Source organism: Aureimonas glaciei, from assembly GCF_014643375.1.
GTDB lineage: Bacteria > Pseudomonadota > Alphaproteobacteria > Rhizobiales > Rhizobiaceae > Plantimonas > Plantimonas glaciei.
In genome coordinates this window covers 1-56899 of the sequence record NZ_BMJJ01000011.1, presented here as the reverse complement: position 1 = coordinate 56899, position 56899 = coordinate 1, and the positions used below count along the sequence as shown (strand labels likewise).

The window sequence follows — 56899 nt, the reverse complement described above, 5'->3', positions numbered from 1 at the left end:
ATCTCGGCGATCTGGTCGCCGACGGTGAACAGCGGGTTGAGGCTGGTCATCGGCTCCTGGAAGATCATCGCGATCTCGGTGCCGCGAATCCCGCGCATCTCGCGCTGGCTGACCGTGGCCAGGTCCCGCACGGTGCCGGCGCGGTCGCGGTGCAGGATCTCGCCGCCGACGATGCGGCCGGGATCGGCGAGCAGCCGCATGATCGACAGGCTCGTCACCGACTTGCCCGAACCGGATTCGCCGACGACCGCGACCGTCTCGCCGCGCTTGAGGTCGAAGGTGACGCCGTCGACCGACTTCGCCACCTGATGCCGGGAGACGAAATGGGTCTCGAGGTTTCGGACCGAGAGCAGCGTGTCGGGGCCAAGCGCGTCCGTCATCAGGGATGCGCCCCGCAGGTGCAGATCTTCGCCATGCCCTCTTTCGGCATGTGGCGGGCGGCCTTCACCAGCTTCGATCCCATCACCGCCCAGCGCGGCTCGAACATCTGCTTCAGCGTCGACACCGCCCCTTGCGAGTCGCGGACGGCGAGGTCGCTGCCCACGAGATCGAAGAGGGTCAGCTCGGCCTTTTTGCCGACGGCGAGGAGATCCTCGGTCGGCAGCTTCACCGCCGACATCGGCGCCGTCGTCGAGGCCTTGACCACCGCCTCGAAGGGCATACCGACGGCGAGCAGCTTCGACATGGTCGTCGCCATGTCCCAGACCGGGCCGTTCAGCGAATGGTCGTGGAGGTCGGTCGAGATCGAGAACGGCATCAGGCCGCGGGCGATCGCCACTTCCGCCACCTTGAACGAGAAGGACGCGCCGCCATGCCCGACATCGAGGCGGATGCCCTGGTCGGCGCATTTGTTGACGAGATCCCAGAGATCCTCGTCCTCGATGATCGAGCCGCCGGCCTTGCCGTTGAAGCAATGGGTGATGATGTCCCCGGGGCGCAGCAGTTCCAGCACCTCGTCATAGGTCGGCGGTGGCTCGCCGACATGGATCATCATCGGCAGCTTGAGGATCTTGGCCACCTTCTTGGCGATCTTCACCGGGGTGATGCCCCAGGAGCCGAGGATGACGTGGCTGGCGCGGCACTTGATGCCGACGATGAGGTCGCGGTTGGCCTCGACCACGGCGATGGTGCGGTCGATGTCGATCGAGCGGATGTCGATCAGCTCGCTGACGCGGTTGCAGGCGACGAGGCCGATCGAGCCGATGTTGAGGAAGGCGAGGATGCGCTCGTCGGCCTTGTCGATGATGTATTCGCGAAAGCCGTGGAACGTGGCTTCGCCGGCCGAGCCGGCGTCGACGATCGTGGTGACGCCGCGCTCGAGCCCGGCCTGTTTTGGCCGGATCGAGATGTCGGTGCCGCCGTGCCAGACATGGGCGTGCAGGTCCGTCCAGCCGGGCGAGACGAAGGCGTTCTCGCCGTCGACGATGCGGGCGCCCGGCACCGGGATCAGCGACGGGCCGGTCGCCTTGATCAGGCCGTCGGCGCCGATGGCGATGTCGATGGCGCCCGGGGCCGTGCCGGGCCCGAAGGCGACCGGCCTGACATTGCGGAGGAGGATCGGAGAGGCTTCCACTTAGATATCCTTGGCAAGGCGGGGGTCGAGGAGATCGCGCAGCCCGTCGCCGACGAGCTGCAGCGAGAGGACGGCGAGAACGATGGCGAGACCTGGAAACAGCGTCATCCAGCTCGCCTGGTCGAGATATTGCCGGCCCTGGCTGATCATCGTCCCCCAGGTCGGCACGGTCGGCGAAACGCCGACGCCGAGGAAGGAAAGGCCGGCTTCGGCGAGCATGGCGCTGGCGAAAATGAAGGTCGCCTGCACCAGGATCGGCGACATCAGGTTGCGCAGCACGTGGCGCACGAGGATTTTCGGCGTCGACACGCCGAGGGCGCGGGCGGCCTCGACATAGGGCAGTTCGCGAATGACGAGGGTCGAGGCGCGCACGATGCGGGCGAGGCGCGGGGCATAGACGACGCCGAGCGCGGCGATGACGTTGACGAGCGAGGGGCCGAGGGCGGCGACGAGCGCGATGGCGAGGAGGATGTCGGGAAAGGCCATCATCGCGTCGATCAGCCGGGCGATCGGCGTGTCCAGCCGGCGGAAGAAGCCGGCCAGGACCCCGAGCGTCACCCCGAGAATGGCCGAGACGACGACGACGGAGAAGCCGACCGTCAGCGACAGCCGGCCGGCATAGAGGAGCCGGGTGAAGACATCGCGGCCGAAATCGTCGGTGCCGAAGACATGCAGGCCGGACGGCGCCTGCAGGCGCGAGGCCAGCGACAGCTTGCCCGGCGTGTAGGGCGAGAGGAACGGCGCGAAGATCGCCGCCAGCGTGATCACCGTGAGGATGATGACGCCCGCGAGCACCGCCTTGCGGCGCAGGAGGATCTTCAGGAAGGACGCGTTGCCCGTGGCGAAGGAAGCGGCGGCCATCAGTAGCGCACCCGGGGGTCGACGAGGATGTAGAGCATGTCGATCCCGAAATTGATGAGGACGTAGAGGCCGGCGACGATGAGCAGCGCGCCCTGGATGACCGGGTAGTCGCGGCGCAGCACGGCGTTGACGACGAGATTGCCGACGCCCGGCAGGCTGAACACGGTCTCGGTGACGACGGCGCCCGAGATCAGCACCGCGGCGGTGAGGCCGATGACGGTGAGGATCGGGATCAGCGCGTTCTTCAGCGCGTGGCGCAGGACGACGCGGCCCTCGCCCATGCCCTTGGAGCGGGCGGTGCGGACATAGTCGTCGCCGAGGACGTCGAGCATCGAGGCCCGGGTGAAGCGGATGATGAGGGCGGAGGAGACCATGCCGAGCGCGAAGGCCGGCAGGACGAGATGGTGCAGCCGCTCCATCAGCCCGGTGCCCGGTCCGCCATAGCCGGAGGTCGGAAACCAGCCGAGCTTCACGGCGAAGAACTGGATCATCAGCAGGCCGAGCCAGAAGCTCGGAATGCTGGCAGCGAACATCGCCACCGTCGTCGCCGCCTGATCGAACAGCGAGCCGCGCCAGTAGGCCGAGAGAATGCCGATCGGCAGCGCGATGACGACGGCGATCAGAAGCGAGAACAGGGTCAGGAAGAAGGTCGGCTCGGCGCGGTCGGCGAGGGCCGAGAGCACCGGCTGGTCGAGGAAGATCGAGCGGCCGAGGTCGCCGCGGACGATGTCCCACATGTACTGGACATATTGCAGCAGGAGCGACTGGTTGAGGCCCATCTGATCGCGCAGGGCGGCGATGTCGGCGGCGGTCGCGTCCGGCCCGAGCATCACCGCCGCCGGATCGCCCGGCGTGACGCGGACGATGACGAAGACGATGGTGACGACGAGGAGCATGACGACGAGCATGCCGAACGTGCGGTTGAGGATGTAGCGGATCATCGGGGGTATCCGGTTGCCAAGGGTCGACGGAGCGCCGGCGGGCGGCGCTCCGTCATCGTCGGGGGAGGAAGGGCGTCAGCGGCCGTTACTTCGCGAGCGAAGCGTTCCAGAAATACGGCCACGGCGCGGGGGTGAAACCCTGGAGCGCCGGCACCTTGGCCGAGACGGCGTTGAAATTGCCGACCTTGATGCCGGGAACCTCGTCGTAGAACACCTGCTGCACGGCGGCGAAGAGCTCGGCGCGCTTCGCCGGATCGGCCTCGGTGTTGAAGGCGGCGAGCGCCTTCGTCTTCGCCTCGCTCTGCCACCAGCCGGGCGCGGTGTCGGACATCATGCCGATCAGCGAGGGCTCGGGCAGGAAGGGGCTGTGGGAGATGTAGATGTCCCAGAGCTTCGGGTCCTGGCGGCGCTGCGTCAGGGTCGCCCAGTCGACGACGTCGAGCTGCACGGCAAAGCCGGCGAGCTTCAGATATTCCGCCGCGACCACGGCCATCTTGTAGTGGAACTCGTACTGCCGGCTGGTCAGGATGCGCAGCGGCTTTGCGGCATCATAGCCGGCGGCCGCGACCGCCTCGGCCGCCTTTTCCGGATCGCCCTGGCCATAGGCCTCGACGCCCGCTTCGGTGTGCCAGGCATAGCCCTCGGGATAGAGGCTGCCGTCGACGGCGTAGAAGTCGGTGCTGCCAAAGCCGGCGATCAGCATGTCCTCGGGATTCAGCGCGGTCTGCACGGCCCGGCGGAGGTTCACGTCGGAGAGGACGCCCTCCTTGGTGTTCATGACGAAGACCGGCCAGCCGAAAGGTTTGAGCACCACCGGCTCGGTCTTGCCGCCGGCGAGGCGGCCAAACGATTCGACCGGGATCGAGTCGACATAGGCGAACTGGCCGGCGACGGCGCCCTCGACGCGGGTGTTGGCGTCGGGAACCGGCACGAAGCGGATCTCGTCGAGATACTGGTGGCGGGCGCCGCCATAGCCGTTCTCGGCTTCCTCGCGCGACTGATAGCCGTCGAAGCGCACGAGCTGGATGTACTGGTCGGGCTTGCGCTCCTTCAGCATGTAGGGGCCGGTGCCGATCACCTTGTCCATCGGCGCGGCCTGCGCCTCCTCGGGCAGGATGATCGCGGCGGCATTGTTGAAGGCGAGCAGTGACAGGAGCGGCGCGTAGGGCTCCTTCAGGCTGATGCGGATGGTCGTGGCATCGACGGCTTCGATCTTGTCGATGTTCTCGGCCGCCTGCTTGCCGCGCGAGGCGACGGTCTCCCAACGGTTCAGCGAGGCGAGAACGTCGGCCGAATCCATCGCCGAGCCGTCGTGGAAGGTGACGCCGGTGCGCAGCTTGATGGTGTAGACACGGCCGTCCTCGGAAATTTCCGGCAGGCTCTCGGCCAGGAGCGGCACCACGGTCCAGTCGGCGCCGAAGGTGTAGAGGGTTTCGAAGATGTGCTGAGAGACGATGCCGACGAGATCGGCCGTCGAGGCCATCGGGTCGAGGGTCGGCGGCTCACCGATCGTCGCGACGTCGATGACGCCGCCACGCACCGGCTCGGCGGCGGCTGCGGGGATCGCCAGCGGCAGTGACGCCACGGCGGAAAGGACGCTGGCATAGACCCAGGACTTCATGCTGTTCACCCCTCTTTGTTATTCCGTAATTAGGTAATCTATTCTGCAATAAAGATTTGCATCGATTGGCGTGGTGGTCAATTGGGCAGGCGCGATAAATGTTGGTTTTGTGTGCAGTGCAACATCGCCTGGCGATTCGGGCTGACTTTCCGGGCCGCGGACCTAGCTTCCGTCAGGACGCGTGGGCCCGGTGCCGGGCCATCACCTGAGGAAGGAAAGCCGCGATGAAACAGGTCGTCTTGCCGACGGGCGAAAGCGTGCCGGCCCTGGGTCAGGGTACGTGGATGATGGGCGAGGACCGCGCGCGGCGGACCGATGAGCTGGCGGCCCTCCGCCACGGCATCGAGCGCGGCATGACGCTGATCGACACGGCGGAGATGTACGGCGACGGCGCCTCCGAAGAACTCGTCGGCGAAGCCATCGCCGGCCGGCGGGACAGCATCTTCCTGGTCAGCAAGGCCTATCCGCAAAACGCCTCGCGTCAGCGCCTGCCGCTGGCCTGCGCGCGCAGTCTCCAGCGTCTGGGGACCGACCGGATCGATCTCTATCTCCTGCACTGGCGCGGCGGCGTGCCGCTGGCCGAAACCGTGGAGGCGATGGAAGCCCTGCGCGCCGAGGGGAAGATCCGTCACTGGGGCGTCAGCAATCTCGACCTCGACGACATGCAGGAACTCGTCGAGGTCGGCGGTGAGAGCTGTGCGACGGACCAGATCCTCTACAATCTCACGCGGCGCGGGCCGGAATTCGACCTGCTGCCCTGGCTGGAAGAGCGAAAGATGCCCGTGATGGCCTACAGTCCGGTCGAGCAGGGGCGGCTCCTCCGCCATCAGGGTCTCGCCGCTCTTGCCGCGGAACGCGGCGCGACGGCGGCACAGATCGCGCTCGCCTTCGTGCTCAGGCGCGAGGGGCTCATCGCCATTCCGAAGGCCGGCAGCGCGGCGCACGTCGCCGAGAATGCCGAAGCCCTCCGCCTGGAACTTCGGCCGGAGGATTGGGCAGAGCTCGATCGAATCTTTCCGCCGCCGACACGCTCCGCGCCGCTGGACATGCTGTAGCGGCAACGCCCGCACCCGGGCTTTTGCCGCGGGCAGCTGTTCCAACAGGATCCCGGGCCCTGGCGCGCCCGGGGCCTTGACCCTCAGCGCCGCTTCAGCGCGTCGGCGAGCGCCGAGCCGAAGGCGCCCTGGCTCGCCGGCTCCGGTCGTGGCGTGGGCATCTTGCCCGGCCCCGGCCGGCTTTCGCGCGACGGCGGTGCGTCGGACGGGTCGATCGCCGTCTTCATCGACAGGCTGATGCGCTTGCGCTTGGGATCGACCTCCAGCACCCGCACCCGCACCACCTGGCCGGTTTTCACCACCTCCGACGGGTCCTTCACGAAGCGGTCGGAGAGCTGCGAGACGTGCACGAGCCCGTCCTGATGCACGCCGATGTCGACGAAGGCGCCGAAGGCGGCGACATTCGTCACCGTGCCCTCCAGCGACATGCCGGGCTTGAGGTCCGACATCTCGTTCACCCCTTCCGCGAAGGTTGCCGTGCGGAAGGCCGGACGGGGATCGCGGCCGGGCTTTTCGAGCTCGGCGAGAATGTCGCGGACCGTCGGCAGGCCGAAACCCTCTGAAACGAATTTTTGCGGGTCGAGGCTGCGCAGCGTCGCGGAATCCCCCATCAGCGCGCGCAGATCCTTGCCCGCCGCGGCCACGATGCGCTTGGCGAGCGGATAGGCTTCCGGATGAACCGCCGAGGCGTCGAGCGGCTCGGCGCCGTCGCGGATGCGCAGGAAGCCGGCGCACTGCTCGAAGGCCTTTGGCCCGAGCCGCGGGACGGTCAGCAGCTTGCGGCGCGTCTTGAACGGCCCCTCCTTGTCGCGCTGCGCGACGATCGCCTCGGCCAGGCCCGGACCGATGCCCGAGACATGCGACAGCAGCGCCGAGGAGGCGGTGTTGACGTCGACGCCGACGGCGTTCACCGCGTCCTCGACGACGGTCTCCAGTGCCCGCGACAGCGCGCCCTGGTCGACGTCGTGCTGGTACTGGCCGACGCCGATCGCCTTCGGGTCCACCTTGACGATTTCCGCCAGCGGATCCTGCAGGCGCCGCGCGATCGAGGCGGCGCCCCGGATCGACACGTCGACATCGGGCATTTCGCGCGAGGCGATCTCGGAGGCCGAATAGACCGAAGCGCCGGCCTCGCTGACCACCACCGCGGTCGGCTTCTGGCCGGGCAGGGCGGCGATCACCTCGCCGGCGAGTTTTTCCGTCTCGCGGCTTGCCGTGCCGTTGCCGATGGCGACGAGCTCGACACCGTGTTTCGCAATCAGTGCGGCGAGCGCCGCGGAAGCGCCGCGCACGTCGTTGCGCGGCTGGAAGGGATAGACCGTGGCGCTGTCGACGAGCTGGCCGGTGGCGTCGATCACCGCGACCTTGACGCCCGTGCGGATGCCGGGATCGAGGCCCATCGTCACCTTCGCACCGGCGGGCGCCGCCAGCATCAGATCCTTCAGGTTGCGGGCGAAGACGCGGATCGCCTCGGCATCGGCGCCGTCCTTGATCGTGCCCATCAGCTCCGTCGACAGATGCCCGTGGATCTTTTGCCGCCAGGCCCAGCGCGCGACGCCCAGCAGCCAGGCATCTGCGGCGCTGCCGCCGGAGGTGGCGATGTTGAACTGCCGGGCGATCATCGCCTCGACCGGCTTCACCGGCGAGGCGTCGTCGGCGTCGACCTCGATGTCGAGGCTGATCACGCCCTCCTTGGTCGCCCGGAGCATGGCCAGCACCCGGTGGCTCGGCGCCGTCGCCCACTTCTCCTCATGGTCGAAATAGTCGGAGAATTTCGCCCCGGCCTCTTCCTTGCCCTTGACGACGCGGGCGCGCAGCCGCGCTTTGTCGACGAGGTGCCGGCGGATGGCGCCGACCAGCGCCGGCGTCTCCGCCATGGTTTCGGCGACGATGTCGCGCGCTCCTTCCAGCGCCGCCTTCACATCAGTGACCTCAGGGCCGACGAACTTTGCCGCCAGGGCGGTGGGATCGGTGCGGCGGTCGGAGAGAATCGTTTCCGCCAGCGGGCCGAGGCCGCGTTCGCGGGCGGCGTCCGCGCGGCTGCGGCGCTTCGGCCGGAAGGGGAGGTAGAGGTCCTCCAGCACCGGCCGCGTCGTCGCCGCGCCGATCGCCGCCGACAGGGCGGGCGTGAGCTTGCCCTGCTCGGCGATCGACTTCAGCACGGTGGCGCGCCGCAATTCCAGATCGCGGAGATAGCCGAGGCGGGTTTCCAGCGCGCGCAGCTGGATGTCGTCGAGGCCGCCGGTCGCCTCCTTGCGGTAGCGCGCGACGAAGGGGACGGTGGCGCCGCCGTCGAGCAGCGCGACGGCCGCGGCCACCTGTTCGGCCCGCGCGCCAATCTCGCCGGCGATGATGGTCTCGATGCTGGGGCGGTCGGCCATGCCTGTCTCCTCTGGTCGAAGCGCGTGGTTTAGCCCCGTGGTACGCTGTCAGCAAGGAAAGCCGGCCCCGCGATGCGGCGGGGCCGCCCGGGCCCCGTCGCGCCGGCGGGCCGCCACCCACCGTCGCGGGGCCGCCGGGGGCCTGCGGCATTCGCGCCGATGCCGGCGCGGACGGTTGCATCCGCTCGCAGCAGGCGCATATCAGCACCCGACAGCCTGACACCCCTCGGGAGCGCGGACGCGATGCCACCCACCCCCTCTCGGGCCGAACACGCCGGCGTCGCCGGCACCCGCGCCGCGGCCGGCACCCTGGCGGTTTCCTCCCTCGCCAAATCCGTCCCGGGTGGGCGGCTCTTGTTCGCGGGCCTCGACCTCACCGTCGCGGCGGGCGAGGTGGTGGCGATCGTCGGGGAATCGGGCGTCGGCAAGTCGACGCTCCTGAACATCCTCGCCGGCCTCGACGACAGCGATGCCGGCAGCGTCGCCATCGAGGGCACGGTGCTGGGCGGTCTCGACGAGGCCCAGCGCACGAAACTGCGACGCGAGAGCATTGGCTTCGTCTTCCAGGCTTTTCACATCCTGCCCTATCTGACGCTCCGCCAGAACGTGGCTTTGCCGCTGGCCCTCGTCTCGCCCGATGCGGCGAAAATTTCCGCCCGGGCGGACGCCATGCTGGCGTCCGTCGGCCTCGGCGATCGCGGCACCGGCTATGCGCGCGATCTCTCCGGCGGCGAGATGCAGCGCGTCGCCATCGCCCGCGCGCTCGTCCACCGGCCGGCGCTGATCCTGGCCGACGAGCCGACCGGCAATCTGGATCCCGCGACGGCCGCGACCGTGCTGGCGCTCTTCGCCGATGCCGCCCGAAAAGGCGGGTCTGCGGCCGTGATCGTCACCCATTCGCGCGCCACCGCGGCCATCGCCGACCGCATTCTCACCCTCACCGCCGACGGCCTGCGGGACCAGAATGGCGGCTGAGCCCGATCTCTTCTCGGCGCGCCTCGCGCTGCGCTGGCTGATCCTCGGCGAAGCGAGGGCCCATCCGGCCCGCTTTCTCGGCACGGTGATCGCCATCGCCGTCGGCGTCGCGCTCGGCTTTGCCGTGCATCTCGTCAACGGCTCGGCGCTCGCCTCCTTCGATGGCGCCATGCGTAGCGTCAATGGCGCGGCCGACTTGTCGGTCCGCGCGGCGAGCCCGCTCGGCTTCGACGAGAACCTCTACGCCAAAGTGATCGCGGCCGAGGGCGTCGCCGATGCCAGCCCCGTCGTCAGCCTGGAGGCGCGGGCCGGTGGCGCGGCTTTCACCCTTCTCGGACTCGACGTCATCCGCGCCGCCGCCGTGACGCCGAGCCTCGTCGGCCAGCGCACCAGTGGCGCCGACACGGGCAGCGCCGGGCTGTTCGACGGCAGCGCGTTGTTCCTCTCGCGCGCGGCGCTCGAGGCGACAGGGGCCGAGATCGGCGCGGACCTTCCGGTGAGTGCCCGGGGCCGCACGGCGACGCTGCGGATCGCCGGCGTTCTCGCCGGCGTACCGGCCGGGGAGGCGATCGGCGTGATGGACATCGCCGCCGCGCAATGGCGTTTCGACCGGCTCGGGCGCCTCGATCGCCTCGACCTGAAGCTGTCCGATGCCGCCGCCGCCCGGGCGGCACTCGCGCCGCTGCTGCCGGCGGAAGCGAGCCTTGCCAGCACCGAGACGGCGGCGGCGCAGGGCAGCGCCCTGTCGCGGGCCTACCGCGTCAATCTCGACATGCTGGCGCTGGTGGCGCTGATCACCGGAGGCTTTCTCGTCTTCTCGGCGCAGTCGCTGTCGGTGGCGCGGCGCCTGCGCGCCTTCGCGCTGGTGCGCACCCTCGGCCTGCCCCGGCGCGGCATCGTCGCCGTCGTGGCGCTGGAGGGGCTCGTCATCGGCATCGCCGGCGCACTGGCGGGCCTTGCCGCCGGCTACGGGATGGCGGTGCTCGCGCTCAAGTTCTTTGGCGGCGATCTCGGCGCCGGCTATTTTCGCGGCGGGGATGTCGCCGTCGTGTTCCAGCCCGGGGCTGCGGCCCTCTTCGGGGCGCTCGGCGTCGCCGCCGCGCTGCTCGGCAGCGTGCTGCCGGCACTGGCGGCCTCGAAGGCCGCGCCCGCCGCCGCTTTGAAGAACAGCGGCGACATGCTGGATCCGCGCCAGCCGGTGCCGTGGAAGCCGGCGGTCCTGCTGATGGCGGCGGGCGGGCTGGCGAGCCTGTCGCCGCCCATCGGAAACCTGCCGATCCTCGGCTTTGCCGGCATGGCGCTGATTCTGGCCGGCGGCGTCGCGGGCGTTCCCTGGCTGGCGCGAAAACTCCTGGGCCCGCTGGCCCGTCGCGAGGGCGGCGGCGTCGCGCTGCCGCTGGCGGTGCGCCATGTCCACGGCGCGCCGGGCTCGGCGGCGACGGCGCTGTGCGGCATCGTCGCCAGCACGGCGCTGATGATCGCCATGGCGACCATGGTCACGAGCTTCCGCGGCGCCGTCGACGAGTGGCTCGTCGACGTTCTCTCCGCCGACGTCTATCTCCGCGCCGAGAGCGGCGAAGGTTTTGGCCCGGACGCGCAGGCGCGGCTCACGGCCGTGCCCGGCGCCGCCGCCATCGCCTTCAGCCGGCAGATCCCGCTGACGCTCGCACCCGACCGCCCGCCGGTGACGCTGATCGCCCGGCCCGTCGATCCCGCCGCCCTGGTGCTGATCGCCGGCGCCGAGGCGCCCGCCGCCGCTGCGCCCGCAAGCGGCGAGCCAACGCCGGTCTACGTCTCCGAGCCCGCCGCCCGGCTCTACGACTGGCAGCCCGGCGACGTGATCGCGCTGCCGCTTGGGGCGGGAGAAGAGTTCCGTGTCGCCGGCGTCTGGCGCGACTATGCGCGGCAGCAGGGCGCGATCGTCATCGACGAAGCCGATTATCAGCGCCTCACCGGCGACACCGCGCGCGGCGAGGCGGCGGTGACGCTCGCCCCCGGCGCCGATGCCGGCGCGACGGGACAGGCGCTGCTGGCGGCCCTGCCGGAAGACGTTCGGCCCGGCGTCTCGTTGGCCGAACCGGCGACGCTGCGGCGCTTCGCGCTCGACCTCTTCGACAAGAGCTTTGCCGTCACCTACGTGCTGGAGGCGGTGGCGATCCTCGTCGGCCTCGCCGGCGTCGCCGCCACCATGTCGTCGCAGACGCTGGCGCGGGTGCGCGAGTTCGGCATGCTGCGCCATCTCGGCCTCGGCAAGCGGCAGATCATGGCCATGCTCGGCATCGAGGGCGCGCTGCTCGGCGCCGTCGGCGGCCTTGCCGGCACGGGGCTCGGCCTCGTCCTGTCGCAGGTGCTGATCCACGTCATTAACCCGCAGAGTTTCAACTGGACGATGACGACGCGGCTGCCCCTCGGCACCATCCTCGCGGTCGTCGCCGCTCTGGTGCTCGCCGCGGCCGGCACGGCGATCCTCGCCGGGCGACGCGCGAACGCGATGAGCGCGGTGCTGGCGGTGAGGGAGGACTGGTGATGCGGGTGCGGGTTTTCGGTTGGGATGGCGCGGGCCCCCTCTCTGGCCTGCCGGCCATCTCTCCCCCAAGGGGCGAGAAACATGGTTCTGCAACGCCTCAGGAGGGACTGAACCTCCGTCATCGGCTTTTCTCCCCCCTCCGGGGGGAGATGCCCGGCAGGGCAGAGAGGGGGCGCGGCGCTTGCCGACCCAGGCTCGCATCCTTCTTCCCCCGCGCTCTCCGCCTCCTCGCCACGCTCCTCGCCGTCCTCCTCGGCCTTTCCGCCGCCACCGCCGCCGAACGTCCCTATCCCGCCGCCGAGCCCGGCATCCCGCTGGTCTTCCCCGAGGATCACGGCGCGCATCCCGATTTCCGGACGGAATGGTGGTACGTCACCGGCTGGCTGAAGACACCGGACGGGCGCGACCTCGGCTTCCAGGTCACCTTCTTCCGCAGCCGGCCGCCGGGCGATGGCGACAATCCCAGCGCCTTCGCGCCCAAGCAGATCCTCTTTGCCCATGCCGCTCTGTCCGATCCCGCGGTCGGCCATCTCCTGCACGGCGAGCGCGCCGCCCGCGAAGGGTTCGGCATCGCCGCGGCGAAGACCGGCGACGCCGACATCATCTTGCGCGACTGGGCCTTCCGGCGCGAGGCCGATGGCCGCTTCACCACCACGGTCGAAACGCCCGACTTTGCCTTCGAGCTCGCTTTCGCGCCGACGCAGGACGTCTTTCCGCAGGGCGAGGACGGCTACAGCCGCAAGGGCGCAAACCCGGCCGATGCCAGCCGCTACTATTCCCTGCCGCATCTCGCCGTCACCGGCACGCTCACCCGAAACGGAGAGGCCGGGGAGCCCGTCACCGGGGAGGCCTGGCTCGACCGCGAGTGGTCGTCGAACATCCTATCGGAAGGCGCCGTCGGCTGGGACTGGACGGGGCTCAACCTCGACGACGGCAGCGCGCTGGTGGCCTTTCGCATCCGCGGGGAAGACGATTCCACGCTCTGGGCCGGCGGCTCCTTCCGCCGCCCCGACGGCAGCATTTTTCGCTTCGACCCCGAGGACGTCACGCTTTCCCCCGTCCGCCGCTGGACCTCGCCGCGCACTGACGCCGCCTATCCCGTCGAGCAGATCCTGACCATCCGCCTGCCCGAGGGCGAGCGCCGCTTCCCCCTGACGCCCCTCTTCGACGACCAGGAGCTCGACGGTCGCTCCGGCGGCATGCCGGTCTACTGGGAGGGCGCGGTGACGGTGCCGGGGGGGCGGGGCTATCTGGAGCTGACGGGCTACGCCGCCAAGCTGAGAATGTGATGCTGCTCTGCACGGTAAATATTGCTTAGGCCGGGAGCCTGAATAATTAACTTTTCAAAGGGGCCCGCCGAAGGCACGCTTTCAAGTGGGAGGATTGCGCGACCCGGGCACCGGGAGGAGGCTTATGCACAGGGTGCGGGCTCTTCCGTGGCGTCGCGATCACTTCAAGAACGACAATGGCGCAGTTCAGACGCCGTGACATCTTGAGGACAACGATGAACCACCATCCAGGTCTCTTCATTCCGGGCCCGACCAACGTCCCGGACGCCGTGCGGCGCGCCATGAATGTCCCGCAGGAGGACATGCGCTCGCCGGATTTTCCAAAGCTCACTCTGCCGCTCTTCGCCGATCTCAAGAAGGTCTTCAAGACGCAGAGGGGCCAGCCCTTCATCTATCCGTCGAGCGGAACGGGTGGCTGGGAAGCGGTGCTGACCAACACCCTCAATCCCGGCGACAAGGTGCTGATCGCGACCTTCGGCCAGTTCTCCGTCCTCTGGGCGGATATGTGCCAGCGCCTCGGCTTCACCACCGAGATCGTCGACGTCGAATGGGGCAAGGGCGTTCCGCTGGAGACGTTCGCCGACATCCTCGCCGCCGACACGGCGCACGATATCAAGGCCGTGCTCGGCACCCACAACGAGACGGCGACGGGCGTCACCTCGGACGTCGCCGGAATGCGAAAAGTCCTCGACGCCGCCGACCACCCGGCGCTCCTCTTCGTCGACGGCGTCTCCTCGATCGCCTCGATCGATTTCCGCATGGACGAATGGGGCGTCGACGGCATCGTCGCAGGCAGCCAGAAGGGTTTCATGCTGCCGACGGGCCTCGCCATCATCTGCGTCAGCGAAAAGGCGCTGGAAGCGCACAGATCCTCGAAATTTCCACGCTGCTTCTTCGCCTTCGAGGATATGCTGCGCACCAACAAGGACGGCTACTTCCCCTATACGCCGGCCACCCCGCTGCTGCGCGGCCTGCGCGCCTCGCTGGATCTCCTGTTCGAGGAGGGGCTGGAGAACGTCTTCGCCCGGCATCGCCACATCGCCAGCGGCGTGCGGGCGGCGGTCTCGGCCTGGGGGCTCGACCTCATGGCGAAGGAGCCGAAATGGCACTCCGATACCGTCTCGGCGGTCTGCGTGCCGCCGGACGTCGATGCGGTGAAGGTCCTGCGCCGGGCCTTTGATCGCTACGGCGTCTCCTTCGGCTCGGGCCTCACACGCCTCAGCGGCAAGGTTTTTCGCATCGGCCATATCGGCGCGACGAACGAGCTGATGCTGCTCGGCGCCCTGTCGGTGGCCGAGATGGCCCTCGTCGACTGCGGCGCGAAGATCGCGCTGGGCTCGGGCGTAGCGGCGGCGCAATCGAGCTACTGCGCCGGCGAGAGTGTGCTGGCGAAGGCCGCCTAGCGGCGACGGCCGCAAGATGAAAGCCCGGCCGACGCCGCAGCTGCGATTCCGCCCGCCTATCGTGAGCGGTAACGCTTAGGCGGGACGGGAGAGCCCGCCGCGGGCACCGGCGAGGCTGGGGCCGCCGCGAAGGGGCCTCGAAATACCATGCCGAGATGTCGTCGGCGGCCCGCGACCGGCCTCAACCTCGACGACGGCAGCGCGCCGATGGCGTTTCGCATCCGCGGGGAAGACGGCGACACGCTCTGGGCCGGCGGCTTTTTCGCCGCCCCGACGGCAGCGTTGTTCGCTTCGTCCGAAGGACATGACGCGTTCTCCCGGCCGCCGCTCGGTCTGCGCGCAGACATAGTCGAGGTCGAGGGCGTCAGCCCCGTCGAGGCGGCCGAAATCGAGATGCATGTCGATGTCGGCGTCGAAATCGCGGGCGATGGCAAAGACGCGGTCGATCTGGCCGTGCGGGTCGCTGTCGGTATAGGGCGCGGCGCCGACGACGTTTGCGCCGCGCTTCATTGCGGCGACCATCAGCTCCTCGGTGCCGGGATTGTTCGTCATTCCCTCCTGCGGAAAGACGCAAATCTCGATGTCGAGTGCGAAGGCGTAGTCCCGGGCGAGCTGTTCGATGGCGCGGAGGGAGACGAGGCCGATGCCGGGATCGACCTCGACATGGGTGCGCATGTGCGTCGTGCCGTGCAGGATCGCCTTCTCCACCGTGCGGCGGGCGCGGGCGTAGACGTCCTCCGCGGTGAAATCGCGCTTGGCCTTCGCCACCTCTTCGATCGCCTCGGCGATGTCGCCGCGCACCGAGCAGCAGCGCTCCATGATGCAGGACTTGTCGAGATGGATATGCGTCTCGACGAAGCCCGGCGAGACGAGGCAGCCGGACACGTCGAGGCGCTCGCCGTCGGCAGCCAGGTTTTCCTCGATCGCGGCGATGCGCCCGCCGGCGATGCCGATGTCGACCGGCCGGCCGGGGCGGCCGGCGACAAGGGCGTTTTGGAGGATCAGGTCCATGGCAGGGCTCCCGACGCGCCGGGAGGCGCGGTCACAGCCCTTTGCAGCATGTTGCGCTGCAGCACTCAAGCGCAGCGCGTGGCGGCACCGCGTCGGGTTGTCGGAGGCGGCAGCGCGCCCCCGAAAAGGGTCAGACGGCGCCGGGCTCGAGATGGGCGAGGCTCTGCTGGCCGGAGACGCGCTTGCGGCGGCCGACGAGCATCATCGGCACGCTGGCGAAGGAGAGGACGAGCGCGGCGGAGGCGAACAGGCCGATCGACGGGTTCTCCTCGGCGGCTGTCGTGTACAGCATCAGATAGGCTTCGTAGACGAAGGCCGGGGGGCAGATGGTGAACAGCAGCGCGCCGGCATAGCCGAGCGTCCGGAAGCTCGAGGTGACGAAAGAATCATGGGTCGGGGTGATCATCAGTTTCTCCTGGCTGACGCGAGGCTATGACAAACCAAGCTTGCGTCAGGCCGTCGCGCCCGCCAGACGCAGCCGGCGCGAAGAGTAGGCGGCTACAGGGGAAAAGTCGTCGAGCCGGGCGGGACGGGATCGCCGCGCCGGGCCCATCCATGCACCCCGCCTGTTGCCGGCATGCACCATCCCCGTCTAGGACTGGCGCTGCGGTGCTCCGCCAGCGGCCGCGGCGGCGCCCGGCTTTCCGCTCTCGCGGGCGCCGATCCAGGGGGATGACCATGACCAGACCGATCTTCATTCTGAACGGCCCGAACCTCAACCTCCTCGGCAAGCGCCAGCCCGAGATCTACGGGCGCGAGACGCTCGCCGACGTCGAGGCCGACTGCCGCCAGCGGGCCGAGGCCCTCGGCCTCGCCATCCGCTTCCACCAGAGCAATGCCGAACATCAGATCATCGACTGGATCCACGAGGCGCGCGAAGCGGGGTCCGGCATCATCATCAACCCCGCCGCCTTCACCCACACGTCCGTCGCCATTCTCGACGCGCTGAACGCCTTCGACGGCCCGGTGCTGGAGGTCCACATCTCCAATGTCCACAAGCGCGAGGCCTTTCGCCATCACTCCTATGTGTCGCTGCGCGCCGACGGGGTGATTGCCGGCTTCGGCGTCGAGGGCTATGCGCTGGCGGTGCAGCGCATGGGCACGCTTCTGGCCACGGCGGCGGGCTGAGAAGAGAGCTTTCGTCCGCCCTCGCGGACGCCGGAGGGCGGCCGGCGGCGTGCCGGCTTCGGGAACCGGATCCGGGCCAAAATGCTTAGGCGTCTTCAGGCTGCGGCCATAAAGACGAGAGGTGCCGTGTGGACGATGCAGAATATGGACTGACGAGAGCGCACGATTCTTCCGATCTCGGCTACGATCTGGCCATCTGCGATCGCGAGCCGATCTATGTGCCGGGTTCCATCCAGCCGCACGGCCTCCTGCTGGTGGTCGACCGTCAGACGCGACGCATCGTCGCCGGCGCCGGCGACATTGAGGCGCGACTCGCCGCCGACTGGCTCGGCGCCGATCTTTCCGCGCTGATCGGCGAGGTCGCTCCCGAAGACGCCGTGGGTGGCCAGCATGGTCCCGCGGTGATCGAGGTCGCCGGCCGCCACGAGAGGTTCGACGCGGTCATCCACGAGGCGGAGGGTGCCCTTCTCGTCGAATTCGAGCCGGTGTCGACTGTCCCCCGTTCGGCCAGCGGCATTCTGTCCTATCTCGACCATGCCAGCGCCGTCTTCGGCCGGGCCTCGGATCTCCAGGGCCTGTGCGACCAGGCGGCGACGGTCTTCCGGGACCTCACCGGATTCGACCGGGTGATGATCTACCGCTTTCTTGACGACGAGGCCGGCGCCGTTATCGCCGAGTCGCGCGATCCCGCGCTCGGCTCCTTCCTCAACCATCATTTTCCCGCCTCCGACATTCCGAAGCAGGCGCGGGCCCTTTATGTGCGCCACCATGTCCGGGTCATCCCGGACGTGGATTACGTCCCGGCGCCCCTGCGCCCCGCGCGCGCGGGGCTGACCGGTCTCGACATGAGCGACCTGGCGCTGCGCAGCGTCTCGCCGATCCATGTCCGCTATCTCCAGAACATGGGCGTCGGCGCCTCCGCCTCGATCTCGATCGTCAAGGACGGCTTGTTATGGGGGCTGGTCGCCTGCCATCACCGCACGCCGCGCCAGCTGAGCTTCGACACCCGCGCCGCCTGCCGCGTGCTGGCCGGCGGCCTCGCCCGCCAGATCCGTGCTCGCGAGGAGGCCGAGCTCTACCGCGAGCGCCTGAGACTGCGCGCCGCCGAGGACGCGATCGCCGCCCGGCTGGCGCGCGAGGGGATGGATTCCGAGCTGTTCCGCGCCAGCCTGCCGGACATGCGCAAGATGCTGGACGCCGACGGCTTCGCTCTGGTGCAGGGACACCAGGTGCAATCTGCGGGCGGTTGCCCCCCGCCGGAGGCGGTGCTGGACCTCGCCGCCTGGCTGCAGGGCCGGTCGGGCCCCGATCCCGTGGCGACGGAGCGCCTGTCGGGCCTGTACGCCCCGGCCGCGGCCTTTCGCGAGACCGCCAGCGGGCTGTTGTCGGTGACCCTGTCGAGCCAGGAACCGATCGTCTTCCTGTGGTTCCGGGCCGAGCAGGTCGAGGTGATCGAATGGGCCGGCAATCCGCACAAGGCGGTCGTCCTGACGAAGGGCGACACGCTGAGCCCGCGGGCATCGTTCGACGCCTGGAGCGAGACAGTGCGCGGCGAGGCGAGGCCCTGGACGCTGGGCGAGGTCGAGGCGGCGGGCCGGCTTCGCGACGCGGTCGTCAAGGAACGCCAGAACCGCCGGCTGCAGGCGCTCAACGCCGAGTTGACGGCGACGCTCGCCGACAAGGAGAGCCTGCTGCGCCAGAAGGACTATCTGGTGAAGGAGGTGAACCATCGGGTGCAGAACAGCCTGCAGCTCGTTGCGGCCTTTCTCGCCATGCAGGCGCGGGCATCAAGCGATCCAGCGGTGGTCACTGGCCTCGGCGAGGCGCAGCGACGCCTGTCGGCCGTCGCCCTCGTCCACCGCCGGCTCTACCAGGACGACAATGTCGAACAGGTCGATCTTGGTCGCTATCTCGAGGAACTGTGCGAGGACATGCGCCAGTCCATGGGTGAGGAATGGCGCGACCAACTGCATGCCGATCTGGCGCCGATCCCGGTGTCGGCCGACCGTGCCGTCAGCACCGGGCTGATCCTCACCGAACTCGTCATCAACGCCCGCAAATACGCTTATGGCGGCGCGCCGGGAAAGATCTCGATCGTGCTCGAGCCCTATCGCAGCAGCTTTCGCCTGATCGTCGCGGACGAGGGGCAGGGCATGCAGGTGCCGGAGAAGGGTTTTGGCACGCGGATGATCGGCGCCATCGTCGATCGACTGGGCGGCACGATCAGCTACGACAGCAACGATCCCGGCCTGAGGGCGATCCTCACCGCGGCCGTCGGGGCGTCGCGCAACTGATCAGGCGGCGGCGGTGGCCACGCGTTCCGCCGCTTCGGCGTAGAGGCGGAACACCCGGCGTGCCCCCGCCAGCATGGCCGCCTCGGCCGGTGCGGTTTGCGCGGCCGCATCCAGTTCTGCCAGCAGCGCGCGCCATTCGCCCTTGAGATGGGTGGCGCCCAGAAACTCTCGTGGCAGGCCGGGTCCGACGCCGCGCACCAGCATGCCGCCGCCGAGCCGAGAGCCCTCGAGCACGTAGAGCGCGCCCAGAAGCTCGCCCGGCCCGTCCAGGCCATCCACAGGCGCCGGGTGCGGGAGATCAGCATCGAGCGCGGCGAGATCGCGGGCGAGCAGCGCCAGGCGGGGGCGCCACGGCGGAAGCTGCGGGCTTTTCATCAGCAGCGCCTCCAGCGGCGCGAGCACCTCGGCCTGGGCCGACAGGAAGTTGCGATAGTCGTCGGCACGGGTGAGATCGAAGCGTCCGAAGGCGGCATCGACCACATCGTGCGCGTCGGCCGTGGCCTGGCGGAGAAGAAGATGGGCTGAAGTCACGGCTGTCCTGAAGGTCTCGGCGAGAAATGTGTTCTACGCGGGCGACCCCTCGCTGTCATCTGCTCTCGAATAGTTGAAGACGCCGTCAGTCGGTCTTCACGATGGCCGAGGTGAAGCGGGGACGGTTGATCGCCATCTTGTCGTGCGTGCCGCTGACGAGACCGGCGATCGAGAACAGCGGGCGATAGGAGACATGCGTCTCGACGAGGACGAAGGAATCGCCGTCGGCGATTTCGGGAAGCTTGGTGATCGGAATACTGGTCGTCGTCATCTTGGCGAGCGGCGAAACCGCATAGGACCAGTCGACGCTGAACTTGCCGGCCGCCTTCTTGATACTGGTCATGCGCAGGGTTCGGCTGGCGGCACTGGCCGGGGTCATCTTCAGGAACATCTGGGTCATGTTGGCCAGATCGGTGTCGTTGACGTCCGTCTCACGGGAGAGGAGGTCGGCGATGGTAAAGGTCGCCTTCTCGCAGCGGCCGTTGTCGCGCATGAGGTTGAACAGGGTCGTCGAGCCCAGCAGCAGCAGGACCAGGACCGGGGCGATGAAGGCGAATTCGATGCCCACCACGCCGGCTTCGTCCCTGCCGAAGCGCCGCTTCGAACCGCTGGAAAAATGCAGCTTCCTCATCACGGTTCGTTCATGAAGGCGGAGGTGGACACCAGACGATAGCCACCGGTGGAGTCCTTCGGCAGGGCCAGAGCGAGCCCGATCAGCGGCGTCAGCGGATCGATGACGGCGCAGGCGCGCACATACATGATCATCGCGGAGCGGTTGCCCGTGGTAAACCGCAGCGTCGGGTTGACCTTTCCGGAACGGTCGATGCACCGCGCCGTGTCGGACGGAAAGTCGGCCGGCGTCCTGATCGTGACCAACTCGACCGAAAGCACGTTGCGGCAGTCGAGGATGACCGGCGTCTTCGAACAGATGGCGCCGCGGATCGCCTCCTGTGTCTGGGGCGCATCTGGTCCGCCCAGGCGGACCTGGCGGATGGTCTGGTCGAGGGCCCGATCGAGCATCATTCCCTGCGTCATCGTCCAGCCGACCTCGAAGGTCGACAGCACCAGGGCGAAGAAGAGCGGCGCGACGAAGGCGAATTCCACCGCCGTGGCCGCGCCACGATCCCGCAGCAGGCGTTGGAAAGCGCGCTGCATGGTCAGCCGATCAGCTTGATCTTCTGGATCGCCGTCGCGATCGACTGGAAGGCGTTGGCAATGTCGAGACCGTCGACGCGAAAGGCATAGGAGGCGTTGCTGGCACAGGCGGCGAGGCTGTTGGCCACGGCGTTGTCGCTGATCTTGAAGGCGATGGTGAAGACGGTGATGCCCTTCGACTTCGAGTAGTCGCAGATCTGCTTGTACTGGGCGCCGACCTGGCCGGAGAAGATCTCGCGGTGGTCGGCATTGGCGCTGATGTTCTTGTTCGTGACGGCGTTGGTGGTCAGGCTGGCCGGCCGCGGCTGGAAGCCGATCTGACCGTCGGTCATCAGCACGATGAACTTCATCGTCTCGGTATCGTCGAAGGCGGCCGGGCGGCCGACGAACGCCGCGGGGATCGGCGCCAGATTGCGGGCGGCGATGCCCGTGACGGCCGGGCGCATGGCCGGGTCCAGAAGCAGCTGGGCCCATTTCATGCCGTAGGCGGTGCCGGTGCCGTCGAAGGGCTGCAGCGCGTCGATGCGGGCCTTGAGATAGGTGGGATCGTTGGAGAGATAGCTGACCGAGGCGTCGTCGGTCGGGCACCACCAGGGCTGCTTTCCCCTGGCATTGTAGTTGTAATAGGTGAAGTGCGGCACGTGATCGCGTGACGGGAAAGCGGGTATGGCGGCGCCGAAGTCCGTGCCGAGCATCTCGAAGCAGGAGCTGTAGGAATGGCGCCTGACGTAGTCCGTCTTGCCATCGACTCTCTGGCCGGAGGCGAGATAGTCGAAGACGCCCTGTCCAAGGTTCACCTGCCCGGCGAAGGGCACGATGCTGACGGAGGTGACGGGACGCGTTTCCGTCTTCAGCATGGTGTCGATGAAGGCCTTGGCCGCCGGCTTCAGCTGGACCATGCCGCCATTGTCGTACATGGACCCGGAAATATCGAGGACGAGCGACATCTCCACCTTCTGCCGCTTCTCCTGCGCCACGGAGGTGGCGGGGACGCTGAGCGTGGTGAGGCCGGCCAGTTTCAGAAAGGAGGGGGTGTAGGGCAGGGTGGCCGTGGCCGTGACCTTGCGGGAATTGATCGTCCGGTCTTCCGTGACCTGCAGCAGCACGGTCCGGTTGGGCATGGCCTTCCGCAGGTAGTTCGTCACCGTCTGTTCGGCGGTCTGCGTCTGCGACAGCGCGGCGGCGGCCAGGACGCCGCGATCCAGCGCATCCTGAAGCTCGGTCCGCAGCTTCTCGTGCGCGATCAGGTCGACGGCACCGCCGGACAGGATCGTCATCGGGACCAGCAAGAGGGCCGTCATCAAGGGCAAGCTGCCGCCGCGGGCGCTGAGAAAGCGGCGAAAACGCTGTACGATCATCACAGAACTCTCCGGAGGCACCTCGGAGTATTGAAGGCAGATGTTAAGGCTCAGTGAATTGGGAGCCTGCTCATTTTAACGACCTGTGCAATTTCGGTGCATGTCGGCTTGACAGCGACAGGGCGGTTGCTACGGTGACGCCACATACCGGCCCCGCTGCCGGGCGGCATCATGGCCCCGATCGTCCCCGCCTCTGGCATGTGGGACGACGGGGCCTTTTTCATTGGGAGGGGCCTTGCTCCGCAAGCGCATCGAACTCGGGCTGCTGTTTTCCCGCTCCGGCAACTATTCGCTGCTCGGCGAAGCCTGCCGCGACGGGGCGATGATGGCTGTCGAGTCCGTCAACGCCGATCCGCAGGCGAGCGTGACCTTCGTTCCGGTGGAGCGTGACCCGGAGGGGCGGATCGACGCCTATGCGCCGCTCTGCGAGGATATTCTCAAGCGATCGGGCGCGCGGCATGTGGTCGGCTGCATCACCTCCTGGAGCCGCAAGGAAGTCATTCCGGTGCTGGAGAAATGCGGCGGCCTGCTCTGGTATCCTGCGCCCTATGAGGGGTTCGAGGCGAGCGAGCACGTCGTCTACAGCCATGCCTGCCCGAACCAGCATCTGGTGCCGCTGGTCGCCCATGTCGTGCCGCGCTTCGGCCGCGACGCCTTTCTCGTCGGCTCCAACTACATCTGGGGCTGGGAGATGAACCGCGTCGCCCGCGATCTGGTCGCCGACGCCGGCGGCGAGGTGCGCGGCGAGCGTTACCTGCCGATGGGCGACACCGATGTCGCGAGGCTCATCGAAGAGATCCGCGCCACGCTGCCGAACTTCGTCCTCAACAATCTGATCGGTCCCTCGTCCTACGCCTTCTTCAAGGCCTATGCCGCGCTCGGCGAGGCCGATGCGCGGTTCCGGCCGGACCGGCGGCCGATCGTCAGCTGCAATCTGACCGAGCCCGAGCTGCCGGCGCTCGGCGGCAGCGGCGAGGGGCACCTGTCGATCGGGCCGTTCTTCCATGATGCCAAGCTGGCCGTGCCGGGCCCGACCTCCTCCTTCATGGCTGCAGCGCATTCGGCGGTGACGGTGCTGGCGGCGACGATCGCGCGCACCGGCAGCGATGCCCCGGAGGTGACGGCCGGCGCCTTCGAGGGGCAGATCTTCACCACCGCCCTCGGCCGCATCGCCATCGACCGCCAGACCCAGCATTCCAGCCTGCCGGTGAAGCTCGGCCGCATTCGCGGCGCGGGGTTCGAGGTGCTGGAATCGAGCCCTCTGGTGGCGCCCGATCCCTATCTCTCGCGCTATGACCCGCACACGGTCTTCGCCCGGCCCGGCCTGAGGGTGGTGCAGTGAGCCGCCGTCCGCGCATTCCCAATCTCGGCGGCCGCCGCGCCCTCGTCCTGCACCGGCCGCACCAGACGGTGACGGCGATCCTGCGGCAGCTCGCGGCCATCGGCCTCGAGGTCGAGGAATGCTGGCCCGACCTGCCGGCCTCCGCACTCGCCGCCGATTTCCTGTTCTTCGACGCCGATCTCGGCTTCGACGCGCAGTTTCCGTGGAAGCCCGGCGAAGCGCCGATGCCGCTCGTCGCGCTGATCGGCTCGGAAGCGCCCGGCCGGATCGAATGGGCGCTGTCGCACCGCGCCGATGCGCAGATCCTGAAGCCCGTCGGCAATGCCGGCGTCTATTCCGCGCTTTTGATCGCCCGTCAGGGTTTCGACGCGCGGCAGACGCTGGCGCGCGAGGTCGCGATGCTGCGCGAGCGCGTCGGCGAGCGGCAGAGCGTGGTCAAGGCCGTGGTGGCGCTCTCCACCGGCGGCATCGGCGAGGAGCAGGCCTTTGCGCAGCTGCGTACGCTCGCCATGGGCTGGCAGGTGACGATCGAGGAGGCGGCCCGCCGCATCAATGCCCTGAAAGAGGAAGCGGGCCAGGACGAAAAGTCCGGGCCCGGCGCTGCCGGCCGGCAGGGAGGTCTCGCATGAGCATGCCCGTCGCCCCCGATATCGTCGCCGTTCCCGCCGTGCCCGTCGCCCGCGGCGTCTGGGCGCGGCTGCTGAAGCGCAAGCTCGCCGTCTTCGGCCTGGCCATCATCGGCATCGTCGTCTTCGCCGCCATTGCGGCGCCGTGGATCGCGCCTTTCGATCCGAACGAGCAGTTCTTCGACGGCCTGACCATCGAAGGCGCGCCGCTCGGGCCGACAGCGACCTACTGGCTCGGCACCGATCTCCTCGGCCGCGATCTCCTGACGCGCCTGCTCTACGGCGCGCGCAACTCGCTCATCATCGGCATCGTCGCCAATGGCGCGGCGCTCCTCATCGGCACCGCCGTCGGCGTCGTCGCCGGCTATGTCCAAGGCTGGATCGGCGGGCTGATGATGCGCTTCACCGATTTGATGATGGCCTTTCCGGCGCTGCTCCTCGCCATCTGCCTCGCCGCCGTCTTGAGTCCCAGCCTGTGGATCGTCGCCCTCGTCATCGCGCTGGTGAACTGGGTGCAGGTGGCGCGCGTCGTCTACGGCGAGACGCGGGCACTGTCGGAGCGCGAATACATCGCCGCCGAGCGCAGCCTCGGCGCCTCGCCCTCACGCATCCTCTTCCGCCACATCCTGCCGCACCTCACCTCCACCGTCATCGTCTACGGTACGCTCGGCATCTCGACGACGGTGCTCTTGGAGGCGACGCTGTCCTATCTCGGCGTCGGCGTGCAGCCGCCGGACGCCTCCTGGGGCAACATCATCTTCGAGAACCAGACCTATTTCCAGGCGGCGCCCTGGCTGGTGTTTTTTCCCGGCGCGATCATCCTGATCGTGGCGCTCGCCTTCAACCTCGTCGGCGACGCGCTCCGCGACGTGCTCGACCCGACCGAGCGAGGGCGCGACTGATGGCCGTCTATCTCCTGCGTCGCCTGTTCCAGGCCGTCCTCATCCTCGTCGGCGTCTCCTTCGTCACCTTCGCGCTCCTCTATCTCCTGCCGGCGGACCCCGTGCGGCAGATCGCCGGCCGCACCGCCTCGCCGCAGATGGTCGAAAACATCCGCACCCAGCTCGGCCTCGACCAGCCTTTCCTCGTCCAGTACGGGCGTTACTTCATGGGCCTGCTGCAGGGCGATCTCGGACGCTCCTATCTGCAGCGCTCCGAGGTCGCCGAACTGATCGGCGCGCGCCTGCCGGCGAGCCTCCTGCTGATGGCCGCGGCGATCGGTACGGAGCTCGTCATCGGCGTCTCCATGGGGCTGATCGCGGCGGTGCGGCGCGGCAGCGGCACCGACCAGGCGCTGATGGTCGCCTCCTTCGTCGGCGTTTCGGCGCCGCAGTTCGTCGTCGGTCTGCTGCTTCTCTACGTCTTCGCCTACCAGCTCGGCTGGTTCCCGATCGGCGGCTACGGCACCTGGCGCCACCTCGTGCTGCCGGCCCTGACGCTCGGCATCATCGGCGCCGGCTGGTATTCCCGCATGATGCGCTCGTCGATGATCGACGTCCTGCGCCAGGACTATATCCGCACCGCCCGCGCCAAGGGTCTCGGCGGCCGCACCATCCTCATCCGGCATGCCCTGCCCAACGCCATCCTGCCGGTGATCGCGATGATCGGCATCGACATCGGCCTGTTCATGTCGGGCATCGTCGTCGTCGAGGGCGTGTTCGGCTGGCCGGGCATCGGCCAGCTCGCCTGGCAGGCGATCCAGCGCGTCGACCTGCCGATCATCATGGGCGTCACCCTCGTCTCCGCCGTCGCCATCGTCCTCGGCAATCTCCTGGCCGATCTCCTCGCCCCTTTCGTCGATCCGCGCATCAAGCTGCGCTGAAGCCCTTCAAGTCCAACCCAAAGGAAACCGCGATGAAGACCTTTCTTTCGCTTGGTGTCGCCGCCTCGGCGCTGATGATCGCCTTCGCACCGCTGCCCGCCGCCGCTCAAGGCACGGCCGGCGGCGAGATCATCGTCACCTATAAGGACGATGTCGCCACGCTCGACCCGGCGATCGGCTACGACTGGCAGAACTGGTCGATGATCAAGAGCCTGTTCGACGGGTTGATGGACTACGAGCCGGGCACCACGACGCTGCGGCCGGGCCTTGCCGAAAGCTACGAAATCTCGCCCGACGGCAAGACCTTCACCTTCGTCCTCCGCGATGGCGTCAAATTCCACAACGGAAGGGTGATGACGTCTGAGGACGTGAAATACTCGCTCGACCGCGTCACCAATCCGAAGACGCAGAGCCCGGGCGCCGGCTTCTTCGGCGCCATCGCCGGCTTCGACGCCATGGCCGCCGGCACCGCCGAGAGCCTGTCGGGCGTGACGACGCCGGACGCCAAGACCGTCAAGATCGAGCTGTCGCGGCCGGACGCCACCTTCCTGCACGTGATGGGGCTGAACTTCGCCTCGGTCGTGCCGAAGGAGGCGGTGGACGCCGCCGGCGCCGATTTCGGCCGCCAGCCGGTCGGCACCGGCGCCTTCAGCCTCGCTGAATGGACGCTCGGCCAGCGCGTCGTGTTCAAGAAGAACCCGGACTACTGGCGCGCCAACGTGCCGAGCCTCGACACCATCACCTTCGAGATCGGCCAGGAGCCGATCGTCGCCATGCTGCGCCTGCAGAACGGCGAGATCGACATTCCCGGCGACGGCATTCCGCCGGCAAAATTCACCGAGGTGATGGGCAATCCGGAGATGGCCGAGCGCGTCGTCGAAGGCGGCCAGCTGCACACCGGCTACATCACCATGAACACCCGCATGAAGCCCTTCGACGACGTGAAGGTGCGCCAGGCCGTCAACATGGCGATCAACAAGGACCGCATCGTCCAGATCATCAACGGCCGCGCGGTGCCCGCCAACCAGCCGCTGCCGCCCTCGATGCCGGGCTATGTCAAGGATTTCGCCGGCTACAAGTACGACGTCGCCGCCGCCAAGGCGCTGCTCGCCGAGGCCGGCCATGTCGATGGCTTCGAGACCGAACTCTTCGTCGCCAACACCGATCCGCAGCCGCGCATCGCCCAGGCGATCCAGCAGGATCTCGCCGCCATCGGCATCAAGGCCTCGATCCAGTCGCTGGCGCAGGCCAATGTCATCGCCGCCGGCGGATCGCCGGAGGGTGCTGCGATGATCTGGTCGGGCGGCATGGGCTGGATCGCCGACTTCCCCGATCCGTCCAACTTCTACGGGCCCATCCTCGGCTGCGCCGGCGCCGTCGAGGGCGGCTGGAACTGGTCCTGGTACTGCAACGAGGACCTGGACAAGAAGGCCGTCGAGGCCGATTCCATCGCTGATCCGGCCAAGGCCGAGGAGCGCCACAAGCTCTGGGGCGAGATCTACACCGCCATCATGGCCGATGCGCCCTGGGTGCCGGTGTTCAACGAGCAGCGCTACACCATCAAGTCGGCGCGCATGACGGGCGCGGACGCGCTCTTCGTCGATCCCGTGAACATCCCCGTCAACTACGATTACGTGTCGGTCACCGATGTGCAGTAACTGCGACTATACGATCCACGGCCGCCAGCACCATTTCGGCTGGGACAATTCGATCGAGCCGGCGGCGCGCGTCGCCCCCGGCTCGACCATCGAGTTCGAGTGCCATGATTCCTCGGCCGGCCAGCTGACGCCGGACTCCACCGTCGCCGACGTCGCGACGCTGGATTTCAGCCGGATCAACCCGGTCTCGGGCCCGATCTTCGTCGAGGGGGCCGAGCCCGGCGATGCGCTGAAGGTGACGATCGAGGCCTTCAAGCCCTCGGGTTTTGGCTGGACGGCGAACATTCCGGGCTTCGGTCTCCTCGCCGACGATTTCAAGAAGCCGGCGCTGACGCTCTGGCACTACGACACCGCGACGATGGAACCGGCCGCCTTCGGCACCCATGGCCGCGTGCCGCTGAAACCCTTCGCCGGCACCATCGGCAATGCGCCGGCCGATAAGGGCCTGCACTCCGTCGTGCCGCCGCGCCGGGTCGGCGGCAATCTCGACATCCGCGATCTCTCCGCCGGCACGGTGCTGTACCTGCCGGTGGAAGTCGCGGGCGCGCTGTTCTCGGTCGGCGACACCCATGCCGCGCAGGGCGACGGCGAGGTCTGCGGCACGGCGATCGAAAGCCGGATGAACACGGTTCTGACGCTCGACCTCGTGAAGGGCGCGAACCTGAAAATGCCGCGCTTCACCACCGCCGGGCCGGTGACGCGCCATCTCGACGCCAAGGGCTACGAAGTGACGACGGGCGTCGGCGCCGACCTGATGGAGGGGGCGAAGCACGCCGTCGCCGACATGGTCGAGCTTCTCTCCGCCCGCTACAACCTGAACCCGATCGACGCCTACATGCTCGTCTCGACCTGCGGCGACTTGCGGATTTCCGAAATCGTCGACATGCCGAACTGGGTGGTGTCGTTCTACTTCCCGCGTTGCGTCTTCGAATGAGGGCTGGTCTTGCCCTGGGTCGCGGCGCCGTACCCCCCTCTGCCCTGCCGGGCATCTCCCCCTCAAGGGGGGAGATCGGGGGCGGCGCGGGAGCGCGTTTTCTGAGACGGCGAAAAGGCACAACCACGTCCGGCGCTTGGCCGATCTCCCCCCTTGAGGGGGAGATGTCCGGCAGGACAGAGGGGGGCGCCTCGCGCCCACGCCTGCCATGATCCTCACCTCGACCCGTCCAAGCCAGCTGGCCTCATCCGTCCTCCGCGTCGAGCACCTCACCGTCTCCGTCGGCGGAAGCGCGGCGCCGAAAGCGGTGGTCAGCGATCTCTCCTTCACGCTCGCCCCCGGCGAGACGCTGTGCATTGCCGGCGAATCCGGCTCGGGCAAGTCGATGACGGCGCTCGCCATCATGGGCCTTCTGCCGAAACCTGCCGCGCGCATCGCCGGCGGCGCGATCCGGCTCGGCGACACCGATCTCGCGACCCTCGACGAGCGGGCCTTGCGAAGAATCCGCGGCGACCGGGTAGCGATGATCTTTCAGGAGCCGATGACCTCGCTGAACCCGGTGCTGACCATCGGCCGGCAGCTGACCGAGGCCATTCGCGCGCACCGCCCCGTCTCGTCCGCCGAGGCGCGCAAAAGGGCGATCGCGACGCTCGAGGCGGTACGCATTCCCGATGCAGCGGCGCGCCTGTCGCAGCATCCACACGAGCTCTCCGGCGGCATGCGCCAGCGCGTGATGATCGCGATGGCGCTGGCGCTCGAGCCCGACGTGCTCATCGCCGACGAGCCGACGACGGCGCTCGACGTCACGGTGCAGGCGCAGGTGCTGGGCCTCCTCAAGGAGTTGCAGCAGAAATTCGGCACCGCCATCATCCTCATCACCCACGACATGGGCGTCGTCGCCGAGATGGCCGACCGGGTCGTGGTGATGCGGCAGGGTGAGGTGGTGGAAGAGGGCGCGGTCGAGGCGCTGTTTTCGGCCCCGACCCATCCCTACACGCAGGCCCTCCTCGCCGCCGTGCCGCGCATGGGGTTTGGCGACGGGCGCCAGGCGACCGCCATGGCGGCCGACCAGACCGTGGCCGCATCGGCGCTTCCGCCAGTGGCGATGCTGAACGACCTCACCGTGCGCTTCGACCTCACCGGCGGCCTGTTCGGCCGGGTGCAGCGGCAGGTGCATGCGGTGGCCGGCGTCAGCCTCGAAATCGCAGCGAACGAGACCTATTCCCTCGTCGGTGAATCCGGCTGCGGCAAGTCGACGACGGCCAAAGCCTTGGCCGGGCTCGTGCCCTATGCCGGCGACATCGTCGTCGGCGGGCGCAATATGGGCGGGCTCGACGCCAAAGGTCGCAAGGCGATGCGCCGCGACGTGCAGATGATCTTTCAGGACCCCTTTGCCTCGCTCGATCCGCGCATGACCGCGGGCGACCTCGTCGCCGAGCCGCTCGTCATCCATGCCATCGGCGACAAGGCCGAGCAGCGCGAGCGCACGGCGGAGCTGTTCCGCCGGGTGGGCCTCTCGCCCGACCAGATGGCGCGCTATCCGCACGAATTCTCCGGCGGCCAGCGCCAGCGCATCTGCATCGCCCGCGCCCTGGCGCTCCGGCCAAAGCTCATCGTCGCCGACGAGAGCGTTTCGGCGCTCGACGTCTCGGTGCAGGCGCGGGTGCTGGAGCTGCTCCGCGAGCTGCAGCAAGAATTCGGCATCGCCTATCTCTTCATCTCGCACGACATGGCGGTGGTGGAGAACATCTCCACCCATGTCGCGGTGATGTATCTCGGCCAGATCGTCGAGCGCGGCACCCGCGACCAGGTGTTCGGCGACCCGCGCCATGCCTATACGCGGCGGCTGATCGCGGCCGTGCCGCAGCCCGATCCGGCACGGCGCCAGCTGGCCGGCCTTCAGCGCCTGGACGGCGAGATCCCGAGCCCGGTGCGCCGCGTCGGCGATCCGCCGGTGCGGCTGGTGCTGGAGGATGTCGGCGGGGGCCACATGGTCGCGGCCTGAGGCCGGCAACGCGCCGGCGGAAAGCGGGTTCGATACCCGGCGGGCGACGGCTGGGGAAATATCTGGAGAAGCCCGGCGCGGCCCGCGCGGCGGCAGGCGGGGCGGTGCGGACTTGCTGCACGCGCCTTTCCGGTCGCGGGGGCAGGGATAGGACGCAGAGACGGTCGCACTTGCGGGGTCAGGGGGATAAGGTCGCAGGGCTTAGCATCGACTCACCTTCCGCCAGCATCAGGCCTTCCCCGTGAACAGCAGCAAACTTCTGACCGGCATCCTCGTGACGGTCTTTGCCGGCATGGTCTTCTCGGTCATGGACAGCATCGGCAAACATCTCACCACGGTCCTGCCGGTGCTGGAGATCGTCTGGGGGCGCTATTTCTTCCAGACGCTGCTGATGACGGGCTATCTCTATCGCAGCAGCGGCACCGCCTTCCTGCGCACGAAGCGGCCGGTGCTGCAGTTCGTTCGCGGTGGCATGCTGCTGACGGCGACGCTGCTGATGTATTTTGGCCTGGTGCACGTTCCGCTCGCCGACGCGACCTCGGTGATGTTCTTCTCGCCGATCATCATCACCATCCTGTCGGTGATCTTTCTGAAGGAGAAGATCGGCGTCCACCGCATCGCCGCCGTGGTCGCCGGCTTCTGCGGGGTGATGCTGATCGTGCGGCCGGGCGCCTCGGGGACCGATCCCTATCTGCTGCTGCCGCTCGCCGCCGCCCTCGCCAACGCGCTCTACATGCTCCTGACGCGCCAGCTCGCCGGCCAGGACGAAGCCCCGGCGACGCAGTTCAACACCACCGCGGTCGGCACGGTGATCCTCACCTTCTTCGTCATTCCGGTCTGGGAGACGCCCTCCCTGCCGACCTTCGGCCTGATGGTGCTGATCGGCCTCGTCGGCTCGATCGGCCATTTCAGCCTCGTCAGCGCCTTCCGCCACGCCCCCGCCTCGCTGCTCTCGCCCTTCCTCTACAGCCAGGTGCTGGCCTCGACGGCGCTAAGCGTCCTCTATTTCGGCGACCACCTCCGGCTGACGACGGTGCTCGGCACGGCGGTGCTCATCGGCAGCGGGCTGTACATCTGGTGGCGGGAGAACCGCAAGGCGCGGGCGAAGGCGCTCCTGGGCGGGGAGATTTAAGGACGGGCCGCCGGAGAGTGAACCGGCTCATCACGGGGCGCACGCGCTGCAAGGACGGTGCAGGGATACTCTGAAGTCAACGGCTGTATTTGGCCGGCCCGGAAGTCATTGGGTCGTCGGTGGTGTGGCCGAAGCCTGGTAGGTCCCGATACCGCGCGTGACATCCAGCGAGGCTCTCCATCCGCGTCGTCATCCCGGCCTTGAGCCGGGATCCATGCCTCTGCGGTTCCGCTTCGGTCCGGATCAGGATGACGGGAATGTCCACCCTTACCCCACTTGTTCAACGGTTTGGCATGGATCCCGGCTCAAGGCCGGGATGACGAGGCTCGGGTCTCGTGCGGACACACTAGCTCAGCCGCTGGCAGCCACCTTGCGGCGGAAGCGACCCCGCCGCTAGCAGGAGCGCCGCCGCCTACTCCTTCACCGCGCCCGTCATCGACGACACGTAATAATCGACGAAGAACGAATACAAAATCACGACCGGCAGCGAGCCGAGCAGCGCGCCGGCCATCAGCGAGCCCCATTCGTAGACGTCGCCGCGCACGAGTTCCGTCAGCACGCCGACTGGCAGCGTCTTGTTCTCGGAGGACTGGATGAAGGTGAGGGCGTAGATGAACTCGTTCCAGGCCAGCGTGAAGGCAAAGATGCCGGCGGAGATGAGGCCGGGGACGGCGAGCGGCAGGACCACTTTCGTCAGGATCTGCCAGCGCGTCGCGCCGTCGACGAGCGCGCTCTCCTCGAGCTCGAAGGGGATGGAGCGGAAATAGCCCATCAGCAGCCAGGTGCAGAAGGGGATGAGGAAGGTCGGATAGGTCAGGATCAGCGCCAGCTTGGAATCGAAGATGCCGACCTGGAAGACGATGAAGGCGAGCGGGATGAAGAGGATCGAGGGCGGGATCAGATAGGCGAGGAAGACGAGGAGGCCGGCGACGCGCGCGCCGGTGAAGCGCACCCGCTCGATGGAATAGGCGGCGAAGACGGAAGCGGCGAGCGCGATCACCGTCGAGCAGACGGCAACCAGCGTCGTGTTCCACAGCCAGCCGGGATAGGAGGTCTCGAACAGGAGATACTTGATGTGGTCGAGCGTCGGCCTGACCACCCAGAACGGGCTGTATTCCGTGTAGTTCGTCAGCTGGTCGTTCGGCTTCACCGCCGTGATCGCCATCCAGTAGAACGGGAACAGCAGGACGAAGCAGAACATCGCCAGCGGCAGGTAGATGACGAGGATGCGCCGCGGCAGCGTGTTGTACTGCGACATGCCGACGACGTCGTCGGTGAGGTGGCCGGCTTCGGGATGGGTCTGGCTCATTGTCTTTTCCTTAGTCCGATCCGCCCTGCTGCCACTTGCGGCGCTGCAGGCCGAAGAAGCTGAACAGGATCGCGGCGAGGAGGAACGGGATCATCGCGACGGCGATCGCGGCGCCCTCGCCGAGCTGGCCGCCGGAGATGCCGCGCTGGAAGGAGAGCGTGGCCATGAGGTGGGTGGCGTTGACAGGGCCGCCCTTGGTGAGGACGTAGATCAGCTGGAAGTCGGTGAAGGTGAAGAGCACCGAGAAGGTCATCACCACGGCGATGATCGGCGTCAGCAGCGGCAGCGTGACATTGCGAAACCGCTGCCAGGACGTCGCGCCGTCGAGCGCCGCGGCCTCGTGAAGCGAGGCCGGAATGGTCTGCAGGCCGGCCAGGAGCGAGATCGCGACGAAGGGAATGCCGCGCCAGACATTGGCGGCGATGACCGAAGCCCGGGCGTTCGTCGGGTCGCCGAGGAAGTTGATCGGCGCGGAGATCAGCCCGACCTCCATCAGGATCCAGGAGATGATCGAGAACTGCGCGTCGAACATCCACCAGAAGGCCAGCGCCGAGAGCACGGTTGGCACCACCCAGGGCAGGAGGATGATGGCGCGGAAGAAGGATTTGTAGGGCAGGTGCTCGTTGAGGATCAGCGCCAGCCAGAGACCGAGCGCGAACTTCAGCACCGAGGCGACGGTGGTGTAGAGCACGGTGTTGAACACCGAGAGCCAGAAAATCCGGTCGCCCATCAGGAAGGCGTAGTTCTCGAGGCCGATGAAGATGCCGGGCCGGCCGATCTTGGCATCGGTGAAGCCGAGCCAGACGCCGAGGCCGAGCGGATAGGTCAGGAAGACCAGGAGGAACAGCGCCGCCGGCAGCATGAACAGGAAACCGAGCCCGTTGCGGCTCTGCGCCAGGCGTTCGAAGGCGGACGCCTTCTCAGGCTCTGCCGGTTTGATCGTGGTGGTGGACATCGGTCCTGTTCCTTGTCCCGGAGGATGTGCGGCGTCCAACTGCAGTCGACGCTGCCTTGTCGTCGTCCGTGTCTGGTTCTTCTCCCCTCTGGGGAGAAGGTCGCGGCAGCGGGATGAGGGGAACACCGTCAGGCGTTGGCCCCCTCATCCGTCCGTCGCTTCGCGACGTCCACCTTCTCCCCGGTGGGAGAAGAATGGCGCCATGCTGTTAGACGCCTAGACGCGGTAATACCGGTTGGCGCGGCGTTCGGCGTTGGTGATCGCCTCCTCGGCCGTGGACTGGCCGGTGACGGCCTCGGCGAACATGTCGACGAGGACGTAGTCGGCCATGGTGCCGGCCGAGGCGGCGCCGAGCGGGCCCGCATAGCCGTTCGGGCGCAGGGTCTCCGAGGCGCGCGCATAGGGCGCGTGGAACGGGTCGGCGGTCCAGACCGGGTTCGAGGCGAAGGCCTTCAGCGGCTGGCAGCAATAGGCGCTGGCGCCCTGGATCCAGGCGTTCATGTTGTCGGCCTGGTACATGAACTGGATGTAGGCCTTGGCCGCTTCCGGGAACTTGGTGTGGGCGAAGACCGACAGGGTCGAGGTCTGGTGCAGCTCGACGCTCTCGCCGACCGGGCCGATCGGGAAGTTGACCGAGCGCATGTCGTCGAGGATCTCCTTCATCGCCGGATCCTTCTTGGCGGCGTAGTAGACCGACACGCCATTGGCGGTCAGCGAGACCTGGCCGGCCAGGAAGGCGCGGTTGTTGTTGACGTCCTGCCAGCTCTCGGTGCCGGGGATGAAGGTCTTGTAGAGCTCGATGGCGTAGTTGACCGCGGCCAGCGTCTCCGGGCTGTTGATCGTGACCGCGCCGCTCTCGTCGACCATCTTGCCGCCATGGCTCCACAGCAGCCAATGGGCGTAGTTGTTGCCGTCGCCGACGGCCTTGCCGTGCGGGAAGCCGGCCGGGGTGCCCTTAGCCTGCAGGCCCTTGCAGAGCTCGAGGAAGCCGGCGGTATCCTTCGGGAATTCCGAGAAGCCGGCGGCCTTCATGTGGCTGTCACGGTAGACGATGGCATTGCCGATGGCGCAGAGCGGCATGGCGATGAACTTGCCGTCACGCTTGGCGTAGGACTCGATGCCCTCGTACCAGCCGCCATTGGCCTCGCCGAGATAGGTGCCGAGCTCGGTCAGGTCGACCAGCTTGTCCGGGTACTGCTGCGGATCGTCGAACCAGCTCATGACCATGTCGGGACCGGAGCCGACATTGGCGGCGACGGCGGCCTTCGGACGCACGTCCTCCCAGCTCTCCTTGTCGACGCGCACTTCGACGCCGGTCGCCTCGGTAAACTTCTTGGTGTTGGCGAGCCAGGCTTCCTCTTCCGCCGGCACGAAAGGCGCCCAGCGCAGCAGGCGCAGGCTCGCGCCTTCCTCGGGTGTGTAGGTGGGAGCCGCTCCTTGCGCGAAGGCACGGCCGAGGCCGAACGGGCCGGTGAAGGCGCCGGCGGCCAGAAGGCCGGCCGAGGTGGTCAGCAGTTTTCTGCGGTTGATGGACATGACTGTCTCCTCCAGGGGTGCGGGACGATTGTTGTTGTTGCGCGGTCGGCTTCCCGGGATGCCGCCGCCATTTTGGGCCCTTGCGGGCCGTAACGCGGTCGAATGCCCGGGGCGAGGCGCCCCAGGCCAAAAATCTCAGGCCGACAGCCGCTCGCCGCTGGCGGCGTCGAACAGGTGCACGGCCTTCGGATCGATCGAGACCGGGATCTTTTCGCCCGGCCGCACGGTGACGCGCTCGCGGAAGACGCAGGTGACGTCGGTCGTGCCGATGCGGCCGAGCACCTGGCTTTCCGAGCCGGTCGGCTCGATGACGATGACCTCCAGCATGACGTCGCCGCCGAGATGGATCGCCTCGGGGCGCGCGCCGTAGACGAGCTGGCGGCCGAGCGCCTCCGGCCGCGAGCCGGAAACCGGCAGCACGACGCCGTCATGGGTGATGAAGCGGGTGGCGTCGTTGGTGTCGAGCTTGCCGGACAGCATGTTCATCGCCGGCGAGCCGATGAAACCGGCGACGAAGAGATTGTTCGGCCGGTCGTAGAGCTCCAGCGGCGCGCCGATCTGCTCGACGCGGCCGTCCTGCATGACGACGATCTTGTCGGCCATGGTCATCGCCTCGATCTGGTCGTGCGTGACGTAGACCGTGGTGGTGGTCAGCCGCTGGTGCAGGTTCTTGATCTCGGTGCGCATGGAGACGCGCAGCTTGGCGTCGAGATTGGACAGCGGCTCGTCGAACAGAAAAACCTGCGGGTCGCGCACGATCGCCCGGCCCATGGCCACGCGCTGGCGCTGGCCGCCGGACAGCTGGCGCGGATAACGGTCGAGATAGGCGGTGAGGCCGAGGATCTCGGCGGCGGGCCGGACCTTGGTCTCGATCTCGGCGCGCGGCGCATTCTTCAGCTTCAGCGAGAAGGCCATGTTCTCGGCGACCGTCATATGCGGATAGAGCGCATAGTTCTGGAACACCATCGCGATGTCTCGATCCTTCGGCGGCAGGTCGTTGACCACGCGGTCGCCGATCTTGATCTCGCCCGCGGTGACGTGCTCGAGGCCCGCCAGCATGCGCAGGAGCGTCGATTTTCCGCAGCCCGACGGGCCGACGAGAATGACGAATTCGCCGTCCTCGATGCGCACGTTCACGCCCTTGATGACGGGATGGGCCCCAAAATTCTTCTTGACGTCGATGATGTCGACCGAGGCCATGTCGTTCTCTCCCAAACTCTTTTTGGCGCGGGGCGTTGTCCGCCTCTTTTCGCCGCTGCGCCCGGTCTTAGGGCGGGTGGTGTATCAGGCGCTATGCGCCGAAAGTCTTAGCCGCGCCCGACGAAGGGCATTTTCGTCGCCATGATGGTCATGGTCAAAACATTGACGTCGAGCGGCAGCGCCGCCATCGACACCACGGCGTCCGCGACATGCGCTGGATCCATGGTCGGCTCGGCCGCGGTCGAGCCGTCGGCCTGCAGCGCGCCCGTGGAGATCACCGAGGTCATCTCGCTCGCGGCATTGCCGATGTCGATCTGGCCACAAGCGATGTCGAAGGGACGGCCGTCCAGGGCGGTCGCCTTGGTGAGGCCCGCGATGGCGTGCTTGGTGGCGGTGTAGGGCGCCGAGCGTGGCCGCGGCGTCGTCGCCGAAATCGAGCCGTTGTTGATGATCCGGCCGCCGCGCGGCGTCTGCGCCTTGAACAGCTTGAAGGCTTCCTGCGTGCACAGGAAGGCGCCGGTGAGGTTGGCGGCGACGATGGCGTTCCACTGCTCGAAGCTGACGTCTTCCAGCGGGATCGCCGGCACGTTGCTGCCGGCATTGTTGACGAGGAGGTCGAGCCGGCCAAAGCGGGCACGGATCTCGTCGAACAGGGCTGCGACGGACGCGGGATCGCCGATGTCGGCCGGGACGGAGACGACACGTCCGTCATTGCCGCAGAGTTCCTCGACCGCCGCGTCCAGCACGGCCGCACGCCGGCCGGTGATCACCAGGCGCCAGCCGGCGGCCAGCAGGGCCTTGGTCATCGCCTTGCCGACGCCGGTGCCGCCGCCGGTGACGAGGCCGATCCGGCCGTGGTTCACGTCGCTCATGGTGTCCTCGCTCATGGCATCATCGACAGGGCGTCGCGGAAGAAATCCGGTCCGCCGAAATTACCCGACTTCAGCGCCAGCCGCATGTCGGTGCCGCCCAGACTGCGCAGGACCGGAACGCCGGGGGCGATCTCGGGACCGAGCGCAAAGGCGGAGAGGCCAAGCCGGTCGACGACCGCGCCCGATGTCTCGCCGCCGGCCACGACCAGCCGGCGAACGCCGAGGGCGACGAGGCCCGCGGCGATTTCGGCGAAGGCGGCTTCGATCGCGGTGCCGACGACGGCGCCGCCATGCCGGGCCTGCAGGGCTGCCACCGCATCGGGCGAGGCGCTGGAGGCGACCAGCACCGGGCCGTCGGCCAGCCGCGTCGAGGCCCAGGCGATCGCCTTTTCGACGGCGCCGCCCTTGGCCAGCAGCGCCTCGGCATCGAGCCGCAGCACCGGCATGGTGGCTTCGGCGGCCGTGATCTGGCGGAGCGTGGCGGCCGAGCAGCTGCCGGCGAGGCAGGCGGCGGGGCCGCCGAGCGCCTCGAAGGGCGCGGCCGCCGACATCGGCGGGCCGTCGGCGAGGGCCCGGGCAAGGCCGAGGCCGAGGCCGGAGGCGCCGACCGACAAGCGCTGGCGCAGGGCCGCGCGGCCGAGGATTTCGAGGTCAGCGTCGAACACGGCGTCGGCGATCGCGGCCCCAAAGCCTTCGCCCGCCAGCGCGGCAAGGCGCTGGCCGACGGCGCCGTCGCCCGCCGCGACGGTGGCGAGCGGGATCAACCCGACAGGCTTCTCCGACTGCCGGGCCAGCACGCGCCTGAGGTCGGAATCACGCATCGGATTGAGCGGATGATCCTTCATCGGGCTTTCCGCGAGCGGCACGCCGGCGACGAAGAGGTTGCCCTGGTAGAGCGTACGACCGGTCTCGGGAAAGGCCGGCGTCACCAGAACGATGACTTCGCCGGTCGCCTGGCGGAGCGCATCCGTCACCGGGCCGATATTGCCCTCATCGGTCGAATCGAAGGTCGAGCAGACCTTGAACAGGATGTGGCCGGCGCCGCGGGCCTCGAGCCAGCGACAGGCGGCGAGCGATTTCTCGACCGCCTCGGCGGCCGGGATGGAACGGCTCTTCAGCGCGATCACGACGGCATCGACGTCCGGCAGGACGAGATCGTCGGCGGGGACGCCGATCGTCTGGACGGTGCGCAGGCCGTTGCGGGTCAGCGTGTTGGCGAGGTCCGACGCGCCGGTATAGTCGTCGGCGATGGCGCCGAGGCGAAGGCTCATGCCGCTCTCCCGCGCGCTGGCGGCGCGCCGTGGAACCAGCCGAGGCCGTCCGTCGTCGCGCCGGCAGGCCGGTATTCGCAGCCGACGAAGCCGGCATAGCCGAGGCGGTCGAGCTCGGCGAAGAGAAAACTGTCGTTCAGCTCGCCCGTCATCGGCTCGTGCCGCAAGGGGACGCTCGCCACCTGGACATGGCCGATGATCGGCATCAGCGCGGCCATGGCGGTGGCGACGTCGCCGCGCATGATCTGGCGGTGGTAGATGTCGAACTGCAGCTTGACGTTCGGCAGGCCGAGCTCGGCGATGAGGGCGGCCGTCCAGTCGAAATCGTCGAGAAAATAGCCGGGCATGTCGCGGCCGTTGATCGGCTCGAGCACGAGATCGATCCCGGCATCGGCGAGCCGGCCGGCCGCAAAGACGACCGCGTCCCGATAGGCGTCGACGGCAGCGGCATCCTGGCGCGAGCCGAGCCCCGCCATCATGTGCAGGCGCATCACGCCGGTCGCGCGGGCGTAGGCCAGCGCGGTTTCGGCGCCGTCGCGCAGTTCGCCCGCGCGGTCGGGAAGGCAGGCGATGCCGCGTTCGCCGGCGGCAAAATCGCCCGGCGGCAGATTGAACAGGGCCTGCGTCAGGCCGTGGGCCTTCAGCCGCTCGGCGATGGCCTCGGGCGGATGTTCGTAGGGAAACAGGAATTCGACGGCGTCGAAGCCGGCCGCGGCGGCGGCCTCGAAGCGATCGAGGAAGGCGACTTCGGTGAACATCATCGACAGGTTGGCGGCAAAACGTGGCATCAGGCGGGGTGTCCGGGTAGGTCGACGCCGGCCAGCGCGGCATAGACGCGGGCGAGCGAGGCGTCGTCCTCGCGGCCCATGCCGGAGCCGGCGGCGGCGAGGAACATCTGAAGGGCGGCGGCCGAGAGGGGCACCGGGAATTTCGCCGTGCGGGCCATGTCCTGGACGATGCCGAGATCCTTGACGAAGATGTCGACCGCGCTCTTCGGGCGATAGTCGCCGTCGAGAATATGCGGCACGCGGTCGCCGAACATCCAGGAATTGCCGGCCGAGGCGGTGATCACCTCGTAGACCTTGCCGAGGTCGAGACCCTGTCGGGCGGCGAAGGCAACGGCCTCGCAGGCGGCGGCGATGTGGACGCCGGCGAGCAACTGGTTGATCATCTTGAAGGCGGCGCCGGCGCCGGCAGCGTCGCCGAGCTCGTACACCTTCAGGGCGATGGCATCGAGACAGGGGCGGGCGCGCTCGAAGGCGGCGGGGCTGCCGGAGGCCATCACCGTCAGCTCGCCCTTGGCCGACCGCAGCGGACCGCCGCTGATCGGGGCGTCGAGATAGAGCCGGCCCATGGCTTCGAGCCGGGCGGCAAGCCGCCGCGCGACGTCGGGGTCCATGGTGGCGGAGGAGAGGAAGACCGCGCCTTCCGGCATCACTTCGGCAATGCCATTCGGCCCGAACAGCAGCGCCTCGGTCTGCGCGGCGTTGACGACCACGCTGAGCACGGCGTCGGCATTCCCTGCGGCATCGGCTGCCGAGCCGGCCGTGGCCCCACCGTCGGCGACAAAAGCCTCGGTGGCGGCGGCAGAGACGTCGTAGCCGGTGACTTCATGCCCGGCCCGCAAAAGCGACAGGGCCATGCCCAGACCCATGGAGCCGAGGCCGATGACGGCAAACTTCTGCGGGGACGCCGGGGCGCTGGTCATTCTGTTCCCTCCCGCGACACCTGCTGATGTCCTTCCGATGACCGTCATCCGGTTCTTTTCGGCCTGCCGCGACGTGGCGCGGCATGTGGGGCGACGCTAGCCGACCTTGCCGCCACTGCCAACACAAAAAGTGGCAGCGCTGCCACTTTTTGGCGGACGGCTCGTTCTGACTGTGCCAGAATGAGGCCGGGCACGGACTTTCAGACCTCGAACCTGCCGCCGCGATCCCGGTGGCCGAACAGCGGGTGAAGCCTTGCAATCGACCATCTCCCCCATTCGGCCGCCGCGGACGGGTGCTTCCGCCACCATCAGCGACGTCGCGCGGCTGGCCGGCGTCAGCGAGAGCACGGTGTCGCGGGTGCTGCGACAGAAGGGCTTTTCGTCGCTGAAGGTCCGCATCCGGGTGCAGGAGGCGGTGGAGGCGCTCGGCTACGTGCCGAACCGGGTCGCCGGAACGCTGGCCTCGTCCGGATCGAGCCTCGTCGGCGTGGTCATTCCCTCGCTCAGCAACATCGTCTTCCCCGACCTTCTGCGCGGCGCCAGTCTGGCGCTCGACCAGGCCGGCTTCCAGCCGGTGATCGGCGTGACCGACTACGATCCGGCCCGCGAGGAGACACTGGTGGCGGCCATGCTGGCCTGGCGCCCGGCCGGCATGATCGTCGCCGGCATCGATCACAGCGACCGGACCGCGGCGATGCTGCGCGGCGCCGGCGTGCGGGTGGCCGAGCTTCTCGACATCGACGGCGAGGGGATCGACATCGTCGTCGGCTTTTCGAACCTGGCGGCGGGCCGTGCGAGCGCGGAACTGTTTCTCAGCCATGGCTACCGGCGCATCGGCTATGTCGGCCACTATCTCGGCCTCGATCACCGCGCCGCCAAGCGGCTGCTCGGCTTCACCCAGGTCCTGGCCGAGGCGGGGCTCCCGCTGCTGGCGAGCGAGATCGTCGTCCAGCCGTCCTCGATCGCGGCCGGCAAGGAGGCGCTGGCGCGGGTGCTGGCGGTCGACCCGACCCTCGACGCGGTCTATTTCTCCAATGACGACATGGCGGTGGGGGGCCTCTTCCACTGCATGGAAAACGGCATTTCGATCCCTTCGCGCCTCGCCATCATGGGCTATAACGGCCTCGACATCGCCCGGCTGTCGCCACAGCCGCTGGCCACGATCCTGACGCCGCGGCTGGAAGTGGGACGGCGGGGCGCCGAGCTCTTGTTTGCCGGCGGGCCGAAGGAAGTGGTCGATCTCGGCTTTGAGCTGATCGAGGGAGCGACGGTATGAGGGTGGGACGCAGGGCGTGAAGGAAACGGCGATGAGCGAAACGGAGCTGCGCCAGGCGATCGTGCGCCAGGGCGCGCTGCTCTACGAGCGGCGGCTGGCGCATGGCACGGCGGGCAATCTGTCCGTGCGGCTGGAGGACGGCGCGATCCTCGTCACCCCGACGAATTCCTCGCTCGGCTTTCTCGAGCCGGAGCGGATCTCGAAGGTCTCACCGGAAGGCGCGCATATCGCCGGCGATCCGCCGTCGAAGGAGGCCTTCTTCCATCTCGCCGTCTATGCCGCCAGGCCGACGGCGCGGGCGATCGTGCATCTGCATTCCACCCATTCGGTGGCGATCTCCTGCCTCTGCCATGCCGACCCGTCCAACGTCCTGCCGCCTTTGACCGCCTATCACGTGATGAAGGTCGGCCGGCTGCCGCTGGTCTCCTATTTCAGGCCCGGCGACCGGCGGCTGGCGGCGGCGGTCGGCGAGGCCGCCCGCGACCATCACGCCATGCTGCTCGCCAATCACGGCCCGATCATCGCCGGCGCCTCGCTCGAGGCCGCGGTGCAGATCATGGAGGAGCTGGAGGAGACGGCGAAACTCTTCTTCCTGATCGGCGACCGGCCGGCCTCGCCTTTGAGCTGCGAAGCGGTGGAAGAGCTGGCCGCCGCCTTTCCGAGCTGAGAGGCGCTTCTATCGGTGTCAGGGGGCCCGGCGTCGTCGCGGAAGGGACAGAGTCGATCCCGGTCTTTCCGCCCGCTCGCGCAGCAGGGTCGCTGTCGCCGCCGCGTCTCCCGGACGAGCGAAGAAAAAGCCTTGTCCCAGGCCGACAAACGGTGGGTCGCTGTCGAGGTCCCAGGAAAGCGCCCGCAGCCACTCCATCTGTTCGGCAGTCTCGATCCCTTCGGCAACGATGGAAAGGCCGAGCTTGCGGGCGAGGCCGATGAGCGCCTGGACGATCGCCCCGCTGCTGGCATCGACCAGCAGGCCGTCGATGAAGGACTTGTCGACCTTGATGGAATCGACCGGCAGGCTGCGCAGGTGGGTGAGCGAGGCGAAGCCCGTGCCGAAGTCGTCGAGCGAGACGCTCATGCCGTCGGCCCGCAGCTCGCTGATGGCCTTGATCACCGCCGCCTCGTTGCCGTCGAGGAAGACCGATTCCGTCACCTCGAGCACGATGTGCTTGAGGGGCACCCCGACCGTGCCGAAACTGTCAGTCAGGCGCGAGCGCAGGTCGCCGGCCTGAAAATCGGCGGCGGTGGCGTTGATCCCGACCCGCTGGAACCCCAGCCCCGCATCGAGCCAGCCGCGCACATCGGCGGCAATCTGCGGCAGCATCTGACCAGTCAGGCCGTAGGCGATCCGGTGCTCGTCCAGCGCTTCGTGGAAGGCACCGGCGGCCAGGATCGTGCCGTTCGGCTCGCGAATGCGCGCCAGTGCCTCGAGAGAGACGATCTCGGCCGTGTCCAGCCGGACGATCGGTTGGTAGAAGGGCACGACGCGCTGAGCCATCAGCGCCTCGTCGACATGGCGGACCATGTTGATCCGCCGCACGATCGAGGCGCGCATCTCCTCGCGGAAGGCGACATAACCGCCCCGTCCGGCGGCCTTGCTGGCCAGGAGCGCCAGCCCGGCCTTCTGGCGCAGGCTGTCGGCGGTATCGTTCCGGTCGGCGACGGCGCCGCCCACCGAGACCTGCGGCGCGATGGTCTCGCGGCCGAAGGCGAACTTGCGGCGCACGGCGGCGATCAGCCGTGCCGCGACCGCGGCCGCCTCCGCCTCCGTCGCGTCGCCGTTCAGCGTGATGGCGAACTCGTCGCCGCCGACCCGGGCGACGAGAGCCTCCTGGCCCACCGCCTCGAACAGGCGCTCGGCGACGTTCTGCAGCACCGCGTCGCCGGCAGCGTGGCCGAGCGTCTCGTTCAAGTCCTTCAGACGGTCGACATCGACCATCAGGAGCCCGAGCTGCGTGCTGTCGGAAAGAGAGGTGCGGCGGCGGAAAGTATCGCTGAGATGCTGGGTGAAGGCGGCCCGGTTCGACAGGCCGGTGAGTGAATCATGATTGGCGGCCTGCCATAGTTCCGACTCCGCCGCGCGCAACTGGGTGATGTCCTGAACGGTCCCGTACAGCCGGCGCGCGCCGGGGCCGACCATTTCGGCATCCCCGGTCACGCGCACGCGCTTGGTCGTGCCGAGGTCGGTGACGATATCGAGTTCCTCGTCGAACGACGTGCCGTCCGTCAGCGCGTTCTCCATCAGGCTGCGGACGAAGAGTCGCTCATGCTCGGGATAGATCGACAGGGCCAGTTCGAGGGTGATGTCCGTCCCGGGCGGGATATCGAAGATCCGGTAGCTCTCGTCCGACCAGGAGACCAGTTTCGTCGACAGGTCGTAGGTCCAGGAGCCGATCGTGGCGATCGCCTCGACATGGGCGAAATGGCGATCCCTGAGGCTGGATTCCTGCCGCTGTTCCATCAGGTCGTATTGCTGCAGGGTCGCTTCGGCCGCGAGGCGAACCCCCTGGGTCGCGGTCTTGTGGCTCTCGATCAGGCCGAAGGCGACCACAGCCAGCCGGCAGAGCAGGCTGGCCTCCTCTGCTGTCAGCCGCCGCGGCTTCGTGTCGATGAGACAGAAGCTGCCCAGCGCGATGCCGGGCCGGACCACGAGGGGAACGCCGGCATAGAAGCGCACATGCGGCGGCGCGGTCACCAGGCCGTTGTCGGCGAAGCGAGGATCGAGAGTGGCATCCTCGACGACGAAGACGCTGTCGCTCTGGATCGTGTGATCGCAGAAGGCCCGGTCGCGCGCGATCTGGACGGCATCGAGGCCCGCGACCGCCTTGAACCAGACGCGGTGGTCGTCGAGCATGGTGACGGCGCAGGCGGTGACGCCGAACATTTCCCGCACGCTGTCGACGAGCGCATTCAGCGGCGCCGAGGGCGCACTGTCCATGATCTCGAAGGAGGCCAGTTCGGCCAGTCGTTCGGATTCGATCGCCAGGGTGGAATTCATAGTTCTCGACCGGATCCGTTCGCAGACGACGATGCCAGAACTATAGGTAGCTCACTAAGGAACAATGAAGGGCATCTATCTCCACGCGCATCTAGCGTAGCGCCTGCCGAATGACAGTCAACGAGCCCATCAGACAGGCGTGGCGCTCCGGGCGGCAGGTCGAACCGCCCGGAGCAGAGATGAGCTGTTGCCGCTTCGGGCAGAAGAAGGCCGGATTTTACTTTCGTCCGGCGCCTTCATCTCAGTATGTCGCGCGGCCGCCCGAGACGTCGAAGACGGCGGAGGTCGTGAAGGAACATTCCTCGCTCGCCAGCCAGCAGACCAGGCTCGCCACCTCGTCGACGGTGCCGAAGCGGCCGATCGGGATCTTCGAGAGCATGAAGGCGATATGCGCCTCGCTCATCTGGTCGAAGATCGCCGTCTTCACAGCCGCTGGCGTGACGCAGTTCACGGTGATGCCGGTGGTCGCCAGTTCCTTTCCGAGCGACTTGGTGAGGCCGATCACTGCCGCCTTGGACGCGGAATAGGCCGACGCGTTGGGATTGCCCTCCTTGCCGGCGACTGAGGCGATGTTGACGATACGGCCATAGCCGCCGGCGCGCATGAACGGCACCACCGCCTTATCGCAGTGGAACAGGCCGTGGACGTTGACGTCGAAGACCTGTTTCCAGGCGTCCGGCGGATAGTCTTCCAGAGTCGCATTGGGGCCGGTGATGCCGGCGGAGGCGACGAGAATGTCGATGCCGCCGAGCTTCTCCACCGTCTCGGCGGCCGCCCGTTCGACCGACGGCCAGTCGGCGATGTCGAGCGAAACGGCGATGCCGCCGAGCGTCGCGGCCTCTGCGACCGCGCGTTCCGCATCCCGGTCCCAGATCGCCACCGTGCCGCCCTCGGCGACGATCCGCTGCGCGACGGCAAGGCCGATACCGGCGGCCCCGCCGGTGACGACCGCCCGGCGGCCGGCGAAGCGCCCGCTCATTGGGCGGCCGAGGGGTAGACGCTCTCGAAGGCGACGACGCTCTGGCGCTGGCTGCCGAGCTTATCGATGCCGAGCGTCACGACGTCGCCGGCCTTCAGGAACTCTGGCGGCTTCATGCCCATGCCGACGCCGGGGGGCGTGCCGGTGGTGATCACGTCGCCGGGCTCCAGCGTCATGAAGCGGCTGACATAGGAGACGATGTGGGCGGCCGAGAAGATCATCGTCGCGGTGGTGCCGGTCTGCTTGCGAGTGCCGTTGACGTCGAGCCACATGCCGAGCGACTGGACGTCGCCGACCTCGTCCTTGGTGACGAGCCAGGGGCCGATCGGACCAAAGGTGTCGCAGCCCTTGCCCTTGTCCCAGGTGCCGCCGCGCTCGATCTGGAACTCGCGCTCCGACACGTCGTGGATGAGGGCGTAGCCGGCAACGCAGTCCAGCGCCTTTTCCTCGGAAACATGCCGCGCGGTGGCGCCGATGACGATGCCGAGCTCGACCTCCCAGTCGGTCTTGACCGAATTCTTCGGCAGCATCACGTCGTCGTTCGGGCCGACGATGCAGCTCGTCGCCTTCATGAAGACCACCGGCTCCTTCGGCACGGGCAGACCGGACTCGGCGGCGTGGTCGGAGAAGTTCAGGCCGATGGCGATGAATTTTCCGACCGAGGCGACGGGACAGCCGAGGCGGACACCGGCATCGACGACCGGCAGGCTCATCGGGTCGAGGGCCGCGATCTCAGCCAGACCTTCGGCCGACAGGCGGGCCGCGTCGATGTCGCCGATCGCCTGCGACAGGTCGCGGATCGTGCCGTCGGCGGCCAAAAGACCCGGCTTCTCGCCGCCGAGCGGCCCGTGGCGTAACAGTTTCATGCGTCTTCCTCCCGAAATTGACGGGTCCTGACTGACCTCTTTCGTCCCGACGGTCAACCGTCGAACCACACGCCGATGGCGCGGTGCCCGCCATGCCATCCTGCGCCGCAGCTACATGTTGACCGGCACGACCAGGGAAACGGTGCGGCCGCCGACGCCCTCCGGTGGCGCGGGAATGGGGCTCGCGCGCCGCACCAGCGCGATCGCCTCGGAATCGAAGGCGCCATTGCCGGAAGAGCCGGCGAGCCGGGCCGAGAGCACCCGGCCGCCGCGGTCGATCGTCACCGCCACCCGGGCGACGCCGCGCGTCGAGACGGCCACCTTGCGCCGAAATTTCCGGAAATGGCTGACCGCCTGCCGCTGCCAGGAGGCCGGCGAGACGCGCGGCGCCGCTGCGGCATTGCGCGCCGGCGCGGTGTCCGAGCGCTGGGTCGCCGAGGCGCGTCGGGGCGTCTCGCGGGTGACCTTGCGGCGCGCGGGCTTCTCGGCCACCACCTTCTTCGGCGGCGGCGGCTTGCGCACCTCCTTGCGGACCGGCTGCGGCCGCGGCGGCGTCGGCCGCGCCATCGGGATCGGGGCGTTCAGGATCGCCTCCGGCTGCGTCTCCACCTCGGGCAGGTCCGGGACGATCTCTTCGGGCTCGGGAATCGGCTCGACGATCTCGGGCTCCGGCAGAGGCGGTTCCGGCGGCGGCGGGGTAACCGGCGGCTCGGGGATCGGCTCGGGCAGGACTTCAGGCTCCGGCGGCGGCTCGGGCACGACCGGCGGCTCCGGCGGCGGCGTCACCTCGGGCGGCGGCAGCTCTTCCACGACGGGTTCGGGCTCGGGCGGCGGCGCCACCGGCTCGGGCGGCGCCTCGGCGACTTCCGGGGCAGGCTCAGGCGCGGGCGGCGGCGCCTCGACCTCGGCCGTCACCGGCTCGAGCTCGATCATGACAGCCTCGTTGATCTCGCCGAGCGTGCCTTCCGGCGGCGGCATGGCGAAGGCGAGCCAGACGAGCGCGCCATAGGCTGCCGCGACGACGCTGGCCGCCAGGCCCCAGCGCCAGGCGCCGCTGCCGGGGGCCTCGATGGCCCGGAGGTCGCCCGGACCGGTCATGGCGTGGCAGTCGCGGGCGCACCGCCCGTCGGTGCCGGGACGGCGGCGGGTGCCGGTGCCGGTGCCGGTGCCGCAGCGGCGGCCGGCTCTGCGCCGGTGGGTGCCGCGCCGGTGTCTTCGAGGCCGACGAGGCCGATCTTGAGATAGCCGGCCGAGCGCAACTGGTTCATCACCGTCATCAGCTCGCTGTAGGCGACGGCCCCATCGGCGCGCAGGAAGATGCGCTGCTCGCGGTCGCCTTCGCTGCGGGCGTCGAGCACCGCCTGCAGGGCGTCGCGCGCCACCGCATCGTTGCCGAGCGACAGCGACAGGTCGGCCTGGACGGTGAGGAAGATCGGTTCGTCCGGGCGCTGCTGCGGTGCGGCATTGGAGACGGGCAGGTCGACCGGCACGTCCACCGTCGAAAGCGGCGCGGCGACCATGAAGATGATGAGGAGAACCAGGACGACGTCGATGAACGGCGTCACGTTGATGTCGGAGACTTCGCCGGTATCGTCGTCGCCGCTTTGCCCGAGCTTGATCCCCATGCCGCTACTCCGCCGCCTGCCGCCGTTCGCTCGCGACGAAGCGCTCGCGGCGGTCGAGATCGCGGCTGAGATGGCGCAGCACCTCGGCCGAGGCGTCGGCGAGGACGGCGCGGTAGCCGGCGATGGAGCGGGCGAAGACGTTGTAGATGATCACCGCGGGAATCGCCGCGACGAGGCCGATGGCCGTGGCGAGCAGCGCCTCCGCGATGCCCGGCGCGACCACGGCGAGGTTGGTGGTGTTGGCGCGGGAAATGCCGATGAAGGCGTTCATGATGCCCCAGACCGTGCCGAACAGGCCGACGAAGGGCGCGGTCGACCCGATGGTGGCGAGGAGGCCCGTGCCGCGCGACATCGACCGGCCGGCACGCGCCTCGATCCGCTGCAGCGCGATCTGCACGCGCTCCTTGACGCCGTCCGTGGGAAGATGCTGCGAGCGCGCGATCTCCAGCGCCGCGGCGGCGGCGAGCGCGGCCACGGGGCCGCGCTTCGGCCAGCCCTTGTCGCGCTCGCCGGAAATCTCGCTAAGGCCCTCCGCCCGCTCCAGGCGCCGAAGGGCGCGGGTGGCTCTGCGGCGGGCCATCGCCAGTTCCAGCGCCTTGGCGAGCCAGATCGTCCAGGTGACCACCGAGGCGAAGGCGAGGCCGAGCATCACGGCCTTCACGACGATGTCGGCGGCCATGAACATGCCGAGCGGAGTGAGGTCGTGCGGCAGGGTGGCGCCGAGGCCGGCGCGGCCGGCCGCCTCGGGAGCGGCGTCGGCGGACACGTCCTGGGCCGCACCGTTCGTATCGGGGCTTTCGAGGGAAAGCCGCGGCTCGGTGGTCGGGCCGTCCGGCAGGGCGACCGCCGGGGCAGCTTCGCCGGATCCGGTGGGAGAGGGCGTGACGACCGAAGGAGGCGTCTGTCCGGGTACGGCCGAGGCCGTTCCCGCCTCCGGTGCCGCGGGCACTGCGGGTGCCACGGGCGAGGCCGGTGTTGCCGGCACGGCGGGCGCCGAGGGTGTGGCAGCCTCCGGTGCGGCCGGCGCCGCGAGCGGCGTGGCGGGGCTTGCCGGCGTCTCCTGCGCGGCAGCCGGGAAGGTCAGGACCGCCAGAGCGAGGCAGGCGACCGCCCAGCGTCGCGCGGGGCATGGGCCGGAGCGGGCGGGGAAACTGGAGGGCATGGCGGCTTCTCTCTCGATATCGTCCGGAACCGGGCCAGCCGCCGAGACGGCGGGCGGGCGCGGTTCCCCCCGTCTGCCTGAACATGATACGGGCGTTCAAGTTTCCTTAGACATTGCGCAACGCAAACGCCAGAGCCGATCATCATATTGGAAACGTTCTAGATTTCGCCCGCGTAACGGCGACGGAAAGGCCGTCGGGGCGTCCGTTCCGCTACCGGGACGCATGCCTGCCGGTCAGGAAATGTACCGCCGCACCAGGAACTTGCCGCAGCCGGTCGTCAGCACCTCGCCGGCAAAAGCCTGCCCGTCCTCGGCGATCTCGCCGACCAGCGGCACGGTGACGAAGCCGGGCGGACGGGTAAGCCAGAGCCCGGGATCGACATGGAAACTCCCCTCGGCGCGGTCGAAGAGCGCCGTCACCGCGAAGGCGCCGGCGGCGACGCCGGGATTGTCCGCCACCGCATGGAAGGCGAAGGTGCCGACATAGCCACCGCGCGGGTCCGGCGCGAAGGTGAGGACGAGCCCGGTTCTGCCCTGCGCGCAGTCGTAGGCGCCCTGCCAGGTGCCTGTGAGGTCGGGCGCGTCGTCGGCCAGCGCCGGCAGCGGTGCGAGGAGGAGGGCGAGAAGGGCGAGGCGCAGCATGGGGATCTCCCGGGGCGTCGCCAGTGTGGCAGGGATTCTTCGCGGGCGGCAACCCTTTGGGGCGCGGGCGCCTTTTCCGGTTCGCCGTAGCGGGCGTTACCCCCCTCTGGCCTGCCGGCCATCTCCCCCTCAAGGGGAGAGATCGGGCGCGTCGATACTGTCAATTGTTCTGCAACGTCGAAGGGACTGGCTATAAGCCTTGAGAGCCGATCTCCCCCCTTGAGAGGGAGATGCCCGGCAGGGCAGAGGGGGGTGGCGCGCCGCCACCATCCAAACGTCCTATCGCCCAACGCCCCAGTCCTTGCGAGGACGCAACGCCGACGCCGACGCCGCCCCGCCAAAAACCCTCAGCCCCGGGCGCGCTTCTTCTGCTTGCCTTCGCGCACCTGGCTCGGCGCGCGCTGGCCGGCGCGGGTGCGCTCCAGGACGAATTTCGCGTAGTCGTCCATGTCGCCGTCGAAGGGTTTCACATGGCCGTCGGCGGCGAGCCACAGGCGGTCGGCGACGAGTTCCATCAGCGAGCGATCATGCGTGACGAGGATCACGGCGCCCTCGTAGTCGTTCAAGGCGTCGAGCAGCGCGCGCCGGGAATCGATGTCGAGATGGTTCGTCGGCTCGTCGAGGATGAGGATGTGCGGCGCCGCCATCGCCACCTGGTTCAGGAGCAGCCGCGCGCGCTCGCCGCCCGACAGGGCGTCGACGATCGTCTCCTGCTTGTCGAAGTTGAAGCCGAACTGCGAGAGTTTCGAGCGCCGCTGCGCCTCGGAAGAGTCCGGCAGCGAGCGCCGGATGATGTCCATCGGCGTGTCCTGCGGGTCGAGCGCCTCGATCTGGTGCTGGTGGAACCAGCCGACTTCCACGCGCCGGTCGCGCTGCATGCGGCCCGACAGGGGCTGCAGCGCGCCGGCAGCCAGTTTCGCAAACGTCGACTTGCCCGCGCCGTTGACGCCGAGGAGGCCGATGCGGTCGTTGATGTCGAGACGCAGGTTCAGACCGCTGAGGATCGGCACGCCGTCGCCATAGCCGACCGAGACGTCGTCGAGCTGCATCAAGGGCGGCGCCAGCGGGCGTTTTGGCGAGGGCAGCGTGAAGGGCGCGATGCGCTCCTCGATGGTGAGGCCGACCGGCGTCATCTTGGCGAGGCGCTTCATGCGCGACTGCGCCTGCGCGGCCTTGGAGGCCGTCGCCTTGAAGCGGTCGACAAAACTCTGGAGATGCGCGCGCTCGGCGTCCTGCTTCGACTTGGCGGAACTGGCCAGCCGCTGGTTTTCGGCCCGGCGCTTTTCGAAATCGTCGTAGCCGCCCGTATAGAGGTCGAGCTTCTTCTCCGAGACATGCAGGATGTGGTCGACGGAATTGTTCAGGAGCTCGCGGTCATGGCTGATGATCAGCGCCGTGTGCGGGTATTTTTTCAGCCGCGCTTCCAGCCACAAAGCGCCTTCGAGATCGAGATAGTTCGTCGGCTCGTCGAGGAGGAGCATGTCCGGCGCCGAGAACAGGGCCGCGGCGAGCGCCACGCGCATGCGCCAGCCGCCGGAAAATTCCGACATCGGCCGGTCGAGATCGGCGGTGGAGAAGCCGAGACCCGACAGGATTTCCGCCGCCCGCGCCGGCGCGCCGTCGGCATCGATGTCGAAGAGGCGCATATAGATGTCGCCCATCTCCTCGGGCTCGGCCGTCTCCAGCGCCGCCGTCAGCTCGGCGCGCTCGAGATCGGCCTCCAAAATCGTGTCGATCAGGCTGATCGGCGTCGCCGGATGCTCCTGGTCCACCGACCCGATCCGCGCCGCCTTCGGCAGCGCGATCTCGCCGCCATCCGGGCCGAGTGACCCCAGGATCAGCTTGAACAGCGTCGACTTCCCGACGCCATTGCGCCCGACCAGCCCGACCTTCGCCCCGACCGGCAGAAGCACGCTCGCGTCATCGAAGAATTTGCGGCCCCAGCCGTTGAAGACGAGGTTGGTGATCTGCAGCATGGATTTGGGCCCGGACTCGGAAAAGCGGAGCGCAACGGCAGGCGCAGCCCGGGGGCCGTCATGCTGCAGTGCAATGCGAGGGGGTGCTGTAGCACAGGGCGGGGGTGGTGGCGAGGGTGGGGCTTGGCGGCGCCGGTTGAGGCTCAGCAGATACGCCAAACCCTCATGCTGAGCCTCCCGAGCTTGTCGAGGGGCGAAGCACGAGGGTCGGCACCACGGGGAAGTGCGGTGCCGTGGCCCTTGCCCTTCGACAGGCTCAGGATGAGGGCCAGATAGGTCTGCGTAGCGCGCCAGTCACACCACCGCCTCCCGCCTTGCCATCGCCCACACCAGCAACGCCGCCCCCGCAATGACCACCCCCGCCGAGGCCAGCAGCGCCGTGTCGTAGTCCGCCGGCCCGGCCACCAGCCAGCCCGTCGCCACGGGGCCGAACATCTGGCCGAGGCCGAAGCCGGCGGTGAGGACGGCGAAGCCGCGGCCGTTCAGGCCTTTGCGGCCGAGCGGCATGGTGAGGAGGGTGATGGGGATGAAGGTGCCGCCGAAGAGGACGGCGGCGAGAAGCGCGGCGGTGCCGCTGTCGCTCATGACGGGCAGCGCGATGCCGAGGATCTGCGTCAGGAAGGCCAGCAGCAAAGCGAGCGAGAAGCCGATGCGTTCGGCCAAAGCGCTCCAGAACAGGCAGCTCGGCAGGCCGGCGAGGCCGGCGATGATCCACACCCAGTTGCCGACCTCTTCCAGGCCCGGCCGCGATTTCACGATGGCGACGATGAAGGTGGCGAAGACGGAATAGCCGAGCCCCTCCAGCGTGTAGCTGGCGAACAGCGGCCAGAAGGGCAGCGGGCGCGGGATGCGCTTCTTGTGAGGGTGGGTGCGGGCGAAGGCGGAGAGGTCGCGGTCACCGACGAAGAAGAGCATCACCGGCAGCAGCGCGGCGCAGAAAAGGCCCGCCGCGATCCACAACCCGCCGCCGGAAAGATGCGGCTCGGCGAGGTGGACGAGAAGGCCGGAGGCGGCGATGCCCGAGCCGACGCCGCCGAACACCCAGCCGATCCGCGCCTCCTGGCCGATGCGGGCGAGCGATTCGGCGATGATGCCGGCGGCCGAGATCATCGCCATGGCGCTGGCGATGCCCGACAGCGTGCGCAGGGCGTACCAGAGCGGCAGGCTTTCGGTGAGCCCCATGAGCAGCGTCGTCGCGACGCTGAGGACGAGGCCGAAGCGGAAGACGGCAAGCCGCATCGCGGCGCCGGAGACCAGCGACACCAGCAGCGAGCCGATGAGATAGCCGGCAAAATTGAAGCCGGCGATGAGGCCGGCGGTGCCGACGCCGAACCCGTGTTCCGCGCGCATGATCGGCAGCAGCGGCGTGTAGTAGAAGCGCCCGACGCCCATCACCACGGCCAGCGTCAGGAAACCGCCGAGAAGAAGACGCGACAGGGAGGACATCGGGGCATTCCTTGGACAGGCGACAGTTTGGACGCCTTAGCAGGAGACGGGGCTTCCCGGCACCCCCGTTTGCGCATGGCGGTCCGGTGCGCGGGGGGATTCCCGCCGCTCCCGGCTTGGGGGCTCTCAGGGGCGGGTGGCGGAACGGAGGCGTCGCCGGGTGCAACCCCAAAAGTCGTCATCCTCGGGGCTTTAGCCCCGGGGATCCATGCCATCGGGCTTGTGCCTTCCTCCGGCGGTCAGGACCTGGCTGGCCAAACCGCTGTGCTTGACAGGCCTCGGCATGGATCCCCGCCCTGCGCGCGAGGATGACGAAATTGAAGCGGTGCGGGAACAGCCAGCGCCCTTCGACGATTGCCAGTGCCCATATGTAATACGCAGGCGCGGGGGCTCGACCGCCGAGGCACCGCCAATGCCTTCAGCCCGCCCAGGCCGAGGGCGGGATCGGGACGAGGTTCTGGGCGAACTGACGCGTGCACTCCGCCCAGGAAAAGCTTTCCGCGAAAGTCCGGCAGCCGGTGCGGTCGATCGAGAGCGCCGCCAGTGCCGCGGCGCGCAGATCCTCCGAGAGGACGCCGTGCGGCGTGGTGCCGATGATGTCGGCGGGGCCCTGCACGGGGAAGGCGGCGACGGGCGTGCCGCAGGCGAGCGATTCCAGCACCACGAGGCCGAAGGTTTCGAAGCGCGAGGGGAAGACGAAGACGTCGGCCGCGGAGAAATGCCGGGCGAGATCCTCGCCATGGCGATAGCCGAGGAAATGCACGTCCGGAAATTCCGTCGCCAGCGCCGCCGCGGCCGGCCCGTCGCCGACGACGACCTTCGAGCCGGGCAGGTCGAGCGCGAAGAAGGCCGGCAGGTTCTTCTCAGCTGAGACGCGGCCGACATACAGGAAGATCGGCCGGGGCAGGCCGAGGAAATCCACGTCGAAGCCGGGATTTTCGCGCTGCGGGCGAAACGCCTCCGTGTCCACGGCGCGGCCCCAGGGCCGGATGTTGCGAAAGCCGCGGGCGGCGAGCTGGCGTTCCAGCGTCGTCGTCTGCACCATGAAACCCTGGCCGGCATTGTGGAACCAGCGCTGCGCGGCATAGGCGGGCCCGGTGCCGAAGCCGAGGCGCAGGGAAAAGTAGTCGCCGAAGCGGGTGTGGAAGGAGGTGGTGAAGGGCAGGCGGCGTTTGCGGCAATAGTGCCGGGCGGCAAGGCCGATCGGCCCTTCCACGGGGATGTGGATGGCGTCCGGGCGGAAGGCGTCGATCATGTCGGGCAGCGCGCGGCCGAGCGTCTGGGCGAGGCGCACTTCGGGATAGCCGGGGGCCGGGAAGGTCGTCGCAAAACGGTTCGGGCCGATGACCTCCACCACGTGTCCGTCGGCCTCGAGATGGGCGGCCGTCGTCTCGAACACGCGGACGACGCCGTTGATCTGCGGCGCCGCGGCATCTGTGGCAATCAGGATGCGCATGGAAAATCCTTCGCTGCGACGCTGAGAATGCATTGGGGCGATCTATATCGTGATGCTACGGCAGGGGAAGGCGCTGATGGCCGTCCCGCAGAGCGTTCGAGTGGAGTGGTGTAAGATGAAGATAATCGTCCTCGGCGGTGACGGCTTCTGCGGCTGGCCGACCGCGCTGCATCTGTCGGCCCAGGGCCATCAGGTCACGATCGTCGACAATCTGGTGCGCCGCGTCACCGACATCGAGCTCGGGGCGGAAAGCCTGACGCCGATCGCCCCGATCGAGGAGCGCCTCGCCGCCTGGCGCGAGACGCGCAACACGCCGATTGATTTCGTCGCCCTCGACGTCGCCCGCGACTACGACGAACTGGAGGCGCTGTTCCGCGACCTGCAGCCGGAGGCGATCGTGCACTTCGCCGAGCAGCGCGCCGCGCCCTATTCGATGAAATCGCCGCGGCACAAGCGCTATACCGTCGACAACAATGTCAACGCGACCCATTCCGTGCTCTGCGCCATGGTGGAGGCGGCGCCCGACGCCCATCTGGTGCATCTCGGCACCATGGGCGTCTACGGCTACGGCAAGGCCAAGGGCATGCGCATCCCCGAGGGCTATATCGATGCCACGCTGCATTCGGGCGGCGTCTCGACCGATGTCGAGATCCTCTATCCCGTCGATCCCGGCTCGGTCTACCACATGACCAAGACGCTCGATCAGCTGCTGTTTCTCTACTATGCGAAGAACGACGCGCTGGCGATCACCGACCTCCACCAGGGCATCGTCTGGGGCACAACGACGGAGGAGACGGAGCTCGACGACCGCCTCGTCAACCGCTTCGACTATGACGGCGACTACGGCACGGTGCTGAACCGCTTCCTGATGCAGGCGGCGATCGGCCATCCCCTGACGGTGCACGGCACCGGCGGGCAGACGCGCGCCTTCATCCATATCCGCGACACCGTGCGCTGCATCGAGCGCGCCGTCTCGACGCCGCCGGAGCGGGGCGGGCGCGTGCGGATCATGAACCAGATGACCGAGACCCACCGCATCCGCGATCTCGCCGCGATGATCTCGGGCATGACGGGCGTGCCGGTCGAGCATCTTGACAATCCGCGCAAGGAAGCCTCGGAGAACGATCTCGTCGTCGCCAACGACACGCTGATCGGGCTCGGCCTTTCCCCGACGAAACTCTCGGACGGGCTGATGAACGAGGTCGTCGCCATCGCCCGCCGCTATGCCGACCGCTGCGACCGCTCGAAAATCGTCTGCTCCAGCCGCTGGGTGAAGCCGCTCGCGGCGGAATAGGGGGCTCGGCGAGCCGCGGCGGCCAAGCTTGTTCTTCTCCCCGCTGGGGAGAAGTGGCCGGCAGGCCGATGAGGGGGCTCACGGCGGAGCGGATTATTCTCCGACGCCGCCGGCTGCGCCGCCCCTCATCCCGCTGCCTGTCCAGCGGATTGATGAGTAACAGAACTGCCCGGATGGATGGGTTACACTTCTTCGGCTTTGGAAGGGTCCCGCTCTGCGTCGGCTGGGGGTTTTGGTCGTATGGCGCGGCGGAGTTTTCGGTGGGTCTGATCGATGATGCCGAGCGGCACGTCGAAGAAGCGGACCTGCCACTCGCCCGCCNGCCCGGTAGAGGCTCGCCGGTGGCTTCTGGCCGAGCGCCTGGTGCGGTCGCTCGCTGTTGTAGTCGGCCTGGAAGGCGTCAAAGCGTTGCTGCTGCTCGGCCCGGTCCGCCGCCGGCGGCCGCATGGCTTCCAGGAGCGTCAGGTGGCAACGCTCGTGCCGGCCGTTCTGCTGCGGGACGCCGGGGTCGATCCGCTCGTGCCGGATGCCGAGCTTGATCCACCAGGCCGAGAGCTGCGTCAGCCCGGTCGGCCCGGCCGCGGCGAAGGGCGTGCCATTGTCTGAGCGGATCACCTCGGGCAGCCCGTGTTCGGCGAACGCCCGCTCAAACAGCGGCCGCGCCTCGCCGAGCGCCGTCGATCCGGTGGCCGACAAGGCGATCAGATAG

48 protein-coding genes and 1 pseudogene (1 of these 49 cut by a window edge) are annotated in these 56899 nt (G+C 68.4%); 18 read left to right on the top strand and 31 right to left on the bottom strand.

Annotated features, from left to right (window positions below):
• The 5 genes from IEX88_RS20195 to IEX88_RS20175 form a co-directional block, all read right to left on the bottom strand.
• A protein-coding gene (locus IEX88_RS20195) for an ABC transporter ATP-binding protein (RefSeq protein ID WP_188854237.1) crosses the window boundary here: on the bottom strand, positions 1–380 show its beginning. Its footprint begins 640 nt before the window's first position; 380 of the gene's 1020 nt are visible here — the first part of the coding sequence; its start codon is at positions 378–380; its stop codon lies beyond the left edge, outside the window.
• A complete protein-coding gene (locus IEX88_RS20190; RefSeq protein WP_188854235.1) occupies positions 380–1573 on the bottom strand; it encodes an amidohydrolase/deacetylase family metallohydrolase in 1194 nt (397 codons plus the stop codon). The genes IEX88_RS20195 and IEX88_RS20190 overlap by 1 nt, the downstream gene beginning before the upstream one ends.
• Entirely contained in the window at positions 1574–2434 is an 861-nt protein-coding gene (locus tag IEX88_RS20185; RefSeq protein ID WP_188854233.1) for an ABC transporter permease, read from the bottom strand. It abuts the gene before it with no gap.
• Positions 2434–3375, bottom strand: a complete 942-nt coding sequence (locus IEX88_RS20180; protein ID WP_188854231.1) for an ABC transporter permease — start codon at positions 3373–3375, stop codon at positions 2434–2436. The genes IEX88_RS20185 and IEX88_RS20180 overlap by 1 nt, the downstream gene beginning before the upstream one ends.
• Before the next feature lie 85 nt (positions 3376–3460).
• Positions 3461–4996, bottom strand: a complete 1536-nt coding sequence (locus tag IEX88_RS20175) for an ABC transporter substrate-binding protein (protein ID WP_188854229.1) — start codon at positions 4994–4996, stop codon at positions 3461–3463.
• A 224-nt stretch (positions 4997–5220) separates the two neighbouring features.
• Here IEX88_RS20175 and IEX88_RS20170 point away from each other — a divergent pair, with 224 nt between their 5' ends.
• Complete coding sequence (locus IEX88_RS20170) at positions 5221–6051, top strand: aldo/keto reductase (protein WP_188854227.1); 831 nt, start codon at positions 5221–5223, stop codon at positions 6049–6051.
• A gap of 83 nt (positions 6052–6134) precedes the next feature.
• Here IEX88_RS20170 and IEX88_RS20165 read toward each other — a convergent pair whose 3' ends face one another.
• A complete protein-coding gene (locus tag IEX88_RS20165) occupies positions 6135–8432 on the bottom strand; it encodes a Tex family protein (RefSeq protein WP_188854225.1) in 2298 nt (765 codons plus the stop codon).
• Positions 8433–8675: 243 nt separating this feature from the next.
• Here IEX88_RS20165 and IEX88_RS20160 point away from each other — a divergent pair, with 243 nt between their 5' ends.
• The 4 genes from IEX88_RS20160 to IEX88_RS20145 all read left to right on the top strand — a co-directional run bounded on the left by IEX88_RS20160 (position 8676) and on the right by IEX88_RS20145 (position 14626).
• A complete protein-coding gene (locus IEX88_RS20160) occupies positions 8676–9407 on the top strand; it encodes an ABC transporter ATP-binding protein (protein ID WP_188854223.1) in 732 nt (243 codons plus the stop codon).
• Positions 9397–11934, top strand: coding sequence for an FtsX-like permease family protein (locus tag IEX88_RS20155; RefSeq protein WP_188854221.1), 2538 nt, complete (start codon positions 9397–9399; stop codon positions 11932–11934). Before IEX88_RS20160 ends, IEX88_RS20155 begins: the two co-directional genes overlap by 11 nt.
• A 149-nt stretch (positions 11935–12083) precedes the next feature.
• Positions 12084–13223: a lipocalin-like domain-containing protein gene (locus IEX88_RS20150; protein WP_188854219.1), complete on the top strand. Its 1140-nt coding sequence runs from the start codon at positions 12084–12086 to the stop codon at positions 13221–13223.
• Between the two features lie 215 nt (positions 13224–13438).
• A complete protein-coding gene (locus IEX88_RS20145) occupies positions 13439–14626 on the top strand; it encodes an aminotransferase class V-fold PLP-dependent enzyme (RefSeq protein ID WP_188854216.1) in 1188 nt (395 codons plus the stop codon).
• A gap of 75 nt (positions 14627–14701) precedes the next feature.
• Here the strand turns inward: IEX88_RS20145 and IEX88_RS20140 are convergent, their stop codons facing one another.
• Positions 14702–15637 carry an amidohydrolase family protein gene (locus IEX88_RS20140; RefSeq protein ID WP_210319308.1) on the bottom strand — a complete coding sequence of 312 codons (936 nt, stop codon included), beginning with the start codon at positions 15635–15637 and terminating at the stop codon, positions 14702–14704.
• Between the two features lie 130 nt (positions 15638–15767).
• Positions 15768–16043, bottom strand: a complete 276-nt coding sequence (locus IEX88_RS20135) for a hypothetical protein (protein ID WP_188854214.1) — start codon at positions 16041–16043, stop codon at positions 15768–15770.
• 272 nt (positions 16044–16315) lie between these two features.
• Here IEX88_RS20135 and aroQ point away from each other — a divergent pair, with 272 nt between their 5' ends.
• Entirely contained in the window at positions 16316–16765 is a 450-nt protein-coding gene (gene aroQ / locus IEX88_RS20130) for a type II 3-dehydroquinate dehydratase (protein WP_188854212.1), read from the top strand.
• Between the two features lie 128 nt (positions 16766–16893).
• Positions 16894–19059 carry a histidine kinase dimerization/phosphoacceptor domain -containing protein gene (locus tag IEX88_RS20125; RefSeq protein WP_244640396.1) on the top strand — a complete coding sequence of 722 codons (2166 nt, stop codon included), beginning with the start codon at positions 16894–16896 and terminating at the stop codon, positions 19057–19059.
• On the opposite strand, the gene IEX88_RS20120 is transcribed toward IEX88_RS20125, so the two are convergent.
• The 4 genes from IEX88_RS20120 to IEX88_RS20105 form a co-directional block, all read right to left on the bottom strand.
• Positions 19060–19590: a biliverdin-producing heme oxygenase gene (locus IEX88_RS20120; RefSeq protein ID WP_188854210.1), complete on the bottom strand. Its 531-nt coding sequence runs from the start codon at positions 19588–19590 to the stop codon at positions 19060–19062.
• Between the two features lie 85 nt (positions 19591–19675).
• Positions 19676–20221: a TadE/TadG family type IV pilus assembly protein gene (locus IEX88_RS20115; protein WP_188854208.1), complete on the bottom strand. Its 546-nt coding sequence runs from the start codon at positions 20219–20221 to the stop codon at positions 19676–19678.
• Positions 20221–20745 carry a TadE/TadG family type IV pilus assembly protein gene (locus IEX88_RS20110; protein WP_188854206.1) on the bottom strand — a complete coding sequence of 175 codons (525 nt, stop codon included), beginning with the start codon at positions 20743–20745 and terminating at the stop codon, positions 20221–20223. Before IEX88_RS20110 ends, IEX88_RS20115 begins: the two co-directional genes overlap by 1 nt.
• Before the next feature lie 2 nt (positions 20746–20747).
• Positions 20748–22103 (bottom strand): TadE/TadG family type IV pilus assembly protein, encoded by a 1356-nt coding sequence (locus tag IEX88_RS20105; RefSeq protein ID WP_188854204.1) that lies wholly within the window; start codon positions 22101–22103, stop codon positions 20748–20750.
• 235 nt (positions 22104–22338) lie between these two features.
• Between IEX88_RS20105 and IEX88_RS20100 the strand changes: the two genes are divergently transcribed.
• The 8 genes from IEX88_RS20100 to IEX88_RS20065 all read left to right on the top strand — a co-directional run bounded on the left by IEX88_RS20100 (position 22339) and on the right by IEX88_RS20065 (position 31622).
• A complete protein-coding gene (locus IEX88_RS20100) occupies positions 22339–23445 on the top strand; it encodes a transporter substrate-binding protein (RefSeq protein WP_188854202.1) in 1107 nt (368 codons plus the stop codon).
• Positions 23442–24074, top strand: coding sequence for an ANTAR domain-containing response regulator (locus IEX88_RS20095; RefSeq protein ID WP_188854200.1), 633 nt, complete (start codon positions 23442–23444; stop codon positions 24072–24074). Before IEX88_RS20100 ends, IEX88_RS20095 begins: the two co-directional genes overlap by 4 nt.
• Entirely contained in the window at positions 24071–24973 is a 903-nt protein-coding gene (locus IEX88_RS20090) for an ABC transporter permease (protein WP_188854198.1), read from the top strand. The genes IEX88_RS20095 and IEX88_RS20090 overlap by 4 nt, the downstream gene beginning before the upstream one ends.
• Complete coding sequence (locus tag IEX88_RS20085; protein WP_188854196.1) at positions 24973–25893, top strand: ABC transporter permease; 921 nt, start codon at positions 24973–24975, stop codon at positions 25891–25893. The genes IEX88_RS20090 and IEX88_RS20085 overlap by 1 nt, the downstream gene beginning before the upstream one ends.
• Positions 25894–25925: 32 nt before the next feature.
• Positions 25926–27551 (top strand): ABC transporter substrate-binding protein, encoded by a 1626-nt coding sequence (locus IEX88_RS20080; RefSeq protein WP_188854194.1) that lies wholly within the window; start codon positions 25926–25928, stop codon positions 27549–27551.
• Entirely contained in the window at positions 27541–28485 is a 945-nt protein-coding gene (locus IEX88_RS20075) for an acetamidase/formamidase family protein (RefSeq protein ID WP_188854192.1), read from the top strand. Before IEX88_RS20080 ends, IEX88_RS20075 begins: the two co-directional genes overlap by 11 nt.
• Positions 28486–28693: 208 nt before the next feature.
• Positions 28694–30490 carry an ABC transporter ATP-binding protein gene (locus IEX88_RS20070; protein ID WP_188854190.1) on the top strand — a complete coding sequence of 599 codons (1797 nt, stop codon included), beginning with the start codon at positions 28694–28696 and terminating at the stop codon, positions 30488–30490.
• A gap of 241 nt (positions 30491–30731) precedes the next feature.
• Entirely contained in the window at positions 30732–31622 is an 891-nt protein-coding gene (locus tag IEX88_RS20065; RefSeq protein ID WP_244640395.1) for a DMT family transporter, read from the top strand.
• A gap of 412 nt (positions 31623–32034) precedes the next feature.
• On the opposite strand, the gene IEX88_RS20060 is transcribed toward IEX88_RS20065, so the two are convergent.
• The 8 genes from IEX88_RS20060 to ltnD all read right to left on the bottom strand — a co-directional run bounded on the left by IEX88_RS20060 (position 32035) and on the right by ltnD (position 40473).
• A complete protein-coding gene (locus IEX88_RS20060; RefSeq protein WP_188854188.1) occupies positions 32035–32931 on the bottom strand; it encodes a carbohydrate ABC transporter permease in 897 nt (298 codons plus the stop codon).
• A 10-nt stretch (positions 32932–32941) separates the two neighbouring features.
• The gene (locus tag IEX88_RS20055; RefSeq protein WP_188854186.1) at positions 32942–33886 is read right to left on the bottom strand and encodes a carbohydrate ABC transporter permease; all 945 of its coding nucleotides are present in this window, start codon (positions 33884–33886) and stop codon (positions 32942–32944) included.
• A 216-nt stretch (positions 33887–34102) separates the two neighbouring features.
• On the bottom strand, positions 34103–35422 hold the full coding sequence (locus IEX88_RS20050) for an ABC transporter substrate-binding protein (RefSeq protein ID WP_188854183.1): 1320 nt from the start codon (positions 35420–35422) through the stop codon (positions 34103–34105).
• 135 nt (positions 35423–35557) lie between these two features.
• Positions 35558–36622 carry an ABC transporter ATP-binding protein gene (locus IEX88_RS20045; RefSeq protein WP_188854181.1) on the bottom strand — a complete coding sequence of 355 codons (1065 nt, stop codon included), beginning with the start codon at positions 36620–36622 and terminating at the stop codon, positions 35558–35560.
• A gap of 107 nt (positions 36623–36729) precedes the next feature.
• Positions 36730–37509: an SDR family oxidoreductase gene (locus tag IEX88_RS20040; RefSeq protein ID WP_188854178.1), complete on the bottom strand. Its 780-nt coding sequence runs from the start codon at positions 37507–37509 to the stop codon at positions 36730–36732.
• Positions 37506–38765: a 3-oxo-tetronate kinase gene (gene otnK, locus IEX88_RS20035; protein WP_188854176.1), complete on the bottom strand. Its 1260-nt coding sequence runs from the start codon at positions 38763–38765 to the stop codon at positions 37506–37508. Before otnK ends, IEX88_RS20040 begins: the two co-directional genes overlap by 4 nt.
• On the bottom strand, positions 38762–39553 hold the full coding sequence (gene otnI / locus IEX88_RS20030) for a 2-oxo-tetronate isomerase (RefSeq protein WP_188854174.1): 792 nt from the start codon (positions 39551–39553) through the stop codon (positions 38762–38764). Before otnI ends, otnK begins: the two co-directional genes overlap by 4 nt.
• Positions 39553–40473, bottom strand: coding sequence for an L-threonate dehydrogenase (gene ltnD, locus IEX88_RS20025; RefSeq protein ID WP_188854172.1), 921 nt, complete (start codon positions 40471–40473; stop codon positions 39553–39555). Before ltnD ends, otnI begins: the two co-directional genes overlap by 1 nt.
• A gap of 253 nt (positions 40474–40726) precedes the next feature.
• Here ltnD and IEX88_RS20020 point away from each other — a divergent pair, with 253 nt between their 5' ends.
• Both IEX88_RS20020 and otnC read left to right on the top strand, forming a co-directional pair.
• Complete coding sequence (locus IEX88_RS20020) at positions 40727–41749, top strand: LacI family DNA-binding transcriptional regulator (RefSeq protein WP_244640394.1); 1023 nt, start codon at positions 40727–40729, stop codon at positions 41747–41749.
• A 31-nt stretch (positions 41750–41780) separates the two neighbouring features.
• On the top strand, positions 41781–42416 hold the full coding sequence (gene otnC, locus IEX88_RS20015; RefSeq protein WP_188854170.1) for a 3-oxo-tetronate 4-phosphate decarboxylase: 636 nt from the start codon (positions 41781–41783) through the stop codon (positions 42414–42416).
• Positions 42417–42434: 18 nt separating this feature from the next.
• Here otnC and IEX88_RS20010 read toward each other — a convergent pair whose 3' ends face one another.
• From IEX88_RS20010 to IEX88_RS19965, 10 genes are all read right to left on the bottom strand, one after another.
• Positions 42435–44744 (bottom strand): putative bifunctional diguanylate cyclase/phosphodiesterase, encoded by a 2310-nt coding sequence (locus IEX88_RS20010; protein WP_188854169.1) that lies wholly within the window; start codon positions 44742–44744, stop codon positions 42435–42437.
• Between the two features lie 241 nt (positions 44745–44985).
• Positions 44986–45723 carry an SDR family NAD(P)-dependent oxidoreductase gene (locus IEX88_RS20005; RefSeq protein WP_188854167.1) on the bottom strand — a complete coding sequence of 246 codons (738 nt, stop codon included), beginning with the start codon at positions 45721–45723 and terminating at the stop codon, positions 44986–44988.
• Positions 45720–46589: a fumarylacetoacetate hydrolase family protein gene (locus IEX88_RS20000; protein ID WP_188854165.1), complete on the bottom strand. Its 870-nt coding sequence runs from the start codon at positions 46587–46589 to the stop codon at positions 45720–45722. The genes IEX88_RS20005 and IEX88_RS20000 overlap by 4 nt, the downstream gene beginning before the upstream one ends.
• Positions 46590–46700: 111 nt before the next feature.
• Complete coding sequence (gene tolA / locus IEX88_RS19995) at positions 46701–47687, bottom strand: cell envelope integrity protein TolA (RefSeq protein WP_188854163.1); 987 nt, start codon at positions 47685–47687, stop codon at positions 46701–46703.
• On the bottom strand, positions 47684–48214 hold the full coding sequence (gene exbD, locus IEX88_RS19990; protein ID WP_188854161.1) for a TonB system transport protein ExbD: 531 nt from the start codon (positions 48212–48214) through the stop codon (positions 47684–47686). The genes tolA and exbD overlap by 4 nt, the downstream gene beginning before the upstream one ends.
• 4 nt (positions 48215–48218) lie before the next feature.
• Positions 48219–49376: a tonB-system energizer ExbB gene (exbB, locus tag IEX88_RS19985; RefSeq protein WP_188854159.1), complete on the bottom strand. Its 1158-nt coding sequence runs from the start codon at positions 49374–49376 to the stop codon at positions 48219–48221.
• A gap of 234 nt (positions 49377–49610) precedes the next feature.
• Positions 49611–50018, bottom strand: a complete 408-nt coding sequence (locus tag IEX88_RS19980) for a hypothetical protein (RefSeq protein WP_188854158.1) — start codon at positions 50016–50018, stop codon at positions 49611–49613.
• Between the two features lie 347 nt (positions 50019–50365).
• Positions 50366–51994 (bottom strand): ABC-F family ATP-binding cassette domain-containing protein, encoded by a 1629-nt coding sequence (locus tag IEX88_RS19975; RefSeq protein ID WP_188854156.1) that lies wholly within the window; start codon positions 51992–51994, stop codon positions 50366–50368.
• A 294-nt stretch (positions 51995–52288) separates the two neighbouring features.
• Positions 52289–53440: a YbfB/YjiJ family MFS transporter gene (locus tag IEX88_RS19970; protein WP_188854154.1), complete on the bottom strand. Its 1152-nt coding sequence runs from the start codon at positions 53438–53440 to the stop codon at positions 52289–52291.
• 418 nt (positions 53441–53858) lie between these two features.
• Entirely contained in the window at positions 53859–54896 is a 1038-nt protein-coding gene (locus IEX88_RS19965) for a glycosyltransferase family 4 protein (RefSeq protein WP_188854152.1), read from the bottom strand.
• A 115-nt stretch (positions 54897–55011) separates the two neighbouring features.
• Between IEX88_RS19965 and IEX88_RS19960 the strand changes: the two genes are divergently transcribed.
• Positions 55012–56190: an NAD-dependent epimerase/dehydratase family protein gene (locus tag IEX88_RS19960; protein ID WP_188854151.1), complete on the top strand. Its 1179-nt coding sequence runs from the start codon at positions 55012–55014 to the stop codon at positions 56188–56190.
• Positions 56191–56502: 312 nt separating this feature from the next.
• On the opposite strand, the pseudogene IEX88_RS27375 reads toward IEX88_RS19960, so the two are convergent.
• Positions 56503–56899 (bottom strand): annotated as a pseudogene (locus IEX88_RS27375) (integrase core domain-containing protein); the annotation flags it as partial.

What these genes read in the sequence shown, in the direction of transcription:
- IEX88_RS20080 (WP_188854194.1), top strand. Translation starts at nt 25,926, where the DNA reads ATGAAGACCTTTCTTTCGCTTGGTGTCGCCGCCTCGGCGCTGATGATC.
- IEX88_RS20135 (WP_188854214.1), bottom strand. Translation starts at nt 16,043, where the DNA reads ATGATCACCCCGACCCATGATTCTTTCGTCACCTCGAGCTTCCGGACG.
- IEX88_RS20060 (WP_188854188.1), bottom strand. Translation starts at nt 32,931, where the DNA reads ATGAGCCAGACCCATCCCGAAGCCGGCCACCTCACCGACGACGTCGTC.
- IEX88_RS20115 (WP_188854208.1), bottom strand. Translation starts at nt 20,221, where the DNA reads ATGAGGAAGCTGCATTTTTCCAGCGGTTCGAAGCGGCGCTTCGGCAGG.
- IEX88_RS20005 (WP_188854167.1), bottom strand. Translation starts at nt 45,723, where the DNA reads ATGAGCGGGCGCTTCGCCGGCCGCCGGGCGGTCGTCACCGGCGGGGCC.
- IEX88_RS20075 (WP_188854192.1), top strand. Translation starts at nt 27,541, where the DNA reads ATGTGCAGTAACTGCGACTATACGATCCACGGCCGCCAGCACCATTTC.
- IEX88_RS19980 (WP_188854158.1), bottom strand. Translation starts at nt 50,018, where the DNA reads ATGCTGCGCCTCGCCCTTCTCGCCCTCCTCCTCGCACCGCTGCCGGCG.
- IEX88_RS20160 (WP_188854223.1), top strand. Translation starts at nt 8,676, where the DNA reads ATGCCACCCACCCCCTCTCGGGCCGAACACGCCGGCGTCGCCGGCACC.
- aroQ (WP_188854212.1), top strand. Translation starts at nt 16,316, where the DNA reads ATGACCAGACCGATCTTCATTCTGAACGGCCCGAACCTCAACCTCCTC.
- otnK (WP_188854176.1), bottom strand. Translation starts at nt 38,765, where the DNA reads ATGAGCCTTCGCCTCGGCGCCATCGCCGACGACTATACCGGCGCGTCG.
- tolA (WP_188854163.1), bottom strand. Translation starts at nt 47,687, where the DNA reads ATGACCGGTCCGGGCGACCTCCGGGCCATCGAGGCCCCCGGCAGCGGC.
- IEX88_RS20105 (WP_188854204.1), bottom strand. Translation starts at nt 22,103, where the DNA reads ATGATCGTACAGCGTTTTCGCCGCTTTCTCAGCGCCCGCGGCGGCAGC.
- ltnD (WP_188854172.1), bottom strand. Translation starts at nt 40,473, where the DNA reads ATGACCAGCGCCCCGGCGTCCCCGCAGAAGTTTGCCGTCATCGGCCTC.
- otnI (WP_188854174.1), bottom strand. Translation starts at nt 39,553, where the DNA reads ATGCCACGTTTTGCCGCCAACCTGTCGATGATGTTCACCGAAGTCGCC.
- IEX88_RS20040 (WP_188854178.1), bottom strand. Translation starts at nt 37,509, where the DNA reads ATGAGCGAGGACACCATGAGCGACGTGAACCACGGCCGGATCGGCCTC.
- IEX88_RS20110 (WP_188854206.1), bottom strand. Translation starts at nt 20,745, where the DNA reads ATGCAGCGCGCTTTCCAACGCCTGCTGCGGGATCGTGGCGCGGCCACG.
- IEX88_RS20175 (WP_188854229.1), bottom strand. Translation starts at nt 4,996, where the DNA reads ATGAAGTCCTGGGTCTATGCCAGCGTCCTTTCCGCCGTGGCGTCACTG.
- IEX88_RS20155 (WP_188854221.1), top strand. Translation starts at nt 9,397, where the DNA reads ATGGCGGCTGAGCCCGATCTCTTCTCGGCGCGCCTCGCGCTGCGCTGG.
- IEX88_RS20165 (WP_188854225.1), bottom strand. Translation starts at nt 8,432, where the DNA reads ATGGCCGACCGCCCCAGCATCGAGACCATCATCGCCGGCGAGATTGGC.
- IEX88_RS20010 (WP_188854169.1), bottom strand. Translation starts at nt 44,744, where the DNA reads ATGAATTCCACCCTGGCGATCGAATCCGAACGACTGGCCGAACTGGCC.
- IEX88_RS20090 (WP_188854198.1), top strand. Translation starts at nt 24,071, where the DNA reads ATGAGCATGCCCGTCGCCCCCGATATCGTCGCCGTTCCCGCCGTGCCC.
- otnC (WP_188854170.1), top strand. Translation starts at nt 41,781, where the DNA reads ATGAGCGAAACGGAGCTGCGCCAGGCGATCGTGCGCCAGGGCGCGCTG.
- IEX88_RS19975 (WP_188854156.1), bottom strand. Translation starts at nt 51,994, where the DNA reads ATGCTGCAGATCACCAACCTCGTCTTCAACGGCTGGGGCCGCAAATTC.
- IEX88_RS20170 (WP_188854227.1), top strand. Translation starts at nt 5,221, where the DNA reads ATGAAACAGGTCGTCTTGCCGACGGGCGAAAGCGTGCCGGCCCTGGGT.
- IEX88_RS20050 (WP_188854183.1), bottom strand. Translation starts at nt 35,422, where the DNA reads ATGTCCATCAACCGCAGAAAACTGCTGACCACCTCGGCCGGCCTTCTG.
- IEX88_RS20070 (WP_188854190.1), top strand. Translation starts at nt 28,694, where the DNA reads ATGATCCTCACCTCGACCCGTCCAAGCCAGCTGGCCTCATCCGTCCTC.
- IEX88_RS19970 (WP_188854154.1), bottom strand. Translation starts at nt 53,440, where the DNA reads ATGTCCTCCCTGTCGCGTCTTCTTCTCGGCGGTTTCCTGACGCTGGCC.
- IEX88_RS20180 (WP_188854231.1), bottom strand. Translation starts at nt 3,375, where the DNA reads ATGATCCGCTACATCCTCAACCGCACGTTCGGCATGCTCGTCGTCATG.
- IEX88_RS20185 (WP_188854233.1), bottom strand. Translation starts at nt 2,434, where the DNA reads ATGGCCGCCGCTTCCTTCGCCACGGGCAACGCGTCCTTCCTGAAGATC.
- IEX88_RS19965 (WP_188854152.1), bottom strand. Translation starts at nt 54,896, where the DNA reads ATGCGCATCCTGATTGCCACAGATGCCGCGGCGCCGCAGATCAACGGC.
- IEX88_RS20000 (WP_188854165.1), bottom strand. Translation starts at nt 46,589, where the DNA reads ATGAAACTGTTACGCCACGGGCCGCTCGGCGGCGAGAAGCCGGGTCTT.
- IEX88_RS20145 (WP_188854216.1), top strand. Translation starts at nt 13,439, where the DNA reads ATGAACCACCATCCAGGTCTCTTCATTCCGGGCCCGACCAACGTCCCG.
- IEX88_RS20045 (WP_188854181.1), bottom strand. Translation starts at nt 36,622, where the DNA reads ATGGCCTCGGTCGACATCATCGACGTCAAGAAGAATTTTGGGGCCCAT.
- IEX88_RS19960 (WP_188854151.1), top strand. Translation starts at nt 55,012, where the DNA reads ATGAAGATAATCGTCCTCGGCGGTGACGGCTTCTGCGGCTGGCCGACC.
- exbD (WP_188854161.1), bottom strand. Translation starts at nt 48,214, where the DNA reads ATGGGGATCAAGCTCGGGCAAAGCGGCGACGACGATACCGGCGAAGTC.
- exbB (WP_188854159.1), bottom strand. Translation starts at nt 49,376, where the DNA reads ATGCCCTCCAGTTTCCCCGCCCGCTCCGGCCCATGCCCCGCGCGACGC.
- IEX88_RS20140 (WP_210319308.1), bottom strand. Translation starts at nt 15,637, where the DNA reads ATGGACCTGATCCTCCAAAACGCCCTTGTCGCCGGCCGCCCCGGCCGG.
- IEX88_RS20055 (WP_188854186.1), bottom strand. Translation starts at nt 33,886, where the DNA reads ATGTCCACCACCACGATCAAACCGGCAGAGCCTGAGAAGGCGTCCGCC.
- IEX88_RS20085 (WP_188854196.1), top strand. Translation starts at nt 24,973, where the DNA reads ATGGCCGTCTATCTCCTGCGTCGCCTGTTCCAGGCCGTCCTCATCCTC.
- IEX88_RS20150 (WP_188854219.1), top strand. Translation starts at nt 12,084, where the DNA reads ATGCCCGGCAGGGCAGAGAGGGGGCGCGGCGCTTGCCGACCCAGGCTC.